Source organism: Neomoorella sulfitireducens (assembly GCF_024733845.1).
Taxonomy (GTDB): domain Bacteria; phylum Bacillota; class DSM-521; order Neomoorellales; family Neomoorellaceae; genus Neomoorella; species Neomoorella sulfitireducens.
Genome location: NZ_JANRHG010000009.1, coordinates 57,672 through 109,851 on the forward strand (window position 1 = coordinate 57,672; position 52,180 = coordinate 109,851).

Below are 52,180 nucleotides of genomic sequence, written 5' to 3' on the forward strand. Positions count from 1 at the left end.
ACCTGCGTCTCACACGCTAGCCGGGGATAATCGTTAATAAGCATAGCACATGAACCGCAAATACCCATCCGGCAAGATGCCCTGTAGCTCAAGGTGGCATCAAGATTTTCTTTAATATAATTGAGGCAATCGAGAATAGTCAAGCCCTTTTCTACTTCAAATGTAAATTCCTGCATGTAAGGTTCTTTATCTTTTTCAGGATCAAAGCGCTGAATTTTAAATGTAAGAAGCGGCATTTTCAAGCTCCTTTCATCAACTGGGATTTATCCCAATCATATAGGATTTCATCAATACATAGGTGCCACTAAAAAATAACAGCAAGCCCAGCACAAGCACAAAACGGTTAACAACCTTTTCCCGGGGGGTTAACTCAAGCAATACCGAACGCAGCCCGTACAGCCCGTGATAAAGGCCTAAAAGAAGGAGGGTAAAATAAAGTACCAGCCATTTTAATTCAGTAGCCCTTTGAATAACTGAATTGTATGCAAGAACTTGACCTGTCTTTATCCCAAAAAAATCGAGAATTGTATTCATATGCATAAAGATAAGGTGGATACCTAAAAGAAAAATAAGTAAAGGTCCACATAATAAAAATATTAGCCACAGCCGAGACTCGCGCATGCAATAACCCTCCTTCTTAAATAAAATAAAAATCTACAGACATAATAACAAGCAAGCAAAGTAGCGCTATCATGGTCAGGTAAACAAAAGGCCTTTGCCTTTTAACGGAGGTAGTATAGGGATAGTCTTGCCGTGAAGGTTTTCCTATAAAAAATGACAGTTCGATAAAGAACAGGCGCAAACCGTTGAGGGCATGATAGATGAAGGCAGCCACTACTAGATACTCCCCAAACTTAAAAATTGGTTTATCTACCATTTCCATACTTGCTACCCAAATGCCCTGGCCGAAAATTCGCGTAGAGGTGAGTATAATATGCAAGGAAAGGTAAAGGATTATCCCCAGTCCTGATATTCTGTGGAAAATATAAAGATAACGCTCGATACCATATCTACCTGCATAAAACCAACCTTTGGTGCCTAACCTGTATCTCTGCTTAATTAAAGTCTCACGCATGTTTTCTCCTCCTACTTCACTTGAAAGTACAATTCATTTGAGTAAATTGCATGGATGCGTAATTTATTTCAATATTTTCTTTCAACGGGTTGCCACATAGTAATTTTCACAGGTATATACTCCAGCATTACGCCTGAAGATGTATAGTAGGCCAGGGTATGTTTGAGCCAGTTCTGGTCATCCCGCATGGGATAATCCCGTCTAGCGTGGCCCCCGCGCGATTCTTCCCTCCTTATAGCGCCCAGGGTGATAATTTCAGCAAGGGTAAGCATGTTGTCAAGTTCCACGTAAGCTACCAGGTCAGTATTGTAGATGCGGCTCTTATCCTTCAACCCTGTATACTTAAACCGTTCCTGGAGCTCTTTGATTTTGTTAAGTGCGTCCTGTAATTCTTTCTGGGTACGAAAAACACCGACCTTTTTATCCATAACGTCGCGCAATTCTTGCCGGATATCGTATAAATTTTCTTCTCCAGATTTATTGAATATATTTTTAATCCTATTTTCTTCTTCTCTGGCCCTGTTTTCAGCTCTGGGGGGAAGAGTTTTTTGGGCGAGAGCATAGCAGGCTGCATTGTGCCCGGTTATACGACCCCACACAAGACACTCGGCTGTAGAATTGGTGCCAAGGCGGTTAGCGCCATGAAGCGAAACACAAGCAGCTTCTCCAGCTGCCCATACATTCTCCAATTGGGTTTTTCCATAAGTATCAACATGAATCCCACCCATCGAGTAATGAGCGACGGGCCTAACAGGTAAAGGCTGCTCAATGGGATCTAAGTTAAGAAACTTGATACCTACCTCCCGGATGAGGGGTAGTCTTTCTTTAATCATCTCTGACCCCAGATGTCGCAGATCCAGAAGCACATAATCTAAACCATGAGGGCCTTGAAAACCGCGACCTGCTTCTATTTCCTGGGCTTCAGAACGTGAGACTATGTCCCGAGGCGCCAGTTCGAGCATGCTTGGGGCGTAGTTCTGCATAAACCGCTCACCAAGGCTGTTCTTAAGGTAACCGCCCTCCCCCCTGGCCGCTTCGGTAATAAGGATACCAGAGGGGACCAGGCCTGTAGGATGGAACTGGACGAATTCCATATCTTTAAGGGGTAAACCAGCCCGGTAGGCCATGGCCATGCCGTCACCGGTGACAGTGTGGGAATAGGTGGTGAAGCCGTAGATACGGCAGGCACCACCCGTAGCAATTATCAGCGCTTTTGAGGTTATATAGTAAAACTCGCCTTTTTTAAGATCTAAGGCCACAACGCCACGGTACAGCCCTTCTTCGACAACCAGAGATGTCACCAGGCATTCGTCATAGATATGAATACTGGGGTGCTTCTGCAAAGTATCATACAGGGTCTGGACTTCAAAGAAACCTGTCTTATCGGCAGCAAAAACTGCACGTGGAAAACTGTGCCCCCCGAAGGGACGGGAGTTTATCCGGCCATCCGGACGGCGAGACCAGGGTATACCCCAGTGTTCTAGCTGAATAATCTCCAGAGGCACGGTATTAACGAAGAGCTCTACGGCGTCCTGGTCGGCAAGGAAGTCGCTGCCTTTCACAGTATCCCAGGCATGTAGCTCAAAGGAATCGCCCTCTTCCGGGCGTAGAACAGCAGCCGTGCCTCCCTCAGCGCAGACAGAATGGGGACGCATGAGGTGATTTTTAGCTATAACTGCAATGTCTAAATTGCCCTTTCCTGTTTCTGCAGCCTCAAGGGCAGCCCTTAAGCCAGCCAACCCCGAACCGAGTATAATTACATCATGCGAGTATATTTCCATTTTTAATCCTCCATGGATTGCAGTATTATTAAAGCAATTGTCGTATTAATCCGGCTACCTCCCAGGGATAGGTTGCCACCTTAACGCCCGCTTCCGTCAGGGCTCTTATTTTCGACTGGTAAGTACCTCGACCTCTTTCGATGATAGCCCCAGCATGTCCCATACGCTTACCAGGCGGTGCAGAACTTCCCGCTACATACGCCACCACGGGTTTTATTAATTTCTTATTCTTAATATAGGTAGCAGCCTCTTCTTCCGCCGTCCCGCCAATCTCCCCCACCATAACAATGGCTTCGGTCAGGGGATCCCTGGCAAAAAGTTCAAGGCACTCTACAAAATTTAGACCAACAACACGATCGCCACCTATACCGATAACAGTTGACTGTCCCAGCCCAATCCCACTCAGGCCGGAAGCCACTTCATAGGAAAGAGTCCCACTGCGGGCGACAATGCCAACGGGACCGGGTCGGTAGATGGTATTTGGCATAATTCCTATTTTGCATTTGCTGGGAACAATTATTCCGAAGGTGTTGGGGCCAATAATAGTGACCCCTCTGGTTTTGGCTAAAACAAGCAATTTAATTGTATCTTGCAGGGGTAAATGCTCGCTGATGATGACAACAAGTTTTATGCCAGCCTCCACAGATTCCACAGCAGCTTCATAAGCTTTTGCCGCAGGGACGAAGATAGCTGCAGCGTCAGGCTCATGCTTTTCTACGGCTTCTCTGACGGTATTATATACAGGTATATTTAAGACCTGTTCGCCACCTTTACCCGGGGTAACGCCAGCAACCACCCTGGTGCCGTAGGCGAGCATTTGCCGGGTATGGAAGAAACCCTGGCTCCCCGTTATTCCTTGAATTAAAACCTTTGTCTCTTCATTAATCAACACGCTCATCTTTACTGCTCCCTTCATAATTTTTGGGTAGCACTGACAACAGCAGCCACAGCTTCCGGCATTCCTTTAAAAGCCTCAATTCCGTAAGTTTTTAGTAACCGGTATGCCTCATCTTCATTGGTACCTACCAGACGTAAAATAATCGGTACTGTTTGGCCACGCTTTTCTTTGACCTGGATCAAAGCACGCGCCACCTCATCACAGCGAGTGATGCCTCCAAATATATTGATTAAAACGGCTCTGGGCCCGGTATCCAGAATTAGATCTAAGGCTTTAGCCATAGGCTCCGCCCCGGCGCCGCCACCGGCGTCTAAAAAATTAGCCGCCCGGCCGCCGAACTTTTCCAGTGTATCCAGGGTAGCCATAGTTATACCGGCTCCATTGGCAAGAACAGCTATATTGCCGTCTAACTGGACATAAGCAAGACCCAAATTTTTTATAGCTTTCTCAAGTTCACTTCCATCTTCAATTACCTCGATCTCCGGATGCCGGTATAGCGCATCATCGTCAATATTCAAGCGGGCATCGGCAGCTATAAGATGGCCTTCAACAATAGCAAGAGGGTTTATTTCCACCAATTCGGCATCGTATTTCATAAAAATCCAGTAAAGTATTAATGCTAGAGAAACAAATTCCTTTAACAGCTCTCCTTTTAAGCCCAGCCTTAAGCCTAGATATAAAGCACTATAGCTGCTAAAGCCAAACAGGGGATCAATCAACAGCCTAACCAGCTTTTCAGGGGGCACCTCTTCTATATTGACCCCCCCCTGGCATGAGGCAAGTGCTACAGGCCTGCGGTCACTTGTATCTACTGTGAAACCCAGGTAGAGTTCACCCTGTATGTTTAGTTTTTCTTCAACCAATACCCTCGTAACAGGGTAACCCCGTATTTCCGATCCGAGAAGCCTGGCCGTAGCAATCCCTGCTTCTTCCGGGGTAGCAGCAAAAGTAATACCACCCGCTTTACCCCTACCCCCTGCCAATATCTGGGCTTTAACCGCCACCGGTCCCAATTCCAGGGCTGCCCTGGCTGCATCTTCCGGACTCAAACATAGATAGCCTTTTGGTACCGGCAGGCCATTTTTACTAAATATTTCTTTTGCGAGATATTCATATAGTTTCATTAGGAATCCCTTTCCTGCTTTTTAATTGATATTTTATTGTTTTAAAGGTTATTTTGGCCAGTGTTTTAGCCCCATAGCCCTGGCCTTTTCCTCTGAAGTTATAACTAAAGCCGCTGCACCGTCGTTAATGCCAGAAGAGTTACCCGCTGTAACAGTACCACCGGATTTAAATGCCGGCTTTAGCTGCCCCAGCCGTTCCAGGGTGGTATCCGCCGCATATGTTCATCAACGGCGAAAATCTTACTCCCCTGTTTGCCCCCGTCAACAGTTACCGGCACTATTTCGGTTTCAAATAACCCTTCCCTTTGGGCTTCAGCCGCCCTGCGATGGCTCTCCAGGGCAAATTCGTCCTTGCACCAGTTTGTACCCCCTCGACCCACTAATTCAATCTCTATCGTTGCCACGGTGTCAGGAATAATAAGGCTGTCCCTGGTACAGGCCTGGACTTCTTCCGGCGTTACCCCGGAAGCCACCTCTTTTAGTAATAGTCCTTCCCGGGTTACCTCAATAACTGCCAGCTCGGTTATAATCAGGTCTACTTCTCCGGCCGCCGTCAGGGGCAACTGGCATTGCCGTACTATTTTAGGGGCGCCGTCCTTCAAGGTGTGCTCCGTAGCGATTATAACCCTCCTGGCACCAACTGCCAAATCCATATCCCCTCCCATACCGGGAACCATGCGTCCCGGTACCATCAAATTGGCCAGGTTCCCCTGTTCATCGACTTGCAGGGCGCCTAAAATGGTCAGGTCAAGGTGGCCTGCTAATTTTATTTCCCCGTCTCAAAACGAAACTTCTGGTCAGGATCTACTATTGCGAGAACACGGACAACACAACCATCGCCGCCTTTCCAACGCCAGGGGAAAGCCATGAAAAAGCACCTCTTGCCGGTAACCTCATCCAACTGGCCGCCTATATTTTCGATGCCAGGAATACCACCTTTGACCATCAGATTCTTATGGCCATCTTCCCAATTTGGAAAATCTACTTTTGGATCACGGCCGTACTCTTTTTTCCACTCTTCAATTAAATAGGGATGTGACGGGCCAAGGCCATGGTCAACTAACTTGGTTGCCATGGGATGGTCGTTAGCCTGGCAGCCGAATCCGACTAATTTTACTTTTTTATCAACCAACCACTGGGCGGCAGCACCGTTCATACCACATCCATATGCAAAGTATTCATCTGTATCTGCCCATTTGTGATGAAATCCTGTGTTGATCATCACTATGTCGCCTTCTTGAATTTTAGGACGAGCATTTTCAAGATCCTCGGGGGTGATTATGCCCCATTTTCCCTTGGGAATAGATACGCACACACCTGTACCGCAAAGCCTCCATAGCGGATAACTAGAAATATCAGGCGTGTTCTCGGTAACATGCAGGGGCGCATCCATATGGGTGCCGCGGTGCATAATACCCTCCCAGTTTACTTCATAGATACCGTCCTTGGCATGAAATTTATTAATAGTAACATTTACGCCGGGGTGGGAGGGCCATTCCGGCATAAATTGTTCGTAAGTATGGGTTAGATCATATATTTGAAGGCTCATATTATTACTCCTTTCTCGTGCAATTATTCTTTTCCGGAATCTATACGACAATTACCCGTAGGATCAATCATCGCGACGAAACGAACAGGGCACGCATCTCCTTTTCTAAATTTCCATGGGGTGGCAACGAAAGTAGCACGTTTTCCTAATAAAAGGTCTACATCGCCGCCGACTTGTTCAATTGTAGGGATTCCAGCACCCAAAAGAGTTTTATGGGCAATGTTCCACTCACCATGTTCTTTTTTCGGATCCAAACCTGTTGCTTTTTGATATTCCTCAGCTAAACGTTTCATGAGCGGTCCGCCTCGATGAGGCCCTAATGAGGTCGCTAATGGATGATCAATCTGTGGTGTATCTACAGCAACCATCTTGCATTCTTTTTTTACAAGCCATTCGGCAGCATCTTTGGATAACCCAGGAGCTTGCCCAAAGTACTCTAGAGAATCGGAGTATTTATGATGCCATCCGGTGACGATAACGACGATATCTCCTTGTTGTACTCCAGGTGAAGCATTTTCCAGGTCTTTGGCATTAATTACTTCATAAGGACCTTTAGGAATATAGAGCACGACACCATTGCCAAAAAAACGATCTACTGGAATTTGTGACAAATCTGCTCCACGCTGGATCAAGTGCAAAGGCGCGTTCATATGTGTTCCAGTATGCATTACTGTACTGGTCTTCCATGCCAATACGCCGTGTTGCGCGTGTTTGACGCTGCGATACATTTTCACGTCATCTTGTCCTGGGTAGGAGGGTACTCCATGGCCCCATATATGGCTAAGTTCTAGCAATTGTAGTCCTGAATAGGGGTCAGTAACAAATGACATAATAATCCCTTCCTTTTTTTGAGTTCGTACACTCTCGGAAACTCCCAAGCTTTGGTACCCAAGTCCTTCAACCTGTCGCTGTCATCCGGAGCTCCAACATTTCCTGCGGGAAAGACTTCCTTCTCTGGCTCTTGCGGAGCCGGTAAGGTTGTTGTCTTTCTCTCCTCTCAGTTGGCCAGGGTCTGGCTCCTGGACGACGGCTATCCCTGAGTATAGGCCGGTATCCTCGCCAGGCTCTTCCCGTAGTCGCCAATGGCAGTACGTACGGCCGCTACTATTACTGCTTGTACCAGGTTGTACCACCTTAACCCATCACTTATATCTCCATTGTAGCCACAGTGTCGGGAATAATAAGGCTCGCCCCGGTCCTCGCCTGGACTTCTCTCGGCGTTACCCCAGGAGCCACCTCTTTAAGTAATAATCCTTCCCGGGTTACCTCGATAACTGCCAGTTCGGTTATAATCAGGTCAACTTCCCCAGCTGCCGTCAGCGGCAACTGACATCGCCGCACTATCTTGGGGGAACCGTCCTTCAAGGTGTGCTCAGTGGCAATTATAACCCGCCTGGCGCCAACTACCAGGTCCATTGCCCCGCCCATACCGGGAACTATGCGGCCCGGTACCATCCAGTTGGCCAGGTTCCCCTTTTCATCGACTTCAAGGGCCCCGAGAATCGTCAGGTCCAGGTGCCCCCCCCTTATGATGGCAAAAGACATGCAGCTGTCAAAGCAAGCTCCCCCGGGTATGATGCTGGCGGGCTGTGCCCCGGCGTTAACCACGTCGGGATCTTCCTCCCCAGGTGCCGGTGCCGGCCCCAGCCCGACAAAGCCGTTTTCTGAATGTAGCCACACCTTTATGCCTTCCGGTACGTAGTTGGCTACCAGGGTCGGCAACCCTATCCCCAGGTTTACAACGTATCCGTCCTGCAACTCCCTGGCTGCCCTCCGGGCGATAATAATCCGTTTATCTTGCGGTTCTAAGGTCGCCAACCTGCTCGCCTCCCGTCTGGACGATCAAATCAATAAATATACCTGGTGTCATAACCTGGTCCGGGTCTATTGACCCTACGGGCAGCACCCTGTCTACCTGGGCAATTACTAAGCTGGCAGCCATGGCCATTACGGGGTTGAAGTTCCTAGCTGACCGCTTGTACACCAGATTACCAGCTTCATCAGCAAGGTGGGCTTTAATAAGTGCTACATCGGCATACAGCGGCACCTCCAGCAAATAGCGCCTGCCATCAATGGTAAGTACTGTTTTTTCTTTCTCTATCTCTGTTCCAACACCGGTAGGTGTCAATATGCCTCCCAGACCTGCACCGGCAGCCCGTATGCGCTCGGCCAGCGTGCCCTGGGGAATGAGTACTACCTCAAGGATCTTTTCCTTCATCTGCTGTTGCGTTATTGGATTAGTGCCAATATGGGAAGCAATCACCTTTTTTAAGCATCCTGCTTCCACCAACTTGCCGTTCCCGCGCCCCGGAAAAGCTGTATCATTCGATATGAGAGTGAGTTTCTTGGCTCCCCGCCCAACCAGGGCATCGAGCAAAACTTCCGGCGTACCAACCCCTAAAAAACCGCCGGTCATAACAGTCATGCCGTCCTCGATTCTTGAAACTGCCTCCCCCGCAGTTACTACTATCGCCATGCCTTATATACCTCCGGCATCTATTACTCAGGTCTTATTTTCTTGCATTTAATGATACCCTTAGTGGAACACCCTGGGAACCGCGCGGGGAAGCGTTCCTCCTTTGCTCCCCCGCGCTTTCTGCCTATAGCTGCTCCTGTTTTACTTATTTAGGTGTATATAGTACCATCTTACCTTTCTTTTCCATTTCCATGGCCAGCTCGCCTACCGGTCCAAATTTCATGCACCCGGCCTGGCAGTGTTTGACACATGAGGGCAGCATACCATCCTGGATACGATGGCTGCACAGGTTGCATAAATCTGTCGGGAAGGGTAGATAGTCTATGGATACCCTGTTGTTAAAATTCTCCAAAATAATCTCGTTAACCTTTATACCCCACCGCCCTACCGGGAAGTTATGCTCTTGTTTGCAGGCCACCTCACAGGTATGGCATCCCGTACAATACTCATAATCGATTAACAGACCGTACCGCACCTTCAACTACACCTCCCCTTTTTCCATTTTCCTGATCCGGCATAGCGTGGTCTTGTAGGCCCCGCCACCAAATCCCGATTTGCCCTGCGTTCCAATAGGAATAAGCAAGTTGCAGTTATATTCCCATATCCCATACAAGTAGGGTTCTTTACCTTCTGTCTCAGGCAGCCACCAGCCATGGGGTACCATAACAACTTTCGGGTGAATGATTGGGGTAACCCTGGCCTTGCGTTTTATACGGCCCCTATCATTTTCAATCCACACCCACTCGCCGTCTTCAATTCCCATTTCTTTTGCAGTGCTAGTATTTATTTCTATTATCGGGTCAGGATCTATCTCCCGCAGCCACGGGATCATGCGGTGTTCCGCATGGAAATATACCGGGGAACGGCGGCCTGTGGCCATGATTAAAGGATATTTTTTAAATAGTTCCGGAGTCCTGACCTCGCTTTCAGGAGGTTCCTCATAATAAGGCAGTGGATCCAGGCCCCATTCCTCAAGCGTCTTAGAATAAAACTCTACCTTGCCGGTTGGTGTACGGAAACCAGGTTTGCCATCCGGCCTGAGCAGTCCCTTTTCATAACGCCGGTAAGGCCTGGAGGGATGTCCTTCGGGAGGCATCTCCCAGCTCCCCTGGGCAGCAAGCTCATCGAAAGTCTTCCCCGAGGGCTTGAGCCGTTCGTTTATAAGCTCCTTTACTGTTTTCCAGGGTATGCCTTCGGGATTAAAACGCCGCGCAAGTTCCAGATTAATCTCCCAGTCGGACCTGCATTCCCCGACTTTTACTGCCGGGACAACAACGCTTAAAGGTGCCCACCAGGATCGGAAGCTCTCTTTCTCGGCGAAAGTAGCTACCGGCAACACGATGTCAGCCAGGGCCATGATGGTTGGATTCATGAATGTGTCAGCTGCTACAATAAAGTCCAGCTTCTTCAACGCCTCGTAATGTTTGCGCAGGTCAGCGGCCTGCCCGCCCAGGATGTTGGTCGTCTGTATCCACGCCGCTTTGATGGGGTACGGGTCTCCAGTTAGGATTTGCTCGATCGCCATATCTGGCTGGGCCCAGCCACGGAAGTTTCTTACCATGCCATAGCGCTGGGCACCTATCCGCTTCTCGCTTAGCTTTTTTACCAGCTCTTCGCCGTATAAACTTAACAGCTGGTGGCTATCAAAGGGATAGGTCGTCACATTATGCGAGGCACGGGCAATTACATTGCCACCCGGTACATCCAGGTTGCCGGTAAGGCACCATAGATGGGTGATGGCCTGAGCTACTGTTGTCCCTTCCGGGCACTGGTCCACCGGCAACCCCCAGTGGATAGCAGCCGGTTTGCTGCTAGCATAAAAGCGGGCAGCAGCTATTATAAGGTCGGCAGGTACCCACGTAATAGCCGAGACGCGCTCGGGGGTGAATTCCTTTACCCTTTCCTTAAGGGCATCGAAACCGTAGGTCCACTGCTCGACAAACTCTTTATCATATAGACCTTCATTGATTATGACGTTGATCATACCCAGGGCCAGCGCGCCGTCAGTTCCCGGGCGGATTTGCAGGAAGTATTTTGACCGGGAGGCAAACCACGTCCACCTGGGGTCAATCACAATCAGTTCAGAGCCACGTTTCATGCACTCCACTATCCAGTGCCCCTGGAATGCATCCGGGCAACCGGACATGGGATTCTGGGCCCAGATGATAATACATTTCGGGGGTTGCCACTCTTTTGATTCATAACGCTCGACAAAAAATTGCCCCGCATCCAGCACAGCAAAATCACCGAAAGTTACAGACATCGCCGCCAGCCGGGGTGTATAGCAAGACTGGCCAGCCAGGCCCAGCTGTACCCAGTTGGGGCTCCCGTAAGAATATGCCAGGAAGGATATCGGCCCACCAATATCCCTGCCGGTCCCCTGGCAGAAAAGAACCGACTCCGGCCCGTACTCATCCCGGATATCTTTTAACTTTTTTTCGATTGTATCCAGGGCCTCATCCCAGGTTATTCGCTCCCATTTACCTTCGCCTCTTGCCCCTACCCGCTTCATGGGGTACAGCAAGCGTTCGGGGTGATAGACGTACTGGGTAAGGGCCAGCAGCCGCGGGCAAGCGCGGCCCTGGTTGAAGGGATGGTCTTCATCACCTTCCACCTTTACCAACCGGCCGTCTTTAACGTAAAGTTTCGCCCCGCAACCTCCATGACACCCCGGTCCCGGTGACCATACAGTAGTCCGGACTACCCGGGTTTCACTATCCGCCATTTTTGATCCCCCTTTTGTTTCTAACTTTGGTAATCTTTTTTCACCAGGCTTGCTATAGAGCCAGCTCGAAGACGTCAGCTATCCCCAGACCGCCGGCTATGCATATGGCAGCCAGGCCATATCTTACTTTCCGCCTGCGCATCTCGTGGAGCAGCGTTACCACGATCCTGGCACCGGAGCAGCCCAGCGGGTGGCCCAGCGCCACGGCCCCGCCGTTAACGTTAAGGATCTCCTGGTTAATTCCAAGTTCCTTGACCACTGCCAGGGTCTGGGCGGCAAACGCTTCATTTACCTCGATCAGTCCCATGTCATCCAGCTTGAGACCTGCCCGTTGCAGGGCCTTCCTCGTAGCGTAAGCCGGGGCGATACCCATTATCTCAGGCGATACGCCGGCCACTGCCTGGCTCTTAATTACCCCGAAAGGCTTCAGGTTCAGGGATGCCACCTTCCGCTGTGACGCCAGGACAACTGCTGCAGCACCGTCGTTGCGCCCTGAGGAATTACCGGCGGTAACCGTACCACCTTCCTTGAATACAGGTGCCAGGCGGGCCAGTTCCTCCAGCGAGGTTTCCCGGGGCCGCTCATCGGTGTCAAAGACCGTGCTCTGCCCTTTAGATAACGGCACTGTTACCGGCACTATTTCTTCCTGGAAACGTCCCTCCCTTATAGCCTGCAGTGCCTTGTTATGGCTCCCGAGGGCAAAAACATCCTGCTCCTCCCGGCTGATCCTGTACATCTCGGCCAAATTCTCGGCTGTCATGCCCATCGTCAGTTGCCCGTATATCTCGACAGGCTGTGACCTGGGCTGGCTCTCGGTATTGGAGTCCAGCAACAAGCCATTACCTGAGGCATACCCGAAGCGCGCATTCCGCAGGTAATAAGGCGCATTGCTCATGCTCTCCGTGCCACCGGCCACGACAATATCCGCCAGGCCGCACTGGATAGCCTGGACGCCGTTATTTATAGCCTGGAGGCCTGAACCGCACTGCCGGTGCACCGTGTACGCAGGTACTTCCACTGGGAAGCCGGCTTTAAGCGCGGCCACTCGTGCCAGGTTAGGAGCATCAGCGCTCTGCTTCGTCTGCCCGATAATAACCTCATCTACCTGCCCTGCAATTATCCCGGCCCGCCGGATAGCTTCCTTGATGACTGCCGCCGCCAGGTCCTCAGGCATGACATCGCGTAATTTCCCGCCTACCTTCCCGATAGCTGTCCGCACAGCGCTTACAACATAAACCTCTTCCACGGTACGTCCCCCTCTACTGAACAACAGTCGTCTAACCTTTGCCTGCTATCAGTTTCCCGATCACCTGCCTGATCAACTCGTTCCCCCCGCCTACTATCGCCGCCGCGTCCGCATCACGCCGCAGGCTCGCCAGTATATCGCCCTCCTTGCCTTCAATACCGGCCAGGAGTTCTGCCGCCTGCCTGGTCACTTCTATGAACACCTCACTGGCCTTCACCCTGGCGGCCAGGCCCTCCCACCCCGCACCCTCGCCCCGGTTTAGCTTGCGGGCTACTTCCGTTACCATCCCGGCCAAGGCCTCGGTCTCGACATGCACCTTGCTAAGCACATTTAGCCGCGCCCGCCTACCGGCACCTGACATTTTCCCGTCCCCCTGACTAGCCGCAGCCAGGCATATCTTGACCACCCGTTTGACTGCTCCCAGCCAGCAGGCAGCCAGGCCTACCATACATATGTTAAGAATCTCATAGAGGACTTCCTTGACCAGGCCTTCCTGGCATCCCTGGAGCACTCCGTCGCCTACTTCGTACTCCTCTAGTACCATTTCGGAGACGGCAAAACCCTCCAGGCCACCCAGTTTTTTTATAGCCCCAACAGTACATGTGCGGTAATCCTTCTCCACTGCGTAAAACAGGGGAAGCCCCCCCGCACGTGCCGGTGCCCGCGCCACAACTCCTACCAGGTCTGCTACCGGCCCGTTAGCCACCCAGCGCACTACTCCATTGAGGACATGGCGCTCGTTTTTCTCTTCCTCCACCACGGTTACTGCCGGCCAACCGCTCCAGTCCCCGAAGGGTAACGCATATCCACCTATCAACCCCCCGCTGGCCAGGTCCGGCAGGTACTTTGCTTTCTGGGCGCCGGTACCGAGCAACCCGATAGCTACTGCCAGGCAATTGTGCACCCCGAGCAAGCATGCCAGTCCCGGGCATGAGTGACCTACTACCTCCAGCAGGGTGCACGCACCGGCAACGTCCAGGTCCAGGCCCCCGTAACCGTTTGGGATAATCATACCGAAGAGCCCTAATTCCCGCGCGCCGGCAATAACACTATCAGGTATTATGCCGGTTTCCCTTATTTCAGCGGCCAGGGGCTCCACGGCGCCCGCCACGAACCGTTCTACCGATTTTTTGACCTGTTGTAAACGTTGCGACGTTCCTTCTCCCATAATCACCGGTTTCACCTGTTCATTATGCCATGCGCTCCAGCACGTTCTCACCCAGGTAAAGGTCTGTTTTTACGATTACATTTATGCTACGGCTCTGGTACTGTGTGTGCTGCATCAGGACTTCATAACTTCCCGGGGCTAGCCCCTCAAATTCAAAGTCGCCAAAATTGTTAGTCTTAGTGCTTAATTCCACCCCTTCTCCCCGCAAGACCACGGTCACGCCCCCGGCGCACTCATCCGTATCGCCGAATATAACCGTCCCGGCAATAAATAGCCTGGGCAGTCCTATATACTTCACCCGGGACTTGAGCCCGTATTCCGGCCGTAGCTCCTCAGCCCTCGCACTATGGAGGACTTTACTAACCTTGCTGCCAGGGTCGTCCGCATCTCCGAACACCAGGGCACCGGTAGGACAGGCCTCAACACACCGTGGTTCCTGCCAGCCTTTATCCAGCAGGTGGGCGCAGAAGGTGCATTTCTGCGGTATTTTCTTCTCCTCATTCCAGAAGATCACCCTGTGGGGGCAGGCGTCCACAATTTGCCTCTGCTCCAATGACTTTTCCGGATCGATTATCACAATGCCGTCGGGCCTTTTGTATACAGCCCCATCAACCGCCGCCTGCTGGCAAGGAGGATTGTCGCAATGCATGCACAACTTGGGAATATAGGCTACTTTGACCCGCGGGTACTGCCCCCGTTCCTTTTCAATAACGCGCAGCCAGAAATGCCCCCGCAGGGGTTGCGCTGCCGAGTACGGCGGGTAATCGTTACCATAATGCTCGTCCCTGCAAGCCAGGAAACAGTTATAGCAGCCGTTGCACTTGTCCAGGTCGATTACCATAGCATACCGCGGCATCTAGATTTCCTCCCATCTGGCGATTTCCACCAGGCACGAGTTAGGAGCCATTCCCGGGGCATTGGCCGACATGAGGCGGGATGAGGTAAGAATATTAATACACCCACCCCTGTCCGGGCTGTAAGCCCGGCCCGGCTCAAGTGGGTCATATTTACCGGAGGAGGCGTAACAATGGATTACCCCTGGCCGTACCCGCCCGGTAACATTGGCCACACCCAGCACCGCACCGCGGTCATTATAGACCCGTACAATATCCCCCTCCTGGATGTCCCTGGACGCCGCATCGCGCGGGTTGATCCTGATAGTTATCCAGTCGTAGCCGTCTTTATGCCGCCGGTGGCCCGGTATATCTGCCAGCCAGGGTGCATGAACGTCGTAATGAGTATGGTAAGAGTACCGCGGGTGAGGTGCCATGAGCTGCAGGGGGTACTTGCCGGCGAGGGCGCATTCCAACCCTTCCCAGCTCGGGGTATAATGGGGCACTGGTGGCCGCTCCTGGTCCTCAGGCAGGTGCGTTTTCAGGCTCTGCGAGGTAAACTCGATCTTGCCTGTGTAAGTGCCCAGTTTGCCGCCGGTGGGATTATTGTCTGGCGTGTCACACTGGCGCCCTTCATAAAACCACCGGAATGCAGGCGTGGGATGATAATTTTCCGGCAAAGGTACTACAAAATACCCTTTAGCCTTGAATTCTTCAAAGCTAACGTACTTCGGGAGGTCTGATATCTCAAACATGCGCCGTATCCAATCTTCCTCGGTCTTGCCGCCGTCCGTGTAATCCTCTGCAAATCCCAGCCGCTGCGCCAGGAGCCGGAAGATCTCGTAGTCCGACTTGGATTCGTATAAAGGCTCAATACATTTCTGCTGGTATACGACAATTCTATAATTACAACCGTTCGAGCCGTGGTAAGAGTAGCCGCCTGTATTAGTCATTTCCGCTATATCATTGCGCTCCAGGTTGGTACAGGCCGGTAAAACAATATCGGCAAACCGGGTTTCCGGGTCCCACCAGATTGATTGGTTGACAACAAACTCCAGCTTCGGGCTCTGGTAGGCTTCTACCCAGCGGTTCGTATTGGTCATGGTGCCCATGAAGGAGCCGCCGTAGCGGTAGAACATCTTTACTTCCGAGTGCCCGGGGAGCGGGTAGGTATACGGGATTAACTGCTGCTCAATTGACTTGCCGCAAAAACCTTCCCCGCGCCAGGAAATAGGCGGGTTCAAAATTGCATCCGGGAAGAGCGGCCGGTACAAGCGCTGGCGCACTGGATTAACTGCCGTTTTCCTGGCTATACCGTCGGGCCTGCCATCGCCTATTATTTTCCCGTCCGGATCGGCATATCCTGGAAAACGGAAATTTCCATTAAAAGGCGCCCCCAACGTACCGGACCAGATGTTCACTCCCGGCTTCCCCAAACCCTGCATTGCCTGCAGGAGTACCATCATCCGCGCCCATTCATGGCCATAAGCGGTGCGGCAGGCCCCGCCGAAACCACCACGAGCCCCGCAACCCAGCATTACCCTCTTGCTGGCCCACTCACGCGCCAGGGCCCTTACCACTCTCGGCTCCACACCACTAATCTGCCCGGCCCATTCCGGCGTCTTGGGTACACCGTCTTCTTCACCCAGGATGTAAGCCTTGAATTCCTCAAACCCGTACGTGCGGTTGTGCACATATTCCTCGTCATATGTTCCTTCTTTAAGCCAGATATAAGCTATAGCCATGGCCAGTGCCACGTCGGTACCTGGCCGGGGGGCAATCCATTTATCCGCCATGCGGGCTGCCGTGTAGTTACAGAAGGGATCGATAAAAATTATCTTTTTTCCCAGTTCCTTTAACCATACGCGCCAGATAGCCGATTCTTGAGCTGCATATCCTCCCCGTGTGGAATCCGGATCATGGGACCACCAGATAAATAACTCGGTATTTTTAAGGGCGTCCTCCAGAAGATCATATTGCTCCGGGTTACCCAACCGCCAGTAGAAACCCCAGGTGTGTACGGCACCCCAGTGCCATCCCTCCCAGCTGTCCGGGTTGTCAAAGATGGCGGTATAACCCAGCAGGTTAAAGAAGCGTCCAAAGGCGCTCATCTTGTAGCCAATATTTCCCCAGTTGTGGTGCGAAGACGTGATGGCGGTAATAGCCTCCGGGCCATAAGCAGAGCGTATCCGTTGCATTTCCCGCGCCACAATATCCAGGGCCTCGTCCCAGGATACCCGTACATAGGGCGACTTACCCCTGTTTTCCGGGTGCCTGTTCCCGTCCGGGTCAAAATCTACCCTTTTCATTGGGTATTTAATCCGGTCCTCGGAGTAGACGCGTAGTTTTTCAGTCAAAACAAAGGGTGCAACCGTGGTTTTCCTGGGGGGGCTGAATTTCCTGCCCCCGGCTTCAATGCTCCACGCTGGGGGATCTTCATCTTCCAATACCAGGGGTCGTACCCGCACGATCCTGCCGTCCCGAACATGTACCTTGATGGCCCCGCCAACGGTACAGTTGGTAAAAACTTGCTCGTCCATGCGGTTTTTACCACCTTCCTATCCTATAGCAGTCAACCCGCCGTCGACATAGATGATCTGGCCGGTTACAAATTCGGCCGCATCAGAAGCCAGGAATACGACTGCCCCAACTACATCGTTAGCCAGTCCCAGGCGTCCCCAGGGGATATTACGCAGGTATTTTTCCGTACGGCCTGGTTCCTGCATTTGCTTTTCCGTAAATTTGGTGGCGATGAGGGCCGGGCCGACAGCATTAACGTTAACCTTGTAGGGCGCCCACTCGGCTGCCAGGCAGCGGGTAATCATATCTACTGCCGCTTTCGTCGCGCAATAGCCAGAATTCCCGCCGGCGTTAGCCCGTACCCCCCGGACGGAAGAAACATTCACAATTTTACCGTATCTCTTTTCCACCATCACCCGCCCGAACTCTTTACAAGTGATCATGGTCCCCTTTACGTTAGCATCGAACAGCCTCTGCCACTCATTTATGGGGAAATCCAGGGCCATGGCCTTGACATTGAAGCCATGGGCGTTGACCAGGATGTCAACTGTTCCTAACTGCTTTACTACTTGCTGCACGAGTGCCGCCACACTGGCCTCGTTGGTAACATCCGCCACCAGGGGCAAAATTTCTGCATCCAGTTCCGTTGCTATCTCTTCCGCAGTTTTCTTCAAACTTTCTATGTTCCGGCTGGTGATTACCACCTTTGCTCCCTGAGCAGCCAGGCCGCGGGCTATCGCCGATCCAATACCCCCGGCACCACCGGTAACTACCGCCACCCTTTGGGAAAGATCAAACATCGCTCCCATTTTCCGCCTCACCTTCTCCTAAACGGTTTTACCCGATTCAAGACTTTAAGGGCTTGAGCCCGAGTATCTTCCTGGCTTCTTCCGGTGTGGCCGGTTCCTTACCCAATTCCCGCGCGATCCTGACTGAACGCGCCACTAGCTGGGCGTTGCTCTTTGCCAGTTCTCCCTTGCGGTAATAAATATTATCCTCCAGGCCCACCCGGATGCAGCAACCCAGAACCATAGCCATAGTGGTCAAGGGGAGCTGGGCAGCACCGACAGCAGATACGTTGATAATCGCCTCAGCGGGAGCAAAATCAATAAGGGACATCAGGTACTTCGGTGTTGCCTCGACAGCACCCTGGTATTTCATGCCCATAACCAGGTTAATATAAAAAGGCTTTTCGATAAGGTTTTTATCAATAAGGTTCTGCACATCGCGGAACATGGAGTGGCTATAAACTTCCATTTCCGGCTTGATCTCTCGTTCCTTCATCGCCCTGGCCCAGGCCTCAATATCGCTCGGGGAATTGGAGAATGTCGTCCCGGCATAGGCACCGCTGACGCGAAGCAGGGTGCCCATATTCAGCGAGGCCATTTCCGGCCGGGCTTCCAGGCATTTCACTCGCTCTTCAAGGGACAAGTTGGCGCCGCCACCGGTACTATCCTGGAGTATGAGATCGCACCTGGCCCGGATTTTTTCGTGGATCTCCCCGTACACGGCTGGATCCCCGGTCGGTTTTCCTTGCCGGTCCCTGGCATGGATATGCACAATGGCAGCACCTTCGTTGTAACACTCGTACGCCGCCTGAGCTATTTCATCAGGCTGCTCGGGTACAGCCGGGGTCATGGCCTTGGTAACCATGGCCCCGGTGACGCTTACGGTGATAATAACTTTATCCTGCGGGAGTGTAATCATTGTGTCACAAACCTCCAATTGTTTCCTTTACAACTTCTCGAGGCAAAAACCTGTGCCAGCAAAGACCCTGAGCAACCTGCGATCCCGCTCTTTAAGAATCTCTTCTGTCTTCCGGCCGGAGTAATCATAAAAGCCTTTACCCGTCTTAACTCCCAGGCAGCCGGCCTCCACCAGGCCAAATAATGAGCTGGGCCGGTTGTTTTCGGGTGCCTCGCTGAACTCCGGGTTCTCCAGATTGCGCGCGCTCAGGTCAAGTCCCGTAAAGTCGTAGCGCTGCACTACCCCCACTACCATCATCCGCGGGGCCAGGCTGGCCTTGACTGCCAGGTCCAGGGCCTCGGCATCAATAAAGCCATTATCCAGGAGGTAGAAGATCTCCCGGCCCAGGGCGCGCTGCAGCCGGTTGATAACGAAACCGGGGACGAATTTATTAAGCACCACCGGTACCTTACCTATAGCTGTGAGCAACGAGGTAACCGCCTCTACCGTGGCTTCTGAGGTCTGCGGCCCCTTCACCACTTCTACCAGCGGTACCACCTGCGGCGGGGCAAACCAGTGCGCTATGGCCGTGAGCGAAGGCCTGGGCGTAATCGAAAAAATGTCCAGGTAAGAAGTATTGCTCGTGAATATGGTATGTCGCGGGCATATCCCATCCAGCTCACGAAATACCTCCTGTTTTACTTCCTTCTTTTCGACCACAGTTTCAACTACCAGGTCCGCCCCGGCACCGACCTCCTCCAGGAAGCGGGTTGGCCTTATGCGCGCCAATATCACCTCCTTCTCCCCGGCACCCAGGAGACCTTCCTCGATAAATACATCCAGGCTCGCCTCGATGACCCTGAGCGCCCGGTCCAGGGTTTCCTGGCGGCGGGTATAAAGGGATACTTCCAGGCCGTGCCTGGCAAAACTCTGGGCTATCCCCGGCCCCATAGTACCGGCGCCGATGACGGCCACTTTAGCGATGGACCCGTTATGCATCTTCAAATCACCCTTGCTACTTCACCTCAGCCGTGACCACCAGGATAGTGGCCGGCCGGTTGTTATTAACCTCTATTTCCCTTTCCTCCCCCGGAGGGATATATACCAGGTCGCCTTCATTCAGCACGTACTCAGCCTCATGGCCCCGCACAGTTATTGACCCAGCCAGTACGTAGTACGCGCGTTCCAGGGGTGAGGTCGACATCTCAGCCCCGCCGTTCGGTAAAAAGTGCGACATAGATACCGTAACTCCCCTGGTCTCCACCTCCGGGCTAACCATCTTGATGCCCCACATATGGAAATGCTTGCGGGCATCGTATACCCTGCCCTCGCCGGCCTTTACGACCTTCATGGTTTCTTCCCTCTCTTTTTAGACAAGATTGCTTCCTGCCGCTTGGCTAGTAATTCCTGTATAACAGCCTGCTAACCGCGACCAGGAAATCACCCAGCAGGACCAGGCACAGCACCACGTAGCCTATCACTTCGACCGCAACAAAGGGGTAATTGGGTATAAACAAGACGCCCGAGGTCGACTTGCTGATATACATGGTCTTGGTCTGTAAAATTCCGGCATAGACAAAGATGCACATGAGAAAAAAGGCCACAACAGCGTTTACCAATTCTTGCACCACCTGGGCCCTGTTACCCAGCTTGTTGTACAGGATCTCCACGCTGACGTTCTTTTTTTCCGCCTGTGCATGCCCGATGCACAGGAAAACAGTGAGCACCATGGTGTATTCAACTATTTCGTAGGCCCCGAGCACACCCTTCCCAAAATAGCGGCAGGTCACATCCACCACCGTCACCATCATCATGACCATGAGGAATATTATCCCGATGTTGTTTGTGACCCGCGCCAAACCGTTTATCGCAGCAGCAATCCTGAAACCGAAACTGTCTCTGGCATCCATCTGCCCCCCACCTTCCCTCGAAACTATTAGCGAGCACTGCTCCAGGGGAAGCTCCCCCGGCGGGAAAAACTTCCCGCCGGAGGTGTAATTATTGGCTTTCTACTGGCCGGTGTATTTCTTGATCAGTTTTTGCGTTTCCTCGAGAACTGTCTTGGCCGGCTTCTTGGAGGCTTCCATATCATTTACCCATTTATCCCATACTTTCTGGGCCACGGAGACCCACCGCTGCTGCTCTTCCGGTGTGAGCGGGATTATTTCCTTATTTAGTTCCTTCACCCGAGCCCTGGCCTGTTTCTCGCTCTCGTCAAACACTTTGCCAAAGTGCTGGGCCGCAAATTGCCCGCTGACTTCTTCTATCGCCTTCTGCACGTCCGCAGGCAGGCTGTTCCACTTTTGCTCGTTCATGATGATCCAGAACGGGGCGATGAACAAATTGACATCCGTAATATAGTTGGATACCTCGGGCAACCGGAAGCCCTTGATCCCTTGCCAGTCGATCGAGTAGCCGTCGATAGTGCCCTTCTGCATGTTTTCAAATATATCCGGCGCCGGGATCAGGACCGGCAGGGCGCCTGCTTGCTTCATAAATTCGGTCGGCGGGCCGGCCGGTGTTCTCACCTTGAGCCCCTTCAAGTCTTCCAGTGTCCGTACGGCTTTCTTGCTGGTGCCAATCGGGTTAACTGCATTGCAATGGAGCGCCAGTACCTTCACCCCGGGAAACTCGCCCTTCAAATACGGGGTGTTGGCATACAGGTCCCACAGGACCTTGCTCCCCACTTCCGCGCTGGGTATGCCCAGCATGGGCAGGTCGATAACCTCGGTCATGGGGAAGCGTCCCGGGAAGAAGCCGACAAACCCCCAGGCTATGTCGGCAATCCCGTTGGTCACCATCTCATAGGCATCCTTGGCCTTACCTAGGGTCTCAGCGGGATAGATGGTGATCTTAACCTTGCCGTTGGTGCGCTCCTCGATCATTTTGGCCCACTGCTCGACGCCATTGCGGGCAAAGTCCGAAGTCGGCGGGTCGTGATGGTGGAACTTGAGCTCAATCACACTGCCGCCTGCCTGTCCCTTGTCGGCGGCCTTGTCCTGGGACGCCTGCTGTTTCTGCCCGCATCCCGCCAGTACCAGACCCGCTATGGCCAGTACACTGGCAAACGCCATAACCCTTTTCAACATAATAAACTCATGCCTCCTTTCCAAATTCTCCAATTCCCAATTGTACCTTGACTCCTAAACTACTTTCTCCTCCATTACTCTTTTATACTTTTTCCTTGATACTACCACCCCCCCCATTCTTTATTTATTTAAAATTTCATAAGCGAAGGTAACCATGTCGCTAATTGCGGGAATATGAACAAGACGAGCTGAAAGACTACTATAGTTAGCACATACGGCAAAACTCTCCTGAAAAGTCCTTCCAGCTTGATCTTTTCGCTAATGCCTTTGACAACGTAAAGATTCATCCCTACAGGCGGGGTAATTAATCCCTCTTCCACGCAGGTGACGGCCAGTACCCCGAACCATATGGGATCAAAACCTATATTCTGTATAACCGGGAAAAAGATAGGCACGGTGAGAAGCAGCATGGCAAGACTGTCCATAAAACACCCTAATATCAGATAAACAATCATTATCCCAACGATGATTAAATACCTGGAAACCTCTAGCCCGGAAATAAAGTTTGCTATCACCATTGGTAATTTGGCTAACGACATAAAGTATCCAAAAATCATGGCGCCGATCAGGATGGTGAAAATCATGGCCGAAGTCTTGCCGGTTTCCAGGAGGGAATAGACGAATTTCTCCCACGACAGCTGCCTGGTGCCGACAGCATATAGAAAGGTGAGAAAGGTCCCCACGGCCGCCGCTTCTGTGGCCGTAAAAATCCCCACGTATATGCCGCCCATAGTAATGACGAAGATAATTGCTATGGGCAACATCCCCCTTACGGCGTGCCACATGTCAGCCAGGCTGTGCCTGGGACCGGGTGGTGCAAGCTGCGGATAACGGGAGGCAATGAGATAGGCCGTAATCATGTACATGAGCATGAGGACTGCACCCGGTATAACGCAGGCTATAATCATCTTGCCTATGGATTGCTCTGTCAGTATCGCATAAAGTACAATCGGGACACCCGGGGGGATGAAGCTCCCCAGGCTACCCCCCGCCACAACGCTGGCCCCGGCAAAGCTGGAGTCATATTTATACTTGTCCATTTCCGGCAAGGCGACCTTGCCCAAGGCACCTGCAGTGGCGGGGCTCGATCCGCATATGGCACCGAATAAACCACAGGCCAGGATGGTGGCCATGGCCAGGCCGCCTTTGAGGTGGCCAATGACCTTATAGACGGCATTGTATAGGCCTTCCGTCAGGCCGCAGCGGGAAGCAAATTCTCCCATCAGAATGAAAAGGGGTATAACGCTCAAGTTATAAGAAGACACGGTCGAATAGGGTACTGTCTTCAGGACACCCATGGCAGCGGGCAAGCTGTTGACGAGCATCACTCCTACGAAGCCTACCAGGGCCATGATAAAACCAATGGGCATGCGTGTCAGCATGAGAAGTAAAAGCACGATGATTCCTAAAAGTCCAATAGTAGTGATCTCCATATAATCCCGGATCTCCTCCCTTTTTATTAAATATTTACTTGCAAGTAGCGTGCCAGGACCGGAATCACAAATGTGCTGCTAAACAAGCTGTTAACAATACTGGGGCCAGGCATGCTTATGTTTTTATTTTTTAACATTTTCTTTTTATTGATGTTGTTTTGTTTGCATTTATAAACATTTTTTTAAGGATCTATGATAATTATTAGCCAATAAGCAACACGCAGGCGTAACGCCTTTCGCCAATCCCCATTCAAGGGCCCTTGAGCTAGTTTTCCCGGGACCAGGATTGGCGATTCGCATTCATCTAATGCCCATTGCTACAAAAATATTGTCCCTACATTAAGGCTGGTTTTTAAGTCAACTTCAACACTTTTCTTCAAAAGCCCGTCAAAGTATATCTCAATAATATACAATCCGCTATTCGCCGGCAAACCGTCAAACCTGAAATCACCAAAGCAGTCAGTAAGAACCTCATCAATCCTGGCCTGGTTATGCAGCAATAATACTCTCGCTCCTCCGGCGCACTCGGTTTTTCCTTCTTTTTCTATTGCTACGCTGCCGCTTATAAAGCATTTGTTATAGAGGTACAGGTTCTTGTAATATACCCCGGGACTTGTATTGTGCTCGGGGTCCAGGACTTCCAGTTTTTCGTCTTTTTTCATGCGTTCTATTTCCGCTTCGCTGGCATGCTCTAACCTCAGGGCGCCCGTGGGGCAGGCCTGGACGCAGCGGGTCTTTCCCCACCCCTGGTCGATCAGGTGGGCGCAGAAGGTGCATTTCTGGGGGATCTCTCTTTCTTGATTCCACCAGATCATGCCGTAGGGGCATGTTTTGATCAGGTCTTCCCGCCCTTTTGCTTTTTGGGGGTCGATGATGACGATGCCATCCTGGCGTTTATAAATCGCACCCCCGGCAGCCTCGACGCAGGGCGCGTTGTTACAGTGCAGGCAAAGCCTGGCCAGGTATTTGACGTCGATATGTGGGTACTGGCCTCTTTCTATCCGCTGGATGTTTATCCATTTATGCCCGTGGCGCGGCTGTGGTAAGGTATACCCCGGCCATTCATTGTCGACGAATTCGTCTTTGCAGGCCAGCATGCAGTTATGGCAGCCGATGCATTTTTCCAGGTCATATATGAGGTAGTATCGTTTGTTCATGCTACTTCTCCTCCTTCCCATTTTGTTATTTCTACCAGGCAGGAGTTGGCGGCCATGCCGTGCGATTTTTCGATGATCATCCGGCTCGGGGTGAGCAAATTGATGCAGCCGCCCCGGTCTGCTGAGTTGCCGGGTTCTCCTACGGGTTCATAGAGTGCCGATGATTCGTAGGCGTGTACCGTCCCGGGGCGGACGCGTCCTGTTACCTGGGCCGCGCATATTACTTCTCCCCGGTCGTTGAATACTTTGACCAGGTCTTTGTTTTTAATCCCGCGTGCGGCTGCGTCTTCGGGATTTATTCTTATTACCCAGTAATAGTGCCCGTCTATCAGTACCCTGTGATCTTCTATTTCGTTTATGAAACTGTCTTTGCCGTCTCCCATGGTATGAAAGCTGTAGCGCGGGTGGGGAGATATCAGCTGCAATGGATATTTTTTATATAGTTCGGTTGTGTGCGGCCCTTCCCATGCCGGTATGTATTTGCATATTACCGGCCGTTCCGGGTCGTCCGGGTCGAAGCGTTTAAGGCTTGAGCATTCGAATTCTATCTTGCCGGACTGGGTCTGCAGCCCTCTGCCGTACTCTTCGGTATAGTCTGCCGGCAGCGGGGATATTTCCGGTGTGTCTTTGGGCCGGTCTTCGGCATACCAGCGGTAGGCTACCGGGTCCCTGAGTTCTTCCGGCGGGTTGGGTACGACAAAGTAGCCTTTCTTGAGAAATTGTTTCCATGAGATGTATTTTGGTAGATCGCTGGCGTCAAACATCCTCTTGCACCAGTCTAATTCCGTCATGCCTTCGGAATATGGTATGGCCAGCCCCAGCCGCTTGGCCAGTTCTAAAAAGATTTGGTAATCGGATTTGGATTCGCCCAGGGGCTCGATGCATTTGTGCTGCAATACCACGACGCGGTGGTTGCACTGGGTGTAGGAGTGGTTGATGTATCCCCCGCAGTTGGCGAATTCGCCTATATCCCAGCGTTCGAAGCTGGTGCAGGCCGGCAGGATGATGTCGGCAAATCTGGCTTCTCCTTCAAACCATATGGACTGGTTGACGACGAATTCCAGTTCTTCCGAGCGGTAGGCCCTGGTATAACGGTTGGTGTCTACCATCGTGCCGAAATGGGAACCGCCGTATTTATAGTACATCCTGACCTTCGGGTAGCCCGGCGCCGGGTATGCATATTTGAAGAACTGGCCTTCTATGGTCTTAGGATTTTTGGGATAACCCGTGCACCGGCCTTCCAGGATGGCTTCGGGGATTTTCAGCCGGGGAACCCTTTGATAGACCGTGTTGATGGTCGGCAGCTGGGGCATGCGCTGGTACAGGTTCGCAGCCATGGCCGTGCCTTCTAAGTCTCCTGATAGCCCTCCTTCGGCGTAGCCCGGGAAATAGAATTTGGTGTTTACCGGTGTCCCCTGCTGCAGGCAGCCCATGTTGACGCCGGGCTTGCCCAGGCCCTGCATGGCCATCAGGCACACCATGGCCCGCGCCCACTGCGTCCCTGTGGCCGTGCGGCAGGCGCCGCCAAAGCCTATTATGCCCCCGGCGGCCAGGTAGGTCTTCCTTTGCCCCCATTCCCGGGCTAGCGCCCGCACGTCTTTGGCGGGTACCCCTGTTTCTTTTTCCTGCCATTCCGGGGTCTTGGGGATCCCGTCTTCTTTCCCCAGGATATAATCCCGCCATTTTTCAAATCCTACCGTGCGGGTGGCTACATAGTTATGATCGTACAGGTTTTCCGTTATCCAGACATAGGCTATGGCCAGGGCCATGGCGCTGTCGGTTCCCGGTTTCGGGGCCAGCCATTTGCCTCCCAGCCAGGCGGCCGTGTGGTTGTAGTAGGGGTCGATGTGGACCATCTTGATCCCCAGTTCTTTCAGCCATTGTCGCCGTATCGTCCCTTCATGGGCTCCATAGACGCCGCTGGTGGCTTCCGGGTCGCTGGACCAGAATACTACCATCTCGCAGTTTTTTAGCAGGTCTTCTACCGTGCTGTAGGTTTCCGCCCCGCCCAGGCGCATGGTGTGGCCCCAGTGATGCACCGCCCCCCAGTACCAGCCTTCCCAGCTGTCGGGATTAGATTCTACCGGTGTAAACCCGATTGAGTTGAAGAAGCGCAGCCTGCTGCTGAGCCAGTAGCCCAGGTTCCCCCAGGTGTGGTGCGAGCCGCTGCCGTTCATTATGGCTCCCGGGCCATATTCGCGTTTTACGCGTTTTATCTCGCTGGCGACAATGTCCAGGGCCTCGTCCCAGCTTATCCTTTCATACCCTGATATCCCGCGGTTCTGCGGGTTCCTGTTGCCGTTCGGGTCAAAATCTACCCGCTTCATGGGGTACAGCAGCCGGTCCGGTGAATAGACCATTGATTTCCAGGCCAGGGCATAAGGAGTAACCGTCGTCTTCCGGGGAGGGGTAAAGTTTATGCCCCGCGCTTTGATGCTCCAGGGGGTGGCATCTTTTTCGTCGAATTCTATGGGGGTGATCCGGATGATCTTGCCGTCCTTTACATAGACGAAAACCGGTCCCCCGTTGGTATTGCTGGTATACCTCTTAACGCCATTACCCATATCGGTACCGTATTCCATGCCCAGGGTGAAAAGCTGATTCAGCGTTTCAAAAAACCACATTACCAGGTCATCGGGGCCTTGCAGGGTTATTTGCATGTTCTTCCCCGCATTAATAAAGTCCAGCTGGTTCCTGTTGGGCTTCATAATTCTGGCCGCTATATCGGTATCTTCAAAGGCCATACATATATCCGGGCAGGGGTGGACCCCTTTTCTTGAAGTCACTTTGCCGTTTTCAAATATATAATACCGGCCCGATGAATTATCTTTTAGTTTTATCTGGGCTACGATATTCTTTTCTGCTAAATGCCTGGCATATGAAGGGTATCGCTTTGCTTTTTGACGAATGAGTTTTTCTAACCCATAGAGTGTAGTGCGAAACTGCATATCTTTAAATGTCATTTGCTTTATCCTCCTACCTACGCATGCTCCCTTACATGAAACAGGTTGCCGGCACAGTTGCTAGTAACAACGACGCCTCGTTGTTCTCCTAGGTCAAAGGAAATCTCACCCCCGTTTATTAAAATAAAAAGCCCAACTCCAATACAAACGCAAAAGCTTTGATAGCTTATTGCGCTTTTCCCCGAGTTGGGCTTGCTTACTTTGTAACGGAAGGGCATTCCGTTACCATAAACAAGCTATTTTTCAGTTTTCTCCTTAGATTATAACCACTTAAATTCCTGCGGTCAAGCGGTTATATTAGTCCTATTAAGGTTTTTCTTCACAATAAGGTAACGGTTATAGGCTGCATACAGGGCATTAATTAAGGCCTTCTTAGAAACAAGGTGTACACGCTCTTCAATTTCAGCAATAACAGGATCTAAACCCTCATCCAGGGACCGGCCGCGCAGAATATCGGCCATAAAGTGGTTGCACATCTCGCAGTAAATCGGAAAATAACATTCCATGACCAGGCCGGAATCCATATCTACCTCTAATAGCACCGTTAAATACTTATACTTTTCATAGATGTCCGTTCCCTGCGGGAGCTGCGCTTGACCACAGAAAATATGCGTTTTCCTCATGAAGCCTCCTTCACCCTCCACCTTCAAGCATTACTGTCAAGATTAACTTTTTTTAGCTTCTTCCACAAGGTAGCCCTGCTCACACCCAGCACCTTTGCCAGTTCTGACTTATTGCCATGAAAATTACTGTACGCCTGGCTAAGAAGCTGGTTCTCCATGCGTTCCAAAGTATCAAGTTCAATGATAATCTTCTGCTGGCTATCCTCTTGGCCTGCGCCGTTTACCATCTCGGCAATAAGGCTGCGTAATACCGACCATTTCCTGGAATTGGTCTCTCCCAGGGCCAGATATCTTTCAACAAACCCCTGTAATTCCCTTACGTTTCCCGGCCAGTCATATTTTCCCATTTCAGCAAGTAAACAAGCAGGCACGCCAGCCCGCTCTGAAGTTGAAGATATAGAGAGCTTTTCCATAAAAAAATCAAATAATATTGCTATATCTTCCTTGCGCTCCCGCAAAGGAGGAACGCGCAGTCGTAATATATTCAAACGGTAAAACAAATCCTGCCTGAAGCTGCCCTTGCGAACTGCCTCCTCCAGATCGCGATTGGTAGCAGCAATAACCCTCACATCTATAGGAATAACATGATTCCCGCCTACCCTCATGATTTCTTTTTCCTGCAATACCCTTAACAACCGCGTCTGGAGCTGCGTGCTTAGCTCTCCGATCTCGTCCAGGAAAATGGTGCCGCCGTGGGCCAGTTCAAATAGCCCTACCTTGCCCCCTTTCTTGGCACCTGTAAAGGCCCCCTCGTCATATCCGAATAGCTCACTTTCCAGTAAGGTCTCCGGTACAGCGGAGCAGTTGATAGCCACAAAAGGTCCCGTTCTTCTTACGCTTTCTTTGTGAATGGCATGAGCAAATAATTCCTTGCCGACTCCGGTCTCACCAACGATAAGTACTGTCCCCTCAGAACGAGCATAATTCCGGGCTTCTTTTATCGTTTTTTTAATGGCAGCCGATCGCCCTTTTATATCCTCAAAACCAAACTTGGCCACCAGCCCCTTGGCATGGAGCTCTCTTCTAATTTTTTCCTCGATTCTCTTCACGCGCTCGGCCTGTTGAAAAGTCACAACCAGCCCTACGTTCTCCTCCTCCACCAGGAGCGGCCTCCGCCAAACAACAACATGGTTCTGGTTTACTTCTATAATCTCGCTTTTAACTTCCTTGCCATCACCATAGATGTGCCTGATAGGGTTTACTACTAAAAAATCTTTTATCGGCTTGCCTAAAATTGCTGCCGCCTTAACACCCAGGATTTTTTCTGCGGCCGGGTTAAACACCGTCACCAGTTCCTTATCATTTACAGCTATTACGCCGTCCTGGATGCCGTTCAGGATGGTTGTCAGTTGCAATTCTCTTCTTTTATCACTTCGTTTAATATCGATTATTTCTATCGCCTGGCGAAATGCCTCCTCTATAGTTTCCCTCTGGCATTGTACAAGTATAGCCCTGAACCCTTGTGCCTGCGCCATCTCGGCAATAAAAGCCTCCAGGCACACAACGAGCTCAATCTCGCTGTCCCGCGCCTCTTTCAACTTCTCTAACGCCTGGCGTTCATTTCGGCAAACAAAAACCTGAAAATCAAACTTGAGCATGCGTGACATCAATTCATAGTCAAAATTTTGCACATAGGTCCCCGCATCAAAAACCGCCACTTTACCTGACAATTGCGCGGCCCGGTAGAGAGCCTGGATAACATCAAAGCTGGTAAAATCCACCCTCACCACCGGTAAAGCTAATTCATGGCGGCTTAAAACTTTTGCCCCCGGCGTCCGGGCAATAATTACCTGTATCTCGCCCTCTTTTTCCCAGGCTTTGGCAGTTTCCACTACCCTTGCTATAGGAGGGCTCTCTATCCTGGCGCGCAGGCCCCATTTCCTTGCTATTTCTTCCGAAAGAGCAAAAAACTCAGGATATGGAGCTAGGATCCCTATATCAAATTTCCCCATATTTCCTGCTTCCCGTCCCTCCCCATTAGCTGCTTCAAAATTATAATATCAACCACATTTATCCAAGTTTAACTATGTACTGTTTGCGGTTTTCCTGTTTAATATAGCAGACTATCGCTGCGTGAGCCTTTATTGAGGGCAATAAGGCTGGTCCCGCAGTGTGTTTAAGTCCCTCTCTGCGGTCTCGAGATACTTTCGCCACCGTTTGCGGGTGCGCGGATAAACCACCGACTCTTTGTCCGCTCTGTTACAAGCGTAGCGTGGTTCTTACAATTCCACTCGGATGTGCTAGATTTAAACATAGAGGCGCTCCCTTCCCGGGACGGAATAATTTATTGCTAATCTAATTTTTGACCGAACTTGATACAATACTAATCATTACTTTTATTCTGTCATATCCTGCGCTATTAATCAACCCCATCCGGCCAAAAGATATATCCTCTTCAAGACGCCTAGAAGATGATACACACCTGGATATCCTGCCCTGTCCGATCCGGGGAGACATGACCATCAAGGAGATCAATGTCAACTTCAACTTATATTACCAAAGAACGGGACGGGCCTTAAGGTCAACCTCAAGGCCCGTCCTCGCTATCGCACCGCTAACAATTTCATATGCACTTTAGAAGTATCAGGGGACAAACAGCACCATTTTCTTGCCCTTAGCAGCCATTTTGGCTGCCAGCTCTTCTACCGGACCATATTCCATGGCTTTGCCCAGGCAGTGATGCACACAGGCCGGGGCTTCTCCTTTAGCTACCCTTTCTTCGCACAGATTGCAAAACTCCGTCGGGATCGGAACATAATCCATTTGCCACCGGTCAGGGGATACCTGCATAGGCCCTACCTCTGCCAGCTTAATCCCCCACTTGCCTACCGGGAGATTAAGCTCTTTTTTGCAGGCCACTTCACAGCTATGGCAACCGGTACAATACTCATAATCAATTAATAAGCCATTACGTGACATTCCTTTCCCCTCCAATCGCTATTCTTGGCGGCAGGTCCAGGTTCCCTTAAAACTTGCAAACCTGCCGCCAGCGGCATTATCTTAACCTGCAGTACCCGGACCGGTTTTTCTCTACGCCTCAGCCTTGTAGACCTTGCAGATCAGGCTCTTTAACGGAGCGCCAAAACCGAGCTTGCCGATATGCTTGTGCGGTGCCAGCAAGTTCACGTTTGCTTCCCATACGCCAAAGAGACCGGGTTCGTCAGCCTGCTTCTCCGGGAACCACCAGCCATGCTGGGCATGGACGACCTTCGGATGAATGCCCACCGTCAGCTTAGCCTTTTGCTTGCACTTGCCGTACATATTCTCGATGTAGACCCAGTCGCCTTCCTTAATACCCAACTGGACAGCGGTATCCGGGTGGATCTCTACAATGGGCTCGGCATGTATTTCACGGATGGTCCGGATCTGGCGGTGTTCGGAATGGAACATACCCCACATCCTGGCCCCCGTGGTCAGGATGAACGGGTACTCTTTCGCCAGTTCCGGGGTGCTGTACGGGCTGTAAGGAGGTTCTTCAAAGTAAGGTAACGGGTCGTCGCCCCACATCTCGAAAAGCGTCGAGTACAGTTCAATCTTGCCCGACATCGTCATGAAACCGGGTTCGCCATCCGGCCGCAGTTGACCCGTCTCATACTTTTTGTATTGATACGGGATCTGGTGCACGACCTCTTCTTTTAAATCGTCAAAAGTTATTCCCAGTTCGGGTTTTAATTGATCGGTGAAAAATTCTTTCACGTCGTTCCACGGCCAGGCTTTCGGGTTAAGCCGTTTGCCCAGTTCTAGGCAGATCTCAACATCGGACTTGCATTCCCCTACCTGCAAGGCTTTATTGATAGCTCCGATGAAAATAGTATTCCGCCCAAAGTGGGTCACCACGATGCCGTCATGCTCGGCAAACGTGGAAAGGGGCAGGAAAATGTCGGCAAAGGCCATGGCTGTGGGCGTCATAAAAGTATCGGTTGCTACGGCAAACTCCATGTTTTTGAGAGCCCTGTACCACCTGTCCGGGGCGGTGGAACAGGTCGGTGAAATTAGATTGGTGCTGTTGAACCATGCCATCTTAAGCGGGTAAGGTTTGCCCGTTTCCAGAACATCCAGCGTGACGTCCGGGTGGGTTGTCGCCAACGCATTGGCCAGCGCCGGGTATTCTTCCGCGCCTATTCGCTTATTCCACAATTCTTCCGTAAGTTCCAGCCGGGTTTCGACACGCCATTTGCCGAGAAGGGCGGCCGGCGGCCCTATGGTAATACCACCAGGAACGTCTATATTGCCTGTTATAGCCGCCAGTGACAGGATAGCGTGTCCAACCTGCACACCATTCGGGTTCTCGTCTACCGCCAGGCCCCAGGTAATGCTGGCCGGCTTGCTCCTGGCGAAGAACCTGGCGGCTTCCACAATTTTTTCTTTCGGTACCCAGGTGATTTCCTCCACCTTTTCCGGCGGGTAATCCTGGACGCGCTGTTTCAGATCATCAAATCCGGCACACCAATTCTCTACAAAGTCCTTATCGTAAAGCCCTTCATTAATAATGACATGGAGCATTCCCAGGGCCAGGGCGGCATCTGTTCCCGGCCTCACCTGCAACCAGTATTCCGCTCTGGAAGCGAGCCAGGTAAGCCTGGGGTCCACTACAATTAGCTTGGTACCCCTCTTCATCATGTCAACCAGGGCATGGCCGAACAAACCGTCGGGATTAGATTTTAACGGGTCTTTACCCCATACAATTATGCACTCCGGCAACTTCCAGCCGGGGTGGTCATAGCGGTCCGGGTAATAACCGGCAAAGTCGATTTCCGGATAGCCCGTCCCAAAAACATACTGGGTAATTGCGCACCTGGGACCATAGCAGGACCAGCCGCTGAGGGGATAACATACATTCGGGGTGCCCAGGGCAGCAAAGCCCAGGGGATAGTAGTATAAGCAGGCCTGTCTCCCGGTGCCTCCGTACACTACTATCGACTCCGGGCCATATTTGGCCTTTATATCCTGTACTTTATCAACGATGATGTCCCAGGCTTCATCCCAGGATATGCGCTGCCACTTGTTCTCCCCGCGCTCGCCGACCCTCTTCATGGGATAGATAATTCTCTGGGGGTGATGGACATATTCCGGGAGGCTCAAACATCTGATGCATAGCCGTCCCTGGCTAATAGGATGGTCGGGATCTCCCTCCACCTTTACCAGCCTGTTATCTTTGACATAAAGCTTGAGGCCGCAACCGACAGGATGGCATCCGGGCGGTGACCAGGCACAGGTTCTCGTCACCGTATAACCGTCTTCTTCCCAGGTCCAGGGTTTCTTTGCGGTACTCATTGTTCTCCTCCACCTCTTTCAGAAAAAATTCTTATACAGCATTAAAATTACTCCCGGCCGTATTCTAGCCTGCCGTTCACCTCCCCGGCTGCAAAATGGCGTGGCTCTCCATGCAGCCAGTTGCCTTATTTATTTTTTACCGGTAGAATCCAGGTCTGCCTTGCAATGGGGACATTTTTTCTGCTTAATACCTTCAAATATGGTTACTTCCTTTCCGCAGCTGGGACATTTAATCTTCCTGGAGATGGCAGTAGGCCTGAAGCACATAAAGTTACCTCCTCAATTTTTATAGTTATTGATGTGATTTTTAGGGTTAATTACAATAAACATGCCTGCCTTGTCTACCCGCCTTTTTTCCCATATATCACCTCACTGATTTAAATTTACATTGCAATATTCGTGCCAATATTCACAGCCCTTGAGCACTGCTCCGAACGCAATAAAATCTTGTAAATCCGGCCTTCGAATGGATATCCCTTTTAGAAAATTTATAATACATGATTTTCACTTTGAGAATTTTCGTCCCAAAAAGAGAAATTCCCGGGTGCTAAGGTGCCGGTATCTAAGGTCATGAAGCCTCCGTTCCCAGAAACCAAAAACCCCGGTACCGCCTTGCTTATAAAAGATAAAAGCCCCGCCATTCTCTCCGGAGGCAGGGCTTTTCAATTAAGATAATAACTTTCCGGAGCTTGCTGCTACTGATATATCCCTACATCTCCTGCAGCCGGGCTGTAAGCGTTTATCATGGTGCTTGTCGTTACATCCTTCATGGTCGGTACCTGGTAATAGCCCTTCTGGTTCATATACTGCCATACTTCGTAAGCCTGCTCGGCACAGTTGATAGCCCCCTGCTGGAGCATGCGCCGCAACTCCAGGTCTGCACATTCAAGGGAAGCCATCATTCTAAAGGCTGCCGAGGCCTTGTGACATCCCAGCATGCCGCTGGCTACATCCCGGTCATCCATTTCGTGCAAAGACGTATTCGGCCTCTGGGTTTCCGGGCTGTTCAAGCCGTAAACCGGGGCCGACGTCCTGGGCAACCGGTAAGGTACCGCCTGGGTAATGCCGTGCTGGTTGATAGCTTGAACCATATTATTGTACTCCTGGGTCATAAACTGCAGCTGCTTGTCCAGGATCGAGCGAAGCTGGGAATCTTTTACATGGGGACGGTATAATTGAAATTGATTGATCCCATCGATGGTGTCACATAAAATTTCATGGATTTCCATCACTTCATGGGCACCTAAGTGGCCGCCATAAAAATCTCCTCCTGTGAAATTTTGTTAAGGTCGAAAATTATTATATCCAGCTCCAAGAAGAAATTATAAAGGTAATATATGGTTGGCTGCCGGAATAGTAAAAATAAACCTGGTACCCTGGCCAGGCTGGCTTTCGACCCAGATCCTCCCCCCATGGGCTTCAACGAAACCTTTGGCAATGGCCAGGCCCAGCCCCGCTCCCCCCTGGGCCCTGTTCCGGGACTTTTCGGTCCGGTAAAACCTTTCAAAGACATAGGGGAGATCGGCAGGTGCAATCCCCGGGCCGGTATCGGCCACAGAAACGCTGACTTCGCCAGGGCTCTCCTTGATGGTTACCTCTACCCGTCCCCGGGACGGTGTATAACGCAGGGCATTGCCCAGGAGGTTAATTAAGACCTGGGTAAGACGGTCCCTGTCTCCTTCTATCTCTATATCATGTTCCTCAGTATCAAGAATCAGAGAAATATTTTTACTATCAGCCTCAACCTGGAAAAAGTTAAACACCTTCTGCACTATCTCGACCAGGTTGAAAGTTTCCCGGTGCAGGGGGAGTTTTTTCGCTTCGGCAAGACTCAGTTCCTGTAAATCATGAACCAGCCGGGAAAGGCGCAGGATCTCATCATGCAAGGACATTATTACATCCGGCTTGATCTCCAGGGCTCCGGCCTGGAGGGATTCCAGTTGACCCCTGAGGACGGTCAGGGGTGTGCGCAGTTCATGGGCCACATCAGCAACCAGGTTGCGGCGCAGGGCCTCATATTTTTCCAGCCGGGCAGCCATGTCGTTAAAGGCTGTCACCAGCTGGACGATCTCTTCATCGCCGGTTAGGACCAGGCGCTGTTCCCAGCCGCCGGCAGCCAGCCTGTAAACTGCCGCTGTAAGCTGGCTCAAAGGCCCGGCAATCCGCCGGGCCAGGAAAAAGCCTGCCAGGCCGGCCAGGATTAATGCCGCTATGCCTGCCAGGATGATCGCTACCGTAACAGAGCGGGTAAAAAGGTCTTCCCGGGACAGGACGCCCGGCGGGGTTGCAGTGGTCAATAATACAGTACCAACTTCCCGGCCATTAACGACTATAGCCGTACCCTGCGCCAGCTCCTGCTCGGAAAGTCTTTCGCCCAACTTGAGCCCATAAGTATCAGCAATAACCCGGCCATTGCTATCGGCCAGGATCACCCTTTCCAAACCGGTCCGACCCCGGCCCAACCCCTGCCCCCGCCCCATACCCTGCCCCCGGACCATGCCCTGATCCAGGCCGCTATGCCACGGGATATCTAAAAGCTCCTGGACCCCGGTCCATTCTCCCCTGTCACGATAATAGGCGGTAAAAAAATCACCCCACACCTGCTGGCGTTTACCGGCCACATCTTCCAGGTACCCATGAAAGAAAGTCCTGGTGGCCCAGCCTACGGCAACCGCCAGAGTCGCTACCGCCAGGAGAACTACCACGATAAAGGCCAGGGTTAACCTGGTCCTGAGTTTCAAACTGCTCACCCTTTTCTACCCGGGATTTATCCTTCGCCAAATTTATACCCCACACCATAAACGGTGAGGATGTAGCGCGGATTGGCCGGGTCGTCTTCAATTTTTCGGCGCAGGTTGCTGATATGGGTGTCAATGGACCTTTCATATCCCTGGTATGCTTCGCCCAGGGCTGCATCCAGGAGCTGCAGCCGGCTGTACACCCGGCCCGGATGCCGGAACAAAACAGATAAAAGATTAAATTCCGTCGGGGTAAGGTTCAGGGGCTGTCCCTTTTTGTATACCTGGAGGCCACTAAAATCTAATGTCAAATCACCCCTGGTCTGCACCGTATTTTGGGGTTGTTCCTGCTCACCGGAACGGCGCAGGACGGCCCGGATACGCGCCGCCAGTTCGGCCAAACTGAAGGGCTTGGTTATGTAGTCGTCGGCTCCCAGTTCCAATCCTAAAAGTTTGTCTATTTCTTCAGCTTTAGCAGTAAGCATGATAATAGGGACCTTGCTTTCCTTTCTGATTTCCCGGCAGACATCGAGACCGCTCAAGCCCGGCAGCATTAAGTCTAAAATAATAAGGTCGGGCTTCTCCTGGCGCGCTTTTTTTAGCCCCATTACTCCATCAGCAGCAATTATTACTGCAAACTGTTCCTTAAGTAAATATTGCCGGATCATCGTGGCGATTTTTTCTTCATCTTCGACAATTAAAATTTTCTTTCTATCCATCCTTCTCATCCCCCCGGCGAACCATAATTAAATGTTTCGCTACCGGCGGTATTATTCCTTTAATTTTCTCCTGGTTTAAGAATACCCAGGGGGTAATCCCCCTGGGTAACACAACTACGGGAACCTTCCCGTAAACCTTTAACTGGAGGGTTAAAACTACCCGTACAGGTTACTGTTGACTGCTAGCCTGGCCGCGGCCAAAGCCTGCACCCTGGCCGGCCCGCCCCCTTGGCCCGGCCTGCATCCCCTGGCGGGCTCCGGTATTTCCCGGGGCACCGCCCATCCAGCCGCCCCGGCCCTGGCTGTTGGGACCAACTGTCGTCCGTTCAAGGTTCTGCCCAATCCTCTCCTTCATGTTTTCCAGGCAGTAACTGGCCTGCTCCGGGGTTATCTGGCCGGCGGCCACCTTTTCATCCAGGAGCTTTTGCCGTTCAGCCATTATCGTGTCTACCAGCTGGTCTTTACTAATCCCGTGTTCAGCGGCAATCTCGGCTATGGATTTACCCGCCTGGCGCTCGGCCCTTAAGTCTGCCAGGTCCAGGCCCAGGATTTTGCTGAGTATGCCGAGTATCCCTCCCTGGGCTCGCCCCAACCCCAAGCCTAAACCTTGACCATAAGTAGTCTGGATGGACTGAACAGGGGTGCCTTCGGCTGCCAGGGAAGATTCAGGCTGCGTTACCACCAGTAACCCCCCCAGTACCAGGGGGACTGCTACGGCAGCCAGTATCTTTTTACCCTTTGTCACTTTACATCATCCCTTTCTTTTTTTTCGAAACAACCAGGCCTGTTGTTTCTTGGCTTAACTGTAGCATATCCCAGGAATGTCAGGATATTATCGGGAAAATGTTAAGAAGTTGTCAAGATAGATATAATGCTTTTTATTACCGATGCCCCGGGCTTAAAAGACCTGCAAGATATACTACCCGGTTTACTTTTGTTCTCCAAGACTTCCTTTTTGTAAAGTAAAGGATTAAAATACAGTTAGTGTGTCAACAATGCAAAATAAAAAGGAAGCTTGAAAGTGGTAAAACAAGGGAAGATGACCCTGGCCCATTCGGTAGCTATCATGAGCCTGGCTGCCGGCTTATCACGGATTCTGGGTTTCTTACGCAATACAGCCATATCCGCCCTGTTCGGCCAGAATCAACTGGCCGACATGCTCAATACTTCCTTTGTTATCCCGGATACCATCTATTTAATCCTGGTTGGAGGGGGAATTAGCTCTGCCTTTATCCCGGTTCTTGCCGGCTACCTGGCAGAAGATAATGAAGAGGCCGTCTGGCAGACCGTGAGTATTGCCTTCAACCTGGTCCTGACCCTGGCCGGTGTTGCCGTTATTCTGGGAATGATCTGGGCCCCCTGGCTTGTACGCTTGATAGCACCCGGCTTTGATGCAAATCAGGTGGCTTATACTGCCTATCTTACCCGTATTGTCCTGGCAGCCATCCTCTTTCACTGCCTGAACGGGGTGCTAATGGGTACAGAGTATGCTTACCAATCATTCATAGGTACAGCCATCGGTCCCCTGGTATACAACGCCGCGATTATCGTTTTCGGCCTCACCCTGGCCGGTAAATACGGCATTGCCGCCTTTGCCATTTCTACTTTAATTGGTGCAGTCCTTAATTTCCTGGTACAGGTATGGGGCGTCTGGCGTCTGCAACCGCGTTACCGCCCGGTCCTGGACCTCAAGCACCCGGGCATCCACAGGATTTTTAAGCTGATGCTGCCGGTAACTATCGGCCTCTCCATTGCCCAGCTAAACCTTTTCTTTAACCAGACTTTCATAGCTTCCTTTCTCCCGCGGGGCTCCATCAACGCCCTGACCCTCTCCAGCCGGGTAGTTTTAGTACCAATTGTTTTTGCTTCTTCAATGGGCATTGCCCTTTTACCGGCCCTTTCCCGTATTTTTATAGGGGGGGATTACCGGTCCTTTACCCGCTACCTGTCGGGATCCCTGCGAACTGTGGTCTTCATCTCTGTTCCGGCCACGGTAGGTTTAATTGTCCTGGGGCAAGAGGTGATAAGGGTACTTTTCCAGCACGGCCGCTTTACCAGTGCCGACACCCTGGCCACAACCGGAGCCCTGGTCTTTTATTCCCTTGGCATAACGGCCTACGGGGCTTATGAAATTTTAAGCCGGGCCTTCTATGCCACCCAGGATACGGTAACTCCCCTGAAAATCGGCCTGGCTACCCTGGCAATAGGCACTACCCTGAACTTTACCCTGGGACCGGCCTTTGGCATCCGTGGCCTGGCCCTGGCCTATTCCCTGGCCGGGTGCTTCAATGCCGTCCTGCTGCTTCATAGCCTGCGGCGCAAGGTGCATATTCCTATCGAAGGCCGCGGGTTGCTACGGACTGCCGTAAAAAGTTTCCTTGCCGCCCTAGTCATGGGCATTATACTGTATGTAGTAGCGGGCCATCTCCTCTTTTTCCCCCCGGCATGGCCCCGCCTGGTACGGGAAGGACTGGAACTGGTCCTCTTGATTACCCTGGGAGTTTTTAGTTATGCCGGCCTGGCATGGTTGTTGCGCATGGAGGAACTGGCAATGTTCTTAAACCTCATCAACAAGCGCCTGCGCCGCAGCCGGGCCGTTGCAAGTTAAAGGGGGTTCCCGCAAATTGCTTCGTCCTTTCCTGGCCTTCTGGGCCGGCCGCCTGGCAGCCTTTATCTGCCGCCTCTGGCAGCGGGGTGGCACCTCCCTGCCGGGCTATTTAGCCTTAAAAATTGACCCGGATATAATGGGCCGTCTGGCCTCCAGGTATAAACAAATAATCCTTGTCACCGGAACCAACGGCAAGACAACGACGGCCAACCTCCTGGCCTCCATTTGCCGGGCCGCCGGTCTGCAGGTGGTTCACAACAGTGAAGGGGCCAATATGCCGGCCGGGGTAACTACGGCCCTCCTTAACCGCCGGGGAGATATTGCCGTCCTGGAGGTAGATGAAGGTACCCTGGGCCTGGTGACCCGCCAGGTCAGGGCCGATGGGGTAATCATTACGAATTTATTGCGGGATCAACTGGACCGCTATCACGAACTGGAACAGCTGGCGGCAGCCATCAGCCGCGCCCTGGAGGCCATCCCGGCGGCCGCCCTCATCCTTAACGCCGACGATTCCCTGGTCACTTCCCTGGGACGGGGAAGAGATAGGGTGCGCTACTTCGGCCTGGCGCGGACACCCTGGAGCCAGGAAATAACCAGTGAAGTCCTGGAGGGCCATATTTGTCCCCTTTGCCGCCGGCCCCTGGAGTTTAATTACTATCATTACAGCCACCTGGGGGATTATTCCTGCCCCCGGTGTTCCTACAGCCGGCCGGCGGCAGAATATGAGGGCAGGGTTCTGGTTTTAAATGCCGATGGAGCCCGGTTTGACCTTATTTACCCGGAGGGCAGGCTGCCCCTCCGGACCCCCATGCCGGGGATTTACAACGTCTATAATGTCCTGGCCGCCGCCGGCGCCGCCCTGCAGTTAAAGATCGACCCGGCAACCATTGCCCGGGTGGTGGCGGCCTTTCTCCCGGGCCAGGGCCGGGCCGAAAACTTTAGCCTTAGGAGCAAAAAACTGACGCTGATGTTAGTAAAAAACCCCGCCGGGTTGAGCGTGGCCTTGAAGACTTTGACTTCCGGCCGGGGAAAGGCGACGTATCTCCTGGCCATCAATGACCTGGCCGCCGACGGTCGCGACGTCTCCTGGTTATGGGATGCCGACCTCACCCCCCTGCTCCGGGCTCCCTACCAGCGCATCATTTGCGCCGGCCTGCGGGCCGGCGATATGGCCATTTGTCTCAAATACCAGGGAGTAAGGGAACGGGACTTAAAGGTTATCCCCGGCCAGGAAGAAAGCGTTGACTTTTTGCTGGAAGAACCCGGCGCCGAAGGTATTATTCTCTGTACCTATACCAACCTGGCCCTGTACCGCCGCATCCTGAAAAAAAGGGGGGCTGTCAGTGAAGTTACGCCTCTGCCATCTCTATCCGGAACTCCTTAACCTTTATGGCGACCGGGGTAATATCTTGGTCCTCTGCCGCCGGGCCGAGTGGCGGGGGATTGCGGTGGAAGTAACGCCTGTCTCCCTGGGAGATAAACTGGACCCGCAGGGCTACGATCTTATTTTCCTGGGCGGCGGCCCCGACCAGGAGCAGGGGGTGGCCAGTGCCGATTTGCTGGCCAAAGGCCCCTGGCTTAAGGAAGCAGTAGAAGCAGGAGTCGCCCTGCTGGCCATCTGCGGCGGCTACCAGCTCCTGGGGGAATATTATCGTACCGGCAGCGGCGAAACCTTGCCGGGCGCAGGCCTTTTTGCCGCCTATACTGAAGCGGGCACCAGGCGTTTGAAGGGTAATATCGCCATTCAGGTAGAGGAACTGGAAGTAGACCGGCCGGTGATAGGTTTTGAAAACCACGGCGGCCGCACCTTCCTGCAGGGCGCCCGGCCCCTGGGCCGGGTAATCTACGGCGACGGCAACAACGGCAGCGACGGGACGGAGGGGGCCAGGTATAAGAACGCCGTGGGGACCTACCTCCACGGCCCGCTTCTAAGTAAAAACCCCCACCTGGCCGATTACCTCCTCCGCCTGGCCCTGCAGCGCCGTCACGGCGAGGTCGAACTACCGCCCCTGGATGATTCTTTGGAATTTGCAGTTAACGAGGCAGTCTACCGCCGCTTTTTGCCCACGAAGGGTAAGTGGTAAAGGTTAAAGAAGGAACCTTGATCATAAATATTTATAAATCAATAATATTTACGCCGAGGATACAAGCAGGGGCTGCGTTTCCCGGCAGTAGGGCTGCAGCAAACCCAGGGCCGGAGCTACCAGTTCCTGCAGTTTTCCACCGGGTATAAGGCCGTATTCCAGCAACGACTGGTAGAGGATGAAATTAACAAACTGTCCGTATCTTAAACCGGCAGCCGTGGCCATGGCCGTCAGGGAGGCCGTGGGACTCAATGAAGGCGTCCCGTTCACATCAATGATATAGACCCCTCCTTGGTTGTCAGAGCGCAGGTCAATCCTCAAGGCATCCCTGGCCCCGGTGGCCGCCAGCACTTTGACGGCCAGTTCGCTTAAAATATGATAACGCCTGTCCCCGGAGAAAATATGTTCAATCGTATCAGGCTTGCTCTTTACGGAAAAAGTTCTGATTCCCCGGGAAAGAAAGGCTATGGGTGGCAGGACGTAACAGGGCGATCGCCCGATTAGACCAACGGTAAACTCCTGGCCGGGGAGGTACTTTTCCACCAGCACCGGCAACTCGCCCAGGGTATCCCGGAGCGTTTTTACCTGGCATTCCAGGTGGGCAAAATCAAATACCACCGAGGCTTCGCTGATACCAATGCTGTTACCGCCGCCATTGGGTTTAACAAACAAAGGGAATCCCAGTTCTGCCACCGCCAGGTCCATTTGTTGCCGCAGCGATCCCCGGGCCGGTTCCAGCAACCGGTGGGGTGGTACCGGCAGACCGTGTTGTTGTAAAACCTGATAGGTAAGGTTTTTATGACGGCATAACTCCATGGTTACCGCGGGAGAATGGCTGGCAGGAATGCCGTACTTCTGCAGTAAAAGCCTTACCGCAGCAGCACCGCTGCCGTCATACAGGGTAGGGGGGTCGTCGAGAAAACCTTCGGCCAGGACAAAGGCCATATTGGGAGCGGGCAGGCGGGAAAGGGATTTCTCCAGCTGGTGACGGCTGCGGACATTAACAGGATAAACCTCGTTGCCGCCTTCCAGTAACGCCCGATAAACCTGTCTTGCGATTTCCCAGGAAAAACAATCACTGTAGGGTCCCCGGCGCTCCCGGGCGGGGACGGCGTTAAAAAGAAACAGTATACGCAGCAAAAAGTTCTTCCTCCCCGGTCTGAAAGGAAACCTGTTCTTGATAAAACAACCATATTATACCATGGTTATGACGCTTATTAAATAGCAACCGGAGATAACCGGGAGCAGATTATTTTTCGTTAAACACCACGTCCAGGTTAGCCTGTAAAAAACCTTCTTTCGTGGCGACAAAACTATAGCTCCCGGCTACAACGGCCTTGAACGGGATGGTGCCTTGCGCGTCCGTATGGCCCAGGGTCCTACTGCCTTCCTGGACGGCCACATAATCGCCGTAACAATAACCTTCCCGGCCGTCCTGGAGGCGCACCCGCAGCCAGCCGTTTTCCGGCCCGGCCAGGACGGCCAGCCGGTAACCTTCCGGTACCAGGGTGATGGCTTTATAATTTGTTCCCGGCCCCGTCCTGACATAGAGGGCCCGGGCCGTTACCCTGCCCTGCGGCACTTCCGGCCGGACCTGCCGGACTACTGCCCCCGCTACCGCCGCACCGTTTTGGCGGACGACCAGATTTACCTCCTGGCCGGCAACCGGCTGGCCGTCTATAACCATCTCCAGGGCAGGATTGATGGCAGCTACAGCTTCGTGATCGCCCAGCCCGACCTTGAGCCAGGCATTGCTTACCGGCCCGGCCAGGACCAGCTGCCCTTTTTCCGGATCAAACCCGCTCAACCCTTCACTGGCCGTCCACCGGTATAACGAGCCGTCCACATAGATTTCGTTTCCCCCGGCATCATAGGCCGTTACTGTAAACTGCTGGACGTTGCCGGGCTGCAGGAAGGTGACGGCAGGGTTGATTTCCAGCCTGTATACCTCATCAACTACGGTTATCTCAGCACTGGTTTTTACCCTTCCCGTCCCGGCAGTAATCTCCCCCCGGCCCGTTTTGGTAGCCTGGAACAGGCCGGGAGAAACAAAGCGGCCCACCTCCCCCCTCACCTGCCAGCTAACGCGTTCAGGTACGGGAACAGGATTGTAATAATTATCCTGGGCCTTGAGAACGAAGGGTACCTTGCTGCCTTTATACACCTTTATAGCACCGGGAAACAGGTATAGATGGCTGAGCTTCCCGCGGGGGGCAGTCGAAAAGACCACCAGGCCGTTGGTAACAGGCCTTTCCTCCCCGCCGGCAGGCCGGTTTAAAATCGAGAGCCCGAACTCGCCGGCATTACGGGCCGCCAGTACTGAAGAACCGCCGCCGTCAAGGTTCAGGGCAGCTACTATCCCCCGCGACTGCATAAAGGCGGCCAGTTCGTAAAGGGTCATCCCATCGCTGTAGCCGGGCTGGCGGCCGTCGGCAACCACTATTTCCAGGCGGCCGTCCTTCGTGATGCCGGCTGCCGTCCGGGGATGGCGGGACTGTACCAGGGAATCCGTGGTGCCGGCGGGCAGGACGATCTGGCCGTCCTTGAGAATAATATCGCGGCCGCCCACAGCCTGGACAACATCATGCCAGCGAGGTTCGGAAAACCTGATGGTGAAGCTAACCCGGTCCCCTGGATGGAGCTGCTTTAAAAACTCCCGGGCCTTGCCATGGCCGGAAAGGACAACGCCGTCCGCCGGGATAGGGGTGTTGCCCCTGGCGTCAATCCTGGCGGTCACGGTGCCGCTGTATGTACGACCTGCTTGTACAGGTAGATCAATGTCACCCAGGATTACTTCCATGCCGTATTCATTGGTGCCGGTACCGGCCCCAAAGGCGGGGGTATAAAGGACCAGCATGTTCGCCCCCCTTTCCCGGTTGACGTGGGCGATAGGGTAGGTATAAACCACACGGGTCACGCTATCCCCCTTACCCGGTATTTCCCCGCTCACCTCCAGGTAGGCGGTCATGACAGGAGTACCGATAATGGCTTCATTATTGCCGGTCAGACCCAGGACCGGATAGCCCTGGGGGCTGATCAAAAGCTCGCCGTTGCTTATCTGCAGGCCGATAGGCAGGTAGGGCGCCCGGGTGCTGTAGAAATCGCCGTTTATTGCCGCTACTGCGGCTTTGCCTTCCCCGGCCAGCCTGGCGGCCATAGCCGTGGGTCTTTCCAGGTCAAGGGCCAGGTTGTCGTGGGATACGGCCGATTCCATGACCGTATACCTGTCCCGGGGATTGATAGTCAAAACCTTCACGGCCTCAGTATAACCGGGAGCGTTTATCCGGTAGGCCGAATACTCCACCCCTGTAGCCAGGGGGACTTTTTCTGCCTCAGGGACTAACTGCCAGGCAGGGTCGGCCGGGGACGGCAGGGGGTAGGTTAGCAAGACTGCAGCCAGGAAAATAGCAACCAGGATAGAAGTAACCCGTTTCCGCAGGTAACGCATAAAAGTTCCTCCCAAGTAATACATCTTGCACACAATAAATAGACGCTCTCGAAGTCCTGAAGGTTCCCTAAACTATTGGACCTGTCCACATGCTTAAAACATGGACAGGTCACCATTTTACCAGGATACCGGCACCGGGGTAAAATTCACATAGTCGGCGGCCACCAGGTGAAAGTTAATGCCCCACTCCTTACCGGCCAGGGCCTTCTCATGATCGGCACCGTGAAGGTGCCCGTAATAACAGTGGCTGACGCCGTAGCCCTGCATCAGTCTTATAAAATCGGTCGCTTCATCATTGAAGGCCGGGGGGAAATGCATCATCACCGCCAGGGGCTCATCCCGGCGTAGCTTCCGGACGCCATTCAAGGCCATTTCCAGGCGCAGGACTTCTCGCCGGTAAACCTTTCCATCCGTCTCTTCATTATAGAGGGGATGCCGGGGTACCAGCCAGCCCCGGGTGCCGCAGACGGCCATGCCGTCAATTATCTCAGGCTTTAAAAGAGAGAAATCCCTGTCGAGGATGGCCGCCGCCATTTTGCGCTCCGTCTGCCACCAGTAGTCGTGATTCCCTTTCAGGATGCGCTTGGAGCCCGGCAGGGATTTGAGAAACTGCAGGTCGGGGAGGGCATCGTCGAGGCGCATGCCCCAGCTGATATCTCCCAGGATTAATACTGTATCTTCAGGGGCGACTACCCTGTTCCAGCGGGAGGCGAGTTTTTCCCGGTGGTTTTCCCATATCGGACCAAACATGGACATATCGCGGCCCAGGTGCAGGTCGGCGATGGCAAATAAAGCCACTAATACCCCTCCGCCTGCTGCTATTCCGCTTCCAGTTGCCTGACGATGGCGTCGGCCATTTCGCTGGTGCCGGCCTTGCCTCCCAGGTCGTAGGTTAAGTACTTGCCTTCGGCCAGGACGGCCAGGACGGCATTTTCAACCCGCGCCGCAGCTTCTTTTTCGCCCAGGTGCTCCAGCATCATCACCCCGGAAAGGATGGTCGCCAGGGGGTTGACCTTGTTCTGGCCGGCGTACTTGGGCGCGCTGCCGTGGATGGGTTCAAAAACGGCAGCCCCGGCGCCAATGTTCGCCCCCGGCGCCACTCCCAGGCCGCCTACCAGCCCGGCGCAGAGGTCGGAAAGGATGTCACCGTAGAGGTTGGGCAGCACCACGACGTCATATTGTTCCGGTTTCTGCACCAGCTGCATGCTCAGGTTGTCCACAATGCGGTCGTCAGCAGTAAGTCCGGGGTAATCTTTGGCCACATCATAAAACGTCCGCAGGAAAAGCCCGTCGGTAAATTTCATGATATTGGCTTTATGTCCTGCCGTTACTCTTTTCCTGCCGTTGGCGCGGGCATATTCAAAGGCGGCCCGGGCAATGCGCTCTGAACCCCTGCGGGTGATTATTTTAATGCTTTCCGCCGCGTCTTCTCCTACCATGTGCTCTATCCCGGCATAGAGGTCCTCAGTGTTTTCCCTGAAAATTACCAGATCGACGCCCTGGTAACGGGAGGGCACGTTAGGCAGGTTACGGGCCGGGCGAATGTTGGCATAAAGGTCGAGTTCCTTCCGTAAAGCCACATTGACGCTGCGAAAACCGGTACCAACCGGGGTGGTGATGGGGCCTTTAAGAGCTACGCCGTTTTTCCGAATGGAAGCCAGGGTTTCCTCCGGTAATACGCTGCTGTACTTTTCCAGGGCCGTCTCCCCGGCCGTCACTACTTCCCACTCTATTTCAGCCCCGCTCGCGTCCAGGACCCGCCGGGCTGCGGCAATCAGTTCCGGGCCGGTACCATCTCCCGGTATCAAGGTTACCACATGCTTCAACCAGAGACACCTCCAGAAAATTATATTACCCCATTATTATACGTTCTCGTCTACAGCCAGGACAAGTAAAAAATCGCCCGCCCGGGCGAATACGATAAAGTTACGATTTGGTTTTCCGGCGTTTAAGGATAACTATAGGCGTCTGCTCGTCTTCATTCCCAAAGGGATTATCCTTCAACGCCTCAATTACTGCTTGCCGGTACCCCTTTTTAGTGATCCCCAGGATGTCAACACAACCCTTATCATTAACATCGGCAATCACGGCCTCCGCCCCGGTAGCTTTTTTAATGGCCCGCACCAGCCGGCCCGGGTTTTTCGGTCCCAGGACGATATGGCGCTCATAAGGGTGCATGGTGCCGGCTATATCATCGATAAGGGCCAGCTGGCGCCCGGCCACAATGTAAAAGAGGCCCTTTTTCTTGAAGACCCGCCCCACAGCAGCCGCGGCACAACCGGCGAGGATGCGCGCCGTTCCCACCTCCTCGATGGCCAGCTGCATGGCCGGCGGCGTGGCCAGGCTCCCGTCTTTACCGGGGAAACGGCTTAAAAAACGTGCCAGCCTCCCGGGGCGCACCGTTTCCGGTAAAACGGCCCGGCCCTGGCTGATGGCGACGACGCTCTCCGCCAGGCAGATGATATCCCCCGGCGCCGCTATGCCTTCGCTGTATTTCCGGGTCAATGCAACTATATCCTCGTTTTCTGTAATGATATGGGTGCGGATGGGGATTTTATAGTACATGGCTTATTTCCCCCGCTGGAAATATTGTTTTACACCTACGGCGGTAGCCAGGGCTACCTTCTGGTGGAAATAGGGGTTGCGCAGCAAGCCTTCATCGACCCAGTCGGTAATGACTACCGGCTCCAGCTTCAAACCGGGTATCTCGCCGAGGCGGGCCAGTTCCCCGTCGGCCATAACTCCCCGTGACGGTATCTTTACCCTGGCGACAATTCTTTCCAAAACTTTGGCCGCCAGTTCCTCATTCCCCCGGCAGGCAGGATTATAAAGGACGGCCGTGCCCCGCAGGCCGGTATCCCCGGCACCATGTTCATGGATGCTGATAAAACAGAAAGTATCCGTGGTTACTTTAAGCAATCGTTCTTCCCAGGAAGGGTTCTCCTGCTCCGCGCGGGTCCAGATTACCCTGGCCTTCAAGCCCTCCAGGACCTGGGCCAGGGCCCGGGCGGTCTTCCACGCCATATCCCGCTCCCGGAGATTGACCGGGCCTCGCCACCCGCCATCGCTCCCCCCGTGACCGGGGTCGAGGACAATCAATTTATCCCGGTAGAACTCCTGCAGGGGCCGGCGGCTGAACCGCAACACCACCCGGGATGGCACCCCTTCCGTCACTACCAGGGTTGCCCGGACGGCTGCATCAAGGCTGATGGTAAAAGATACCACGGCTTCCCCCGGCTCTACCGTTACTTCCCGGATAATGCCGTCCTGGACATAAAGGGGACCGGGATGCATGTTCAGGAGAGCCCGGAGGGTTACCCTGCAGGTGCCTGGTTCCGGGTATTCGACGGTTACAACCGGCGGTATTGTTGCTTCAATGATAACGGCACTGAACTGCTCTTCCCCCTCAAAGATTAACTTGCAATAGAGATTAGTCAGCCGGGGGGTGGATGGCAATTCCCTCACCTCGCTAACAATGCTCTCAGGCAGGAGCAGAACCGCCCGCTATCATTCATATGCCGCAAGTGCCCCGTAATGACTCGATGATAGCCACGTAAACCCTGGAAGATAACCGGGCCGGACGTAAAAATAAGGGACGGCGGCGCAATATCCTTGCAACTACCGGGTTAAAGTTCTAAAATAAAGCTGGAGGCGAGGCAAATGTTTGTAGGACTGGATATGGGTGGCACCCATACCGATGCCGTCCTTGTAGATCAAGGACGCATCCTGCGCCACTATAAAACGGTCACCGACCAGGCCGATTACACCGGTACCGTTACCCGGGCCCTGGAAGCCGTCCTAAATGGGATAAATCTTGCCGCCATCAAGCGCCTCAATTTAAGCACGACCATCTGTACCAACGCAATTGTAACCGGCCGCACCAGCCCTGTCGGGTTGCTCCTGGAGCCGGGGCCGGGCCTAAATCCCGCCATACTCGCCTGCGGCCAGAAAAATTTTATCCTCTCGGGGTCCATCGATCACCGCGGCCGGCCCACCAGTTCCCTGGTCGAGGCGGAGATTAAAAAAGCCGATAAGGAGCTGCGCCAGGCCGGTATCCGCCACCTGGCCATTGCCGGCAAGTTCTCGACGCGCAATCCGGAACACGAACTGGCTATAAAAGAAGCCCTTTCCCCCAGCTACGAGTTTATCACCCTGGGCCACCGCCTGTCAGGCCGGCTAAACTTCCCCCGCCGGGTCTTTACAGCCTATCTCAACAGCGCCGTGGCCGCCACTTACAGTTCCTTTGCGGCCGCCATAAAATCTTTTACAGCCCAAAAAGAATTGCCGGCGGTTCCCTATATTTTGAAGGCCGACGGCGGCACCCTTTCCCTGGAGGCCTCCCTGGCCCAACCTGTAGAAACCATCCTTTCCGGCCCGGCGGCCAGCATCATGGGCGCCCTGGCCCTGGTGCCGGTTCAACAAGATGCTATTATCCTGGATATCGGTGGAACGACCACGGATATTGCCTTCCTGGCCGGCGGTGTACCCCTCTTCGAGCCGCAGGGTATAAGCATTGCCGGCTTCCCCACCCTGGTGCGGGCCCTGTACAGCCACTCCCTGGGCCTGGGGGGCGACAGCTGCCTGGAGGTCAAGGATGGTCGTTTAACTATCGGCCCCGAACGCCGGGGACCGGCCCGGGCCCTGGGCGGCCCGGCCGTCACCCCTACCGACGCCCTGATCACCCTGGGCCGCCTGGACCTGGGAGACAGGGCCGCTGCCCGCCGGGGTATAGCTAAACTGGGCGATGAGCTGGGGTTGACGACTGAAAGAACGGCATCAGCCATTTTAAAACAAATGGCAGGAGAAATTGCTTGCCATTGCCATGCTTTGCTGGCTCAGATCAACAGCCGCCCGGTCTATACCGTACGCGAGGTCCTGGAAGAAAAACAATTAAAGCCGGCTCAGGTGATTGCCATTGGTGCCCCGGCACCCCTGCTGGCGGCCGAGCTGGATGAAGCCTTTAGCCTCCCGGTCGTCGTCCCCCACCTGGCCGGGGTGGCCAATGCTGTCGGGGCAGCTTTAAGCCGGCCTACCACGGAATTAACCCTCCTGGCCGATACCGGGCAGGGACTGCTAACGGTGCCCGAAGAGGGCATCCGGGAAAAGGTCCCTGCCGGCTATACCCTGGAACAGGCCAAAAAACGTGCCCTGGAGCTTTTGCGCGCGCGTTTCCTGCGCCTAACCCCGGAGGCAGGCGACGCCGGGCTGGAAGTAGTGGAAGAACAGTCCTTTAATATGGTTTCCGGTTTTTATACTACCGGGAAAAATATCCGGGTGAAAGTTCAAGTAAAACCCCGGGTCACCCCCCTGAAGGGAGATGGGGGCCATGTATAAAGCCGCCCGCCGCCTGGGCCTGGTTTTCTTCCCCGCCTTTGACTGGGCCATCAGCCCCACCCACCCGGAGCGGGAAGAGCGTCTCCTTTACACCCTGGACCAGGTCCTGGAAGAAGGCATCCTGGATATCGACGGTATCTATGAGTACCGCCCGCGCCTGGCAACAGTTGCCGATGTGGAACGGGTGCACGTTTGTGTTCCTGATGTTATGTCCCGGATCACTGAATCCCACCTGATAGCCGCCGGGGGCGCTATCGTGGCCGCCGAGGCAGTCCTCAAAGGCGAGGTAGATAAAGCCTTTGCCGTTGTCCGGCCGCCGGGTCACCACGCCATGCGTATCGTCCACGGCGCTCGCGGTTTCTGCAATATAAACATAGAGGCTATAATGATCGAATATATTCGCCGTAATTATGGTAAAAAGCGTATCGCCATCGTGGATACCGACTGCCACCACGGCGACGGTAGCCAGGACATCTACTGGCATGATCCGGATACCCTTTATATATCTATCCACCAGGACGGGCGCACCCTCTACCCGGGCAGCGGCTTCCTAAATGAGTTCGGGGGGCCGAACGCCTACGGCTACAATTTAAACCTGCCCCTGCCGCCCGAAACGGGCGAGGAAGGTTTTCTCTATGCCCTGGAACATTTCATCCTGCCCGTGCTGGCCGATTTCAAGCCCGATCTGGTCATCAATTCCGCCGGCCAGGATAACCATTATACCGATCCCATCACCAACATGCGCTTTTCCGCCCAGGGCTATGCCCGCCTGAATGACCGCCTGCAGCCGGATATCGCCGTCCTTGAAGGCGGCTATTCCATCGAGGGCGCCCTGCCCTATGTCAATGTAGGGATTATCCTGGCCCTGGCCGGCCTCGACTACGCCGGCGTGCGGGAGCCTGACTATAGCCCCGCCAAAGTGTCCCAGTCCCCCAGGGTCGGCGACTACATCGCCCGCCTGTGCGAAGAAACCTACCGGGCCTGGCAGCAGCGAGACGCCTTGCGGGTCGAATTCGTCCGGGATAAAAAAGAAATCAGCCGCCGGCGCCAGATCTACTACGACACCGAGGGGCTGATGGAGACCCAGGAAGAAACAACCCTGGTATGTGATGCCTGCGGCGGCCTCACCTGGATTGATTCCCGCACCGACCTGGGCAGCCACGTCCTGGCCATCTTTATTTCCCGCGATGCCTGCCCGCGCTGCCGGGAAGAAGGCCACGCCCTTTTTGACCGGGTCTCGAGCAAGTCTTATAGGGACGGTATTTTTCTCCAGGACCGGGTGGCGGACCGTTTGTTTAAGAAATGAACCCCATAACGAAAGCCAGGGTTTTCTCCCTGGCTTTTCTTTTTCCTTAAAAAGCGCCTTTGATAACTTCAATACCCGTAACCCTTTCCTGCCGGTCCAGGCGCACGGCCACCACATCGAAACGGCAGGGACGGTTGGTCAAGCCACGTCCGCTAAGATAATAGGCCGCCAGGCGGCGCAGGCGCATTTGTTTACGCAGGTCGACCGACTCCTGGGGCGTGCCAAAGGCATCGGTGGAGCGGGTGCGCACCTCGACAAAAACAATTGCCTCACCGTCGGCAGCGATAATATCAATTTCCCCCAGGGGGCAGCGGTAATTGCGT

At 53.2% G+C, this 52,180-nt stretch carries 45 protein-coding genes and 1 pseudogene (1 of these 46 running past the window's edge); 5 read left to right on the plus strand and 41 right to left on the minus strand.

From position 1 onward, the window contains the following. From NWF31_RS10160 to NWF31_RS10330, 34 genes and pseudogenes are all read right to left on the minus strand, one after another. Positions 1-236 carry the beginning of a succinate dehydrogenase/fumarate reductase iron-sulfur subunit gene (locus NWF31_RS10160; RefSeq protein WP_258360388.1) on the minus strand. It extends 556 nt beyond the left edge of the window, so 236 of the gene's 792 nt are visible here — the first part of the coding sequence; the start codon lies at positions 234-236; its stop codon lies beyond the left edge, outside the window. A 16-nt stretch (positions 237-252) separates the two neighbouring features. Next, the gene (locus NWF31_RS10165; RefSeq protein ID WP_258360389.1) at positions 253-621 is read right to left on the minus strand and encodes a hypothetical protein; all 369 of its coding nucleotides are present in this window, start codon (positions 619-621) and stop codon (positions 253-255) included. A 16-nt stretch (positions 622-637) separates the two neighbouring features. Then, complete coding sequence (locus tag NWF31_RS10170) at positions 638-1,075, minus strand: succinate dehydrogenase/fumarate reductase transmembrane subunit (RefSeq protein WP_258360390.1); 438 nt, start codon at positions 1,073-1,075, stop codon at positions 638-640. A gap of 68 nt (positions 1,076-1,143) precedes the next feature. Continuing rightward, complete coding sequence (locus NWF31_RS10175; RefSeq protein ID WP_258360391.1) at positions 1,144-2,856, minus strand: succinate dehydrogenase/fumarate reductase flavoprotein subunit; 1,713 nt, start codon at positions 2,854-2,856, stop codon at positions 1,144-1,146. A gap of 28 nt (positions 2,857-2,884) precedes the next feature. Beyond that, a complete protein-coding gene (gene sucD, locus NWF31_RS10180) occupies positions 2,885-3,754 on the minus strand; it encodes a succinate--CoA ligase subunit alpha (protein WP_258360392.1) in 870 nt (289 codons plus the stop codon). Between the two features lie 14 nt (positions 3,755-3,768). Continuing rightward, positions 3,769-4,878, minus strand: a complete 1,110-nt coding sequence (gene sucC, locus NWF31_RS10185) for an ADP-forming succinate--CoA ligase subunit beta (protein WP_258360393.1) — start codon at positions 4,876-4,878, stop codon at positions 3,769-3,771. A 48-nt stretch (positions 4,879-4,926) separates the two neighbouring features. Continuing rightward, a pseudogene (locus NWF31_RS10195) lies at positions 4,927-5,648 on the minus strand (thiolase family protein). Continuing rightward, positions 5,645-6,427, minus strand: coding sequence for a cyclase family protein (locus tag NWF31_RS10200; RefSeq protein ID WP_258360394.1), 783 nt, complete (start codon positions 6,425-6,427; stop codon positions 5,645-5,647). Before NWF31_RS10200 ends, NWF31_RS10195 begins: the two are co-directional and overlap by 4 nt. Before the next feature lie 23 nt (positions 6,428-6,450). Next, positions 6,451-7,257: a cyclase family protein gene (locus tag NWF31_RS10205; protein WP_258360395.1), complete on the minus strand. Its 807-nt coding sequence runs from the start codon at positions 7,255-7,257 to the stop codon at positions 6,451-6,453. Between the two features lie 316 nt (positions 7,258-7,573). Continuing rightward, positions 7,574-8,245, minus strand: coding sequence for a 3-oxoacid CoA-transferase subunit B (locus tag NWF31_RS10210; RefSeq protein WP_258360396.1), 672 nt, complete (start codon positions 8,243-8,245; stop codon positions 7,574-7,576). Beyond that, on the minus strand, positions 8,220-8,903 hold the full coding sequence (locus NWF31_RS10215) for a CoA transferase subunit A (RefSeq protein ID WP_258360397.1): 684 nt from the start codon (positions 8,901-8,903) through the stop codon (positions 8,220-8,222). The genes NWF31_RS10210 and NWF31_RS10215 overlap by 26 nt, the downstream gene beginning before the upstream one ends. Before the next feature lie 145 nt (positions 8,904-9,048). Further along, positions 9,049-9,378 carry a 4Fe-4S dicluster domain-containing protein gene (locus tag NWF31_RS14815; protein ID WP_258360398.1) on the minus strand — a complete coding sequence of 110 codons (330 nt, stop codon included), beginning with the start codon at positions 9,376-9,378 and terminating at the stop codon, positions 9,049-9,051. A 6-nt stretch (positions 9,379-9,384) separates the two neighbouring features. Beyond that, the gene (locus tag NWF31_RS10225) at positions 9,385-11,628 is read right to left on the minus strand and encodes a molybdopterin-containing oxidoreductase family protein (RefSeq protein ID WP_258360399.1); all 2,244 of its coding nucleotides are present in this window, start codon (positions 11,626-11,628) and stop codon (positions 9,385-9,387) included. Positions 11,629-11,680: 52 nt separating this feature from the next. Next, positions 11,681-12,874, minus strand: coding sequence for a thiolase family protein (locus NWF31_RS10230; protein ID WP_258360400.1), 1,194 nt, complete (start codon positions 12,872-12,874; stop codon positions 11,681-11,683). Positions 12,875-12,905: 31 nt separating this feature from the next. Beyond that, entirely contained in the window at positions 12,906-14,057 is a 1,152-nt protein-coding gene (locus NWF31_RS10235) for an acyl-CoA dehydrogenase family protein (protein WP_258360401.1), read from the minus strand. A 7-nt stretch (positions 14,058-14,064) separates the two neighbouring features. Beyond that, positions 14,065-14,898, minus strand: coding sequence for a 4Fe-4S dicluster domain-containing protein (locus NWF31_RS10240; RefSeq protein ID WP_258360402.1), 834 nt, complete (start codon positions 14,896-14,898; stop codon positions 14,065-14,067). Then, a complete protein-coding gene (locus tag NWF31_RS10245) occupies positions 14,899-17,415 on the minus strand; it encodes a molybdopterin-dependent oxidoreductase (RefSeq protein WP_258360403.1) in 2,517 nt (838 codons plus the stop codon). It lies immediately after the preceding gene. Between the two features lie 18 nt (positions 17,416-17,433). Continuing rightward, entirely contained in the window at positions 17,434-18,204 is a 771-nt protein-coding gene (locus tag NWF31_RS10250; RefSeq protein ID WP_258360404.1) for an SDR family NAD(P)-dependent oxidoreductase, read from the minus strand. A gap of 37 nt (positions 18,205-18,241) precedes the next feature. Beyond that, entirely contained in the window at positions 18,242-19,102 is an 861-nt protein-coding gene (locus NWF31_RS10255) for a beta-keto acid cleavage family enzyme (protein ID WP_258360405.1), read from the minus strand. Positions 19,103-19,129: 27 nt separating this feature from the next. Beyond that, a complete protein-coding gene (locus NWF31_RS10260) occupies positions 19,130-20,080 on the minus strand; it encodes a 3-hydroxyacyl-CoA dehydrogenase family protein (RefSeq protein WP_258360406.1) in 951 nt (316 codons plus the stop codon). A 16-nt stretch (positions 20,081-20,096) separates the two neighbouring features. Then, complete coding sequence (locus NWF31_RS10265) at positions 20,097-20,432, minus strand: cupin domain-containing protein (RefSeq protein WP_258360407.1); 336 nt, start codon at positions 20,430-20,432, stop codon at positions 20,097-20,099. Between the two features lie 46 nt (positions 20,433-20,478). After that, entirely contained in the window at positions 20,479-20,991 is a 513-nt protein-coding gene (locus tag NWF31_RS10270; RefSeq protein ID WP_258360408.1) for a TRAP transporter small permease subunit, read from the minus strand. A gap of 99 nt (positions 20,992-21,090) precedes the next feature. Then, the gene (locus NWF31_RS10275; RefSeq protein WP_258360409.1) at positions 21,091-22,194 is read right to left on the minus strand and encodes a TRAP transporter substrate-binding protein; all 1,104 of its coding nucleotides are present in this window, start codon (positions 22,192-22,194) and stop codon (positions 21,091-21,093) included. A 104-nt stretch (positions 22,195-22,298) separates the two neighbouring features. After that, a complete protein-coding gene (locus NWF31_RS10280) occupies positions 22,299-23,603 on the minus strand; it encodes a TRAP transporter large permease (protein ID WP_258360410.1) in 1,305 nt (434 codons plus the stop codon). Between the two features lie 317 nt (positions 23,604-23,920). Continuing rightward, positions 23,921-24,760 (minus strand): 4Fe-4S dicluster domain-containing protein, encoded by an 840-nt coding sequence (locus NWF31_RS10285; protein WP_258360411.1) that lies wholly within the window; start codon positions 24,758-24,760, stop codon positions 23,921-23,923. Further along, complete coding sequence (locus NWF31_RS10290; RefSeq protein WP_258360412.1) at positions 24,757-27,723, minus strand: molybdopterin-dependent oxidoreductase; 2,967 nt, start codon at positions 27,721-27,723, stop codon at positions 24,757-24,759. Before NWF31_RS10290 ends, NWF31_RS10285 begins: the two co-directional genes overlap by 4 nt. Positions 27,724-28,007: 284 nt before the next feature. Then, the gene (locus NWF31_RS10295; protein ID WP_258360413.1) at positions 28,008-28,346 is read right to left on the minus strand and encodes a DUF3870 domain-containing protein; all 339 of its coding nucleotides are present in this window, start codon (positions 28,344-28,346) and stop codon (positions 28,008-28,010) included. 23 nt (positions 28,347-28,369) lie between these two features. After that, positions 28,370-30,298, minus strand: a complete 1,929-nt coding sequence (locus NWF31_RS10300) for a sigma 54-interacting transcriptional regulator (protein WP_258360414.1) — start codon at positions 30,296-30,298, stop codon at positions 28,370-28,372. Positions 30,299-30,929: 631 nt separating this feature from the next. Then, positions 30,930-31,265, minus strand: coding sequence for an oxidoreductase (locus tag NWF31_RS10305; protein ID WP_258360415.1), 336 nt, complete (start codon positions 31,263-31,265; stop codon positions 30,930-30,932). A 111-nt stretch (positions 31,266-31,376) separates the two neighbouring features. Continuing rightward, positions 31,377-33,620, minus strand: coding sequence for a molybdopterin-dependent oxidoreductase (locus tag NWF31_RS10310; RefSeq protein WP_258360416.1), 2,244 nt, complete (start codon positions 33,618-33,620; stop codon positions 31,377-31,379). Between the two features lie 695 nt (positions 33,621-34,315). Continuing rightward, complete coding sequence (locus NWF31_RS10315) at positions 34,316-34,849, minus strand: spore coat protein (protein WP_258360417.1); 534 nt, start codon at positions 34,847-34,849, stop codon at positions 34,316-34,318. Positions 34,850-34,942: 93 nt separating this feature from the next. Continuing rightward, positions 34,943-36,361: a sensor histidine kinase gene (locus tag NWF31_RS10320; protein ID WP_258360418.1), complete on the minus strand. Its 1,419-nt coding sequence runs from the start codon at positions 36,359-36,361 to the stop codon at positions 34,943-34,945. A 26-nt stretch (positions 36,362-36,387) separates the two neighbouring features. Further along, on the minus strand, positions 36,388-37,077 hold the full coding sequence (locus NWF31_RS10325; RefSeq protein ID WP_258360419.1) for a response regulator transcription factor: 690 nt from the start codon (positions 37,075-37,077) through the stop codon (positions 36,388-36,390). A 169-nt stretch (positions 37,078-37,246) separates the two neighbouring features. Then, positions 37,247-37,822: a hypothetical protein gene (locus NWF31_RS10330; protein WP_258360420.1), complete on the minus strand. Its 576-nt coding sequence runs from the start codon at positions 37,820-37,822 to the stop codon at positions 37,247-37,249. A gap of 276 nt (positions 37,823-38,098) precedes the next feature. On the opposite strand from NWF31_RS10330, the gene murJ reads away from it, so the two are divergent. The 3 genes from murJ to NWF31_RS10345 are packed head-to-tail and all read left to right on the plus strand — an operon-like array spanning position 38,099 to position 41,769. Continuing rightward, entirely contained in the window at positions 38,099-39,685 is a 1,587-nt protein-coding gene (murJ, locus tag NWF31_RS10335; protein WP_258360421.1) for a murein biosynthesis integral membrane protein MurJ, read from the plus strand. Between the two features lie 16 nt (positions 39,686-39,701). Beyond that, positions 39,702-41,069: a Mur ligase family protein gene (locus NWF31_RS10340; protein ID WP_258360422.1), complete on the plus strand. Its 1,368-nt coding sequence runs from the start codon at positions 39,702-39,704 to the stop codon at positions 41,067-41,069. Beyond that, entirely contained in the window at positions 41,029-41,769 is a 741-nt protein-coding gene (locus tag NWF31_RS10345) for a type 1 glutamine amidotransferase (protein WP_258360423.1), read from the plus strand. Before NWF31_RS10340 ends, NWF31_RS10345 begins: the two co-directional genes overlap by 41 nt. Positions 41,770-41,817: 48 nt before the next feature. Here the strand turns inward: NWF31_RS10345 and NWF31_RS10350 are convergent, their stop codons facing one another. From NWF31_RS10350 to NWF31_RS10375, 6 genes are all read right to left on the minus strand, one after another. Next, positions 41,818-42,909, minus strand: coding sequence for a D-alanine--D-alanine ligase family protein (locus NWF31_RS10350; protein ID WP_258360424.1), 1,092 nt, complete (start codon positions 42,907-42,909; stop codon positions 41,818-41,820). A 109-nt stretch (positions 42,910-43,018) separates the two neighbouring features. Beyond that, positions 43,019-45,217 (minus strand): phosphodiester glycosidase family protein, encoded by a 2,199-nt coding sequence (locus tag NWF31_RS10355; protein ID WP_258360425.1) that lies wholly within the window; start codon positions 45,215-45,217, stop codon positions 43,019-43,021. A 117-nt stretch (positions 45,218-45,334) separates the two neighbouring features. Beyond that, complete coding sequence (locus tag NWF31_RS10360) at positions 45,335-46,015, minus strand: metallophosphoesterase (RefSeq protein ID WP_258360426.1); 681 nt, start codon at positions 46,013-46,015, stop codon at positions 45,335-45,337. Between the two features lie 20 nt (positions 46,016-46,035). Continuing rightward, the gene (locus NWF31_RS10365) at positions 46,036-47,043 is read right to left on the minus strand and encodes an isocitrate/isopropylmalate dehydrogenase family protein (protein WP_258360427.1); all 1,008 of its coding nucleotides are present in this window, start codon (positions 47,041-47,043) and stop codon (positions 46,036-46,038) included. A 100-nt stretch (positions 47,044-47,143) separates the two neighbouring features. Then, complete coding sequence (locus NWF31_RS10370; RefSeq protein ID WP_258360428.1) at positions 47,144-47,782, minus strand: coenzyme F420-0:L-glutamate ligase; 639 nt, start codon at positions 47,780-47,782, stop codon at positions 47,144-47,146. A 3-nt stretch (positions 47,783-47,785) separates the two neighbouring features. Continuing rightward, the gene (locus tag NWF31_RS10375) at positions 47,786-48,673 is read right to left on the minus strand and encodes an N-acetylmuramoyl-L-alanine amidase (RefSeq protein WP_258360429.1); all 888 of its coding nucleotides are present in this window, start codon (positions 48,671-48,673) and stop codon (positions 47,786-47,788) included. Positions 48,674-48,877: 204 nt separating this feature from the next. On the opposite strand from NWF31_RS10375, the gene NWF31_RS10380 reads away from it, so the two are divergent. Together NWF31_RS10380 and NWF31_RS10385 are read left to right on the plus strand one after the other, a co-directional pair. Then, positions 48,878-50,551, plus strand: a complete 1,674-nt coding sequence (locus tag NWF31_RS10380; protein WP_258360430.1) for a hydantoinase/oxoprolinase family protein — start codon at positions 48,878-48,880, stop codon at positions 50,549-50,551. Continuing rightward, positions 50,544-51,857, plus strand: a complete 1,314-nt coding sequence (locus tag NWF31_RS10385) for a histone deacetylase family protein (protein ID WP_258360431.1) — start codon at positions 50,544-50,546, stop codon at positions 51,855-51,857. Before NWF31_RS10380 ends, NWF31_RS10385 begins: the two co-directional genes overlap by 8 nt. A 46-nt stretch (positions 51,858-51,903) precedes the next feature. On the opposite strand, the gene NWF31_RS10390 is transcribed toward NWF31_RS10385, so the two are convergent. Continuing rightward, the coding region (locus NWF31_RS10390; RefSeq protein WP_258360432.1) for a YraN family protein at positions 51,904-52,180 on the minus strand (277 nt) is incomplete at its 5' end.

Bases quoted from the DNA above. Each gene is read 5' to 3' on its own strand.
- NWF31_RS10165 (WP_258360389.1), bottom strand. From the start codon at position 621: ATGCGCGAGTCTCGGCTGTGGCTAATATTTTTATTATGTGGACCTTTA.
- NWF31_RS10170 (WP_258360390.1), bottom strand. From the start codon at position 1,075: ATGCGTGAGACTTTAATTAAGCAGAGATACAGGTTAGGCACCAAAGGT.
- NWF31_RS10175 (WP_258360391.1), bottom strand. From the start codon at position 2,856: ATGGAAATATACTCGCATGATGTAATTATACTCGGTTCGGGGTTGGCT.
- sucD (WP_258360392.1), bottom strand. From the start codon at position 3,754: ATGAGCGTGTTGATTAATGAAGAGACAAAGGTTTTAATTCAAGGAATA.
- sucC (WP_258360393.1), bottom strand. From the start codon at position 4,878: ATGAAACTATATGAATATCTCGCAAAAGAAATATTTAGTAAAAATGGC.
- NWF31_RS10200 (WP_258360394.1), bottom strand. From the start codon at position 6,427: ATGAGCCTTCAAATATATGATCTAACCCATACTTACGAACAATTTATG.
- NWF31_RS10205 (WP_258360395.1), bottom strand. From the start codon at position 7,257: ATGTCATTTGTTACTGACCCCTATTCAGGACTACAATTGCTAGAACTT.
- NWF31_RS10215 (WP_258360397.1), bottom strand. From the start codon at position 8,903: ATGGCGATAGTAGTAACTGCGGGGGAGGCAGTTTCAAGAATCGAGGAC.
- NWF31_RS10225 (WP_258360399.1), bottom strand. From the start codon at position 11,628: ATGGCGGATAGTGAAACCCGGGTAGTCCGGACTACTGTATGGTCACCG.
- NWF31_RS10240 (WP_258360402.1), bottom strand. From the start codon at position 14,898: ATGCCGCGGTATGCTATGGTAATCGACCTGGACAAGTGCAACGGCTGC.
- NWF31_RS10245 (WP_258360403.1), bottom strand. From the start codon at position 17,415: ATGGACGAGCAAGTTTTTACCAACTGTACCGTTGGCGGGGCCATCAAG.
- NWF31_RS10250 (WP_258360404.1), bottom strand. From the start codon at position 18,204: ATGGGAGCGATGTTTGATCTTTCCCAAAGGGTGGCGGTAGTTACCGGT.
- NWF31_RS10255 (WP_258360405.1), bottom strand. From the start codon at position 19,102: ATGATTACACTCCCGCAGGATAAAGTTATTATCACCGTAAGCGTCACC.
- NWF31_RS10260 (WP_258360406.1), bottom strand. From the start codon at position 20,080: ATGCATAACGGGTCCATCGCTAAAGTGGCCGTCATCGGCGCCGGTACT.
- NWF31_RS10265 (WP_258360407.1), bottom strand. From the start codon at position 20,432: ATGAAGGTCGTAAAGGCCGGCGAGGGCAGGGTATACGATGCCCGCAAG.
- NWF31_RS10270 (WP_258360408.1), bottom strand. From the start codon at position 20,991: ATGGATGCCAGAGACAGTTTCGGTTTCAGGATTGCTGCTGCGATAAAC.
- NWF31_RS10280 (WP_258360410.1), bottom strand. From the start codon at position 23,603: ATGGAGATCACTACTATTGGACTTTTAGGAATCATCGTGCTTTTACTT.
- NWF31_RS10285 (WP_258360411.1), bottom strand. From the start codon at position 24,760: ATGAACAAACGATACTACCTCATATATGACCTGGAAAAATGCATCGGC.
- NWF31_RS10290 (WP_258360412.1), bottom strand. From the start codon at position 27,723: ATGACATTTAAAGATATGCAGTTTCGCACTACACTCTATGGGTTAGAA.
- NWF31_RS10295 (WP_258360413.1), bottom strand. From the start codon at position 28,346: ATGAGGAAAACGCATATTTTCTGTGGTCAAGCGCAGCTCCCGCAGGGA.
- NWF31_RS10300 (WP_258360414.1), bottom strand. From the start codon at position 30,298: ATGGGGAAATTTGATATAGGGATCCTAGCTCCATATCCTGAGTTTTTT.
- NWF31_RS10305 (WP_258360415.1), bottom strand. From the start codon at position 31,265: ATGTCACGTAATGGCTTATTAATTGATTATGAGTATTGTACCGGTTGC.
- NWF31_RS10310 (WP_258360416.1), bottom strand. From the start codon at position 33,620: ATGAGTACCGCAAAGAAACCCTGGACCTGGGAAGAAGACGGTTATACG.
- NWF31_RS10315 (WP_258360417.1), bottom strand. From the start codon at position 34,849: ATGGAAATCCATGAAATTTTATGTGACACCATCGATGGGATCAATCAA.
- NWF31_RS10325 (WP_258360419.1), bottom strand. From the start codon at position 37,077: ATGGATAGAAAGAAAATTTTAATTGTCGAAGATGAAGAAAAAATCGCC.
- NWF31_RS10355 (WP_258360425.1), bottom strand. From the start codon at position 45,217: ATGCGTTACCTGCGGAAACGGGTTACTTCTATCCTGGTTGCTATTTTC.
- NWF31_RS10370 (WP_258360428.1), bottom strand. From the start codon at position 47,782: ATGTACTATAAAATCCCCATCCGCACCCATATCATTACAGAAAACGAG.
- NWF31_RS10380 (WP_258360430.1), top strand. From the start codon at position 48,878: ATGTTTGTAGGACTGGATATGGGTGGCACCCATACCGATGCCGTCCTT.
- NWF31_RS10385 (WP_258360431.1), top strand. From the start codon at position 50,544: ATGTATAAAGCCGCCCGCCGCCTGGGCCTGGTTTTCTTCCCCGCCTTT.